We start from the raw sequence: 55,735 nt of genomic DNA on the forward strand, positions 1-55,735 counted from the left end.
AGGGACAGTGGGCGATCATGTAAGGTAGGTCGGATTAGCGCGCAAGCGCGTAATCCGACGCTGCAAAGCCAACAATGGGGTCGGATTACGCTGCGCTAATCCGACCTACCGGCGAACAATCGCGAGAGTCTGACCCCTGCACTTCAGCTTACTTGCTCTTGTCCGGAAACGCCGGACGTGCAGGCCGCACGGGCGGGTTCTTCGCCAGCGCTGGAAGCGCGTCAAGGGACAGTGGGCGATCATGTAAGGTAGGTCGGATTAGCGCGCAAGCGCGTAATCCGACGCTGCAAAGCCAACAATGGTGTCGGATTACGCTGCGCTAATCCGACCTACCGGCGAACAATCGCGAGGGTCTGCCCCCTGCACTTCAGCTTACTTGCTCTTGTCCGGAAACACCGGGCGCGCAGGCCGCACGGGCGGGTTCTTCGCCAGTTCGGCCTGGATCACCTCGATCGCCTTTTCCAGCTGCGGATCGCGGCCGGCGATGACGTCGGCCGGCGTTTGCTCGACTTCGATATCGGGCGGCACGCCTTCGTTTTCCACGCCCCAGCCATTTTCGCGCGTCCAGAACGCCAGGTTCGGCGCCGTGATCGTGCCGCCATCCATCAGCACGGGGAAGCCGAGGATGCCCACCAGGCCGCCCCACGTTGCCTTGCCGATCAGCGGGCCCATGTTATTTTTGCGGAACATCCACGGCAGCAGATCGCCGCCCGAGCCGGCCGTCTCGTCGATCAGCATGGCGCGCGGTCCCTGGATCGAGGCGGACGGCGTCTTCATGTCGGCGCCGTAGCGCATGGTCCACCAGGCGATTTCCTTCTTCTGCAGGATCTCGATGTAGTAATCGGCCACGCTGCCGCCACCGTTAAAGCGCTCGTCGACGATGATGGCCTGCTTGTCCGCCTGCGGGAAGAAATAGCGCTTGAAGTAGGTGTGGCCCAGCCCCGCCGTATTGGGCACGTACACGTACGCCACCTTGCCGTTGGTGGCCGCATTGACCTTGCGCATATTGCCCTCGATCCAGTCGCGGTTGCGCAAGGCATCCTCGGCCGGCACGGGCACCACGGTGATCGTGCGCGCGCCCTTGCCGTCGGCCGAGGGTCCCACAGTCAGGTCGATGGCCTTGCCGGCCGTGTTCTCGAAGGCGCTGTAGATATTCGTCGGCGGCGCCAGCGGGCGGCTGTCGACGGCCAGCAGGTATTCGCCCGCCTTGACGTTCAGGCCCGGCTCCGTCAGCGGCGCGCGCAGGGCCGGATTCCAGTTCAATCCGCCATACACCTTCTTGAAGCGGTAATGGCCGTCGCTCACTTCATAGTCGGCGCCCAGCAGCCCGCCCGGCACCTTCTTCGCCTCGATAAAGTCGTCGCCGCCGCCGCCGCGGTGGTGGCCCACGGCCAGTTCGCTGCACATCCACTGGATCAGGCGGTTCAGGTCCGCGCGGCTCGACAGCTCGGGCAGGAACACGGCGTACTTGTCGCGCATGGCCTTCCAGTCCACGCCATGCATGCCCGGATCATAGAAATAATCGCGGTTGATGCGCCACACTTCATTGAAAATCTGCGTCCACTCGGCGCGCGGATCGGCTTTGACTTCGATGGCGTCGACCTTGATCTTGCCTTCGCCCGGCGCCAGCAGCTTGCCCGTGGCGGAGCCCATGGCCCAGTTGTCCTTCTGGCGGTACAGCAGCTTCTTGCCGTCGGCCGAGACCTCGAAATCATCGGCTTCGGCAACCATGGTTTCCGCCTTGCGCTCCTTCAGGTCGAAGCGCTGCACGGCCTTCTTGCCGTCGCTTTCGCGCAGCAGGAATATCTGCCCGGCGGCGCCGGCGGCCAGGCTGGAGAACTGCGCGGCCGGCAGCGGCAGGTCGACGATGCGCGTGGCGATGCCGTCGAAATCGATGCTGATCGGCGCCACGGGGGCCACCGTCACTTTCGGGTCGTCGCGGCCCGTCTTCGGATCGATCTTCGCTTCGCTCTTCGGCTCCGCTTCCGTCTTCGCCGTGTCTTTCCTGCTCTCCGCGCTGGCGGCCTTTTCCTCGTCGCTTTCCTTGATCAGGGGCGACGGCAAGTCGCGCCGCAGCACGGCCATCCACACGGTGCGCGTCACCAGGTTGTCTTCGTTCTGCTGCGAGAACCAGTTGTTGCTGGGGCCTGCGTTGGTCGACGCGAAGAAGTACAGGTATTTGCCGCTCTTGTCGAACACGGGCTGGGCCACGTCGGACAAGCCATCGGTCACCGGCATGGACTTGTTCTGCTCGACGGAATAGATGTAGGCGCTGCGCGTGTAGGTGGGAGAGTTGAGCGTATAGGCCAGCCAGCGTGAATCGGGCGCCCACGAGGCGCGCATGCTCTTGTCGACGCCATACATCGGTTCCGTGGCTATCTTTTGCACCTTGCCGTTGCCGATGTCGATCACGTACATGCTCCAGCCATTGTCGGCAAACGCGATCTTCCTGCTGTCGGGCGACCAGACGGCATTGTCATAGAAGCCGCTGCCATTGAGCTTGAACTTGCGCACGGCGCCCTTGCCGTCCTGCGCGCGCACATGCAGTTCATACTCGCCCGATTCATCGGAAAAATACGCGACCGAGCGGCCATCGGGCGACCAGATGGGCGTGCGCTCGTGGGCGCCGGCCGTCTGCGTCAGGTTGCGCACGTCGCCCTTGTCGGCGGGGATGGTGACGATCTCGCCCCGGTACTCGAAGGCGATGCGCGCGCCCGACGGCGAAATCGACGCGTCGCGGATGTATTTCGCGTTCTTCACCCAGCGGGGCCGCGCCTGCCCCAGGTCGCTGGCCACGCCGATGGTGAGCTTGTGCGCCTGGCCGCGGGCGATGTCGAACACATGCAGATAGCCGGCCTGCTCGTAGACGATGGTGCCGTTCGCGGCCGACGCGTTGAGCACGGGGAAATCCGCGTGCCGCGTCAGCTGGCGCACGGCTTTCGTCTTGACGTCATACGCAAACAGGTTGAATTCGCCGTTGCGGTCCGAGCGGAAGTACACGGTGTCGCCTATCCATATCGGGTCGACGTCGTTCGAGCGTGTGGTCGGCTGGGGGATTTTTTCGATGGATTTGTCGCTGGACGAAAACAGCCACAGCCAGGAGTTGGTGCCGCCCCGGTAACGCTTCCACTGTTTGAAGGCCGGCGCCAGCGGGTTGTAGGCGATGCGCTTGCCATCGGGCGAATACGTGGCGCGCGACGCGTTCGGGATTTCCAGCTGCGTTTCCACGCCGCCCGCCACGGGCACCGTAAACAGCTTCTGGAAGCGGTTGTTGAAGGCGGCGCGGGGCGAGGTGAACATCACGGCCTGGCCATCGGGCGTGAACGATTGCGCCAGATCAACACCGGGGTGGAAAGTCAGGCGCCGCGGCACGCCGCCCGCCGCCGCGATCACATACACGTCGACATTGCCGTCGATGTTCGCGCTGTACGCGATCAGGCTGCCGTCGGGCGAGAACACGGGATTCGATTTGTCGCCCAGGTCCGACGTCAGGCGCCGCGCGCCGCCGCCGTCCAAGTTGGACAGCCACAGGTCGCCCGCGTAGATGAAGGCGATGTGGCGGCTGGAGACGGCCGGTTCGCTCAGCATGCGGGTGTCTTGCGTATTGGGCAGGGCCAGGGCCGGGTGGCTCAGCAGCAGTGCGCTGGCGGCCGCGATGGCGGTCAGGATGCGTGTCTTTTTCAATCGATGTCTCGCTTATGAAGTCAACAGAACAGAGAAAAAACAGGAAGGTCCGCGGCCGAATGCGAATTAACAAGGAATCAATGTTGCATTAGACCAAAGAGAACTATACACCCGGCAGCCGCGCGGAACACGGTAAAATACGGCACTTATTTCGCGCGCCGCCAGCCCTTCCCGGCAGCCCGCACACCTACTCAAAGCGCCCCATGTCTGAAAAATTCCTGTACTCCCTCGCCCGCCCGCTGCTGTTTTCGATGGATGCCGAAGCGGCCCACCATTTCACCCTGCCCGCCCTGAAACGCGCCAGCGCGCTGGGCCTGACGAAGCTGGCCGGCAAACCGGCCGCTGATCCGCGCACGGTGATGGGCATCACCTTCCCGAACCCCGTCGGTCTGGCCGCCGGCCTGGACAAGGATGGCGCCTACATCGACGCACTGGCCGACCTGGGTTTCGGCTCGATCGAAGTGGGCACCGTCACGCCGCGCGCGCAGGCGGGCAATCCGAAACCGCGCATGTTCCGCCTGCCGCAGGCGCAGGGCATCATCAACCGCATGGGTTTCAATAATGGCGGCGTGGACGCCTTTGTGGCCAATGTGCAGGCGTCGAAGTTTTACCAGAACCGCGCCGGCGTGCTGGGCCTGAACATCGGCAAGAACGCCGACACGCCCATCGAGCGGGCCGCCGACGACTATCTGCTGTGCCTGGAAAAAGTCTACCCCTACGCCAGCTATGTGACGGTGAACATCTCGTCGCCGAACACGAAAAACCTGCGCCAGCTGCAGGGCGCGTCGGAACTCGACGCCCTGCTGTCGCAACTGAAGGACGCGCAGGCGCGCCTGGCGGACAAGCACAAGCGCTACGTGCCGCTGGCCCTGAAGATCGCGCCGGACATGGATGGCGAACAGGTGAAAAGCATCGCCGAGTCGCTCACGCGCCACCGCATCGATGGCGTCATCGCCACCAATACGACCCTGTCGCGCAGTGCCGTCGAAGGCATGCCGCACGGCGCGGAAGCGGGCGGCCTGTCGGGTGCGCCCGTATTTGAACTGTCGAACAATGTGATCCGTTTGCTGAAGGCGGAACTGGGCGACGCGCTGCCCATCATCGGCGTGGGGGGCATCATGCAGGGCAAGGATGCTTTGGCCAAGTTCGAGGCGGGCGCGCAGCTGGTGCAGCTGTACAGCGGCCTGATTTATGCCGGTCCCGCCCTGATCAAGGATTGCGCGCGCGCGCTGCGCGGCAAACAGGCGGCATGATCAGCAAGATCAAGACGCCCGACAGGCGTTTTGCAGGGCTGCCAGCCGGTCTGATGGCAGTCCCGCCGCATATTCTTCGTCGGTCACTTTTTCCATCCAGATCACGTTGACGCCATCGAGCGCTTCCTGGATGGCGATGTGGGTCATCGCGGTGGTCGGGGTCGCACCGTGCCAGTGCTTGTGACCGGGCGGGCACCAGATCACATCGCCGGCCCGGATTTCAACGATGGCTTCGCCTTCGCATTGCGTCCAGCCGCAGCCGGCCGTGACGAGCAGGGTTTGGCCCAGTGGATGGGTGTGCCAGGCCGAACGCGCACCCGGTTCAAACGTGACGCTCGCGCACGATGCGCGCGCCGGTGCGGGTGGGAAGTTCAGTGGATCGATGCGAACCACGCCAGTAAAATATTCGGCTGGTCCTTTTTGGGATGGCTGTGTGCCGGCGCGCTTGAGTATCATGGTGTTTCCTTTCGAGGGTGAGTTTGGGTCGGCTGTCTGCGGCGATTCGAATCGGGCTATTCTGCGCCCTGCTCAGGAAGGGCCGTATCCGGGTTTCCTGTATAGCGAAGCCATATTCGCTTCGATCTCAGGCTTGTACATTTGTGCTATCCAGGTGGCAAGCGCCACCACCGGGTATTGACTGGTATTGGATAAACTCGACCTGGGTCCCATGCCGGCCCAGTGCCTGGGCCAGACCTTCAGGATCGGCTACGCGGCCAATGGCCGAGTAGGCATACGGTGACGTAAATGTCTTGTAGAAAACCACGACGGTCTTCGTACCGTACAGCATGAGGTCGCCATTGCGTATGGTGCCTGGCCGCGATGCATTGACAGGCAGCGCCTTCGCCAGATCCGCATGCTTTTCGTTTCCGTTGAGTTCGGCCATATCCAGCGTCAGCGGCAGCATTGCGGCAAAGGCGTGCCCCGTCGCGTTGTCGGACAAGGTGACGGCGAAGCGGCGTTCGCCCACGCGCATCGATATGCGCAACCGCTCGGGCTTGAGGGAGGCGCCGGCGGCGACCGGGACCGGGACCGGAGCGTATGGCACGGAAGCGGGCTGCTGCCGGGCTTCGCTAGCACCGAGGGAGAGCAGGCCCAGCAACAGGCCCAGTCCATGCCGGGCGCCGTTGGGAACTGCTGGCTTGCACGTGATCATAGTCTGCTCCTTCCTCGTAAAGGATTCAAGCTGCCCGCAACGCTTGCAGGCGCGAGGTCAGGAAGGCCGCCAGCAGCAGTGCGGCCGCGCTGGCGATGAATGTGCTCTGGTAGCCACTTTTATCGAACAGCAAGCCGCCGACCGTGGAACCGAGGGCGATGGCGAGTTGCACGACAGCGACCATCAGGCCGCCACCCGCCTCTGCATCCCTGGGCAGCGTTATTGCCAGCCATGACCACCAGCCTACCGGCGCGGCGGTCGCGACCAGGCCCCACATGCCCAGCAGTACCGTCACGGCAGCGACCTTGCTGCCAAAGACGGTCAGCGCCACGGCGATCAGGGCCATCACGATGGGAATGCCAACCAGCGTCCGGAAAAAATGCCACTTCAAGAACTTGCTGATGATGGTGGTGCCGATGAAGCCGCCTGCGCCGATTGCCAGCAGAATCAGCGACAGCGTGGAGATGTCTACCCGCGTAACGCTTTCAAGGTAGGGGCGCAAATAGGTGAACAGGGCGAACTGTCCCATGAAAAACGTGCTGACAGCCAGCATGCCCAGGGCAACCTTCGGGTCCTGCAGCAGTTTGAAGACGTTGCGCGAACCGGCCGACCCGGCCTGAGGCGGCATGGAAGGCAGGCTGATCCACTGCCAGAGAAAGGCAATCAAGGCCACGGGCACCAGGCAGAAGAATGCGCCACGCCATCCGATGACGGAACCGAGGTAACTGCCCAGTGGCGCGGCAACAACGGTCGCCAGCGCATTGCCGCCATTGAAGATGGCCAGGGCACGCGGCACCTGATCCGATGGCACCAGGCGTATCGCGGTGGCGGCCGACAATGACCAGAAACCTCCCACCACCACGCCGATCAGTGCGCGGCCGACCATGTACAGGAAGTAATTCGGCGCCATCGCGACAACAGCCCCGGAGACGGCCATCAGTGCTGTCAGCCCCAGCAACAGGGTCTTGCGGTTCATGCTGCCAGTCATTGCTGAAATCGACAGGCTGGTGAGTACCGCGAACGCGCCGGAGATGGCGATCCCCTGCCCTGTCAGGCCTTCGCTGACCAGCAGATCCCTGGCCATCGGCGTCAACAGGCTGACCGGCATGAACTCCGAGGCGATCAGCGCGAAAACGCAGAGCGTCATCGCAAAGACACCACCCCACATGGTCGCCTGCGCCCCGGTATTGCCGTGCCCGCGGACGCCATCTTGAGGCGCGCTGCTTATCGGTACTGTCATGGTATGCGCCTATGCCAGATGCTGGTGGAAGAAGGCCTGCAGCTTGTCCCACGGGATGAGTTTCACGCGGTCATACAGGTCGACGTGTCCGGCGCCTGGCACGATCACCAGTTCCTTGGGCTGGGCCGAAAGCCGGTAGGCCTCTTCGCTGAATTCTTTGGAGTGCGCCTGGTCGCCCGTGATGAACAGCATGGGACGCGGGGAAATCGTCTCGATGTCGTTGAACGGATAAAAGTTCATGAACTTGACGTTGCTGGCCAGCGTAGGGTGCGTCGTCAGCTCGCGCGACGATCCTGCCGGCGTGAACTCTCCGCGCGGGGTGCGATAGAAGTCATAGAACTCGCGCTGGATCGGATGCGTATTGCCATCGCGCTTGTGCACGGTGCCGCCCGTGTACGCGATTGCGCCACCGGTAAATTCCACGTAGCGCTGTTGCGCCGCCTCGGCAATGATCTGCTTGCGTTGCTCGAGCGTCTGCGAGTGGTTCAGCGCATTGCGGTTGGCCGCGCCCATGTCGTACATGCTGACAGTGGCAACGGCCTTCATGCGCGGATCGATCTTGGCGGCGCTGATGACGAAACTGCCGCTGCCGCAAATGCCGAGAACGCCGATGCGTTCCCTGTCGACGAATGACTGCGTGCCCAGGTAATCGACCGCCGCACTGAACGCTTCGGCATAGATGTCCGGCGCCACGGCATTGCGTGGCTGGCCTGCGCTTTCACCCCAGAACGACTGGTCGATGGCCAGCGTGACGAAGCCCTGTTCGGCCAGCTTTTGTGCATACAGGTTCGAGCTTTGCTCTTTCACCGCGCCCATCGGATGGCCGATGATGATCGCCGGATGCCTAGAATTCCGGTTGAGGTTCTTGGGCGTGAAGAGATTCCCGACCACCTTCATTTTGTACTGGTTGTCAAACGCGACCTTTTGCGCGACGACGGTTTCGCTCCGGTAAAAATTGTCAGCCTGGTTCGACATATCAGGCACGGGCTTGCTTTCGGCAGCGAACGCGGAAGCACCTGCAAGGGACAGGCTGCCCAGCACGGCCATGCCGGTGCCAGCAGTCTTGAGGAAATCGCGGCGCGCTACATCATTGATGGTCATCTCTGTTCTCCAGTTCGTACGGTGTGGGATGGGCTGAATACCTTGGCGACATCGTACGTGGCACTTGCCGCATCGGCGCACCGGAAATCCGAACAGGTATATGTGCCACAGCCATGAATGTTCTGTATATTTATATGAAAATTCGCACACTCCCCCCTGGTATCAGCGCTTGCAGGGCGCCACCACGGGATACCCTCCACCGCCGGTTCAGGAATGATGCACATGGCCAGAGATAATATTATTGATATTTTGATATTTTTTGAAGTGGCTCGCCAACGCAGTTTCACGCGTGCCGCCATCAAGCTCGGCATGTCCCAATCCACGCTCAGCCACATCATTCGTGACCTGGAAGCGCGGCTGGGCGTGCGGCTGCTCAATCGGACGACGCGCAGTGTTTCACCGACAGAAGCAGGCGAGCGCCTGCTGACCAACGTCGCGCCGCGGCTGGAAGAGGTCAATGCCGAAATCGCCGCTGTCAGCGATTTGAATGGCAAGCCGGCGGGTACCGTGCGCATCACCGCCATCGACCATATTATCGATACGCTGCTGTGGCCAAGGCTTGCGCCAGTGCTGCCCCACTATCCCGATCTGCATATCGAGATTCAGTCCGATTACAAGCTGGTCGATATCGCGGCGGACCGCTATGACATCGGCGTGCGCTACGGCGATCAAGTCGAGGAGGACATGATCGCCGTGCGGCTCACGCCCGACATTCCGACCATGATCGTCGGTTCGCCAGACTACTTCTCCTGGCATGCGCAACCGGCCAGCCTGCAAGAGCTGCTGAAACATAATTGCATCACGCTGCGCCTCGCCAGCAGTGGCGGCATTTACGCGTGGGAGCTCCAGCATGAGGGGCGCAATGTGGAAGCGCGGGTGCGTGGCCAGACCGTGTTTACCAGCGCCGTTCCCATGGTGCAAGCCGCCTTGAGCGGCAATGGTCTGGCCTTCGTGACGGCAGATATGGTGGCCGAGCATGTACGCGAAGGCCGCTTAATCAGCGTCATGCGTGACTGGTGTGGAAAGTTTCCTGGCCTCCATGCTTACTATCCCAGCCGCCGCCATGAATCGCGGGCGCTGCGGATCGTCGTCGAAGCGATCCGCCACCGGGAGTCCATTCCGGGTCAGCCGCATTGAGACTGCCAGTACCGCCCCGGCCGCCATCCAGCCCGATCCAGGGAATGCATAGTCGCATTTATACAACACTGAGCAATTTACTGCTGTGCAGCATTGCGGCCTTGCCGTGCCCGGTCGTATGCTGGAAACGAGGCCATATGCGCTACGCGCACCATGTTGACGTCTTTCAGATATTTATTGCATATCGATAGACAGAACGATTCGTAAGGACGCCGCGTGCCCACTGTTAATCTGATTGCATCACCGGACCGCCATGGTCCGCGCAACCACAACCGAAGAGATATCGTCGATGAGTTCAAGCACCGCCCGCTCCCAGCGTCCCGCCCTCCCCGTAAAAACCGTCATCGCCGCCAGCCTGGTGGCCTGCTTCAGCCTGCCGATGCAGGCGCAAGCGCAGCAAGAGCTGCCGGCCGAAGGCGAATTGCAATCGGTGGTCGTCACCGGCACCTTCGCCAAGAACCGCCGCACCATCGATTCCGAATCGCCGATCGACATCCTCACTTCGCGTGACCTGCAAAGCACGGGTTCGGGCGAACTGGCCACCGTGCTGGCGCGCCTGCTGCCATCGCTGAACTTTGCCCGCGCCACGGGCGCCGACGCCAGCGACGCCGTGCGGCCGGCCCAGTTGCGCGGCCTGTCGCCCGACCAGACCCTGGTACTGGTGAACGGCAAGCGCCGCTATACCTCGGCCGTCGTCAACGTCAACGGCTCGCTGGGCCGCGGCTCGGCGCCGGTCGACCTGAACGCCATTCCCCTGGCCGCCATCGACCACGTGGAAGTGCTGCGCGATGGCGCGGCGGCCCAGTACGGCTCCGACGCGATTGCCGGCGTGATCAACATCATCCTGAAAAAAGGCGCGGCCGGCGGCGATATCGAAGTGGGCTATGGCCAGACGCAGGAACGCGACGGCAAGCAAAAATCCATCAAGGGTTCGGCCGGCTTCGCCCTGGGCGAGGACGGCTGGGTGCGCGTCTCGGCCGAAGTGGCGGAACGCGACCCGACCAACCGCGCCGGTGCCGATTTCCGCAACCCGCTGGAACCGCGCTACGGCAAGGTCAACCAACGCTATGGCGACCCGGAAAGCAAGCCGGCAACGATTTTCCTCAACAGCGAATACCACATCAGCGACAACCTCGACTGGTATGCCTTCGGCAATTACGGCAAGCGCGACACGTCGGCCGCCGCCACCTGGCGCACGGCGCTGATCACGGACCCGAATAATTCGAAGCAGTTCGTCCAGCGCACGCCACTCTTCCCGGAAGGCTTTTTGCCATTGCAAAACAGCACCCTGACGGACCAATCCCTTGTCACGGGCTTGCGCGGCGAAGCGGCCGGCTGGCGCTGGGATGCCAGCCTCAATTACGGCAGCAACAAGTTCGAGCTGGACCTGGACAATACGGTCAACCAGTCGCTGGGCGCCAACAGCCCCACGCATTTCTATGCGGGCTCGCTGAAAAACGAACAAACGGTGTTCAACCTCGATGCGGCGCGCGAATTTCCCGTGTCTTACTTTACGGGCCCGCTGACGGTGGCCGTGGGCGCCGAAGCGCGCCATGAAAAGTACAGCATCGGCGCCGGCGATGAAGCATCGTACACGGGCGGCGGTTCGCAAGGCTTTGCCGGCTTCCGTCCTGTCAACGCGGGCAGCCACTCGCGCCACAACGAGTCGGTCTATGTGAACCTGGAAGCGGAAGCGACGAAGAAACTGTCGGGCGGCGTGGCCCTGCGCCATGAGCGCTACAGCGATTTCGGCAGCACCACCTCGGCCAAGGGTTCCGCGCGCTATGCCTTCACGGACGCCCTGTCCCTGCGCGGCACCGTGTCGAGCGGCTTCCGCGCGCCATCCTTGGCGCAGCAGTACTACACCATCACCACCACCAACTTCCAGGTCATCAACGGCAACAATACGGCCATCGAGACGGGTACCTTCGCCGTCAACACGCCGCAGGCGCGCGCCCTCGGTGCGCAAGACCTGAAGCCGGAAAAGGCACGCAACTACAGCCTGGGCCTGCAGTTCCAGCCCAGCCGCAACTTCACCACCAGCATCGATGCCTACCGCATCGACATCGACAACCGCATCCTGTTCTCGGCCAATCTGGCGCTGAACGACAAGCTCAAGGCCCAGCTGGCGACGCAAGGCTCGACCGTGGGCGCAGCGCGCTACTTCACCAACGCCGTCGACACGCGCACGGAAGGCGTGGACATCGTCAGCACCTACCGCATCGACCTGCAGGACAAGGACCGCCTCGACCTCACCGTGGCGTACAACCACAACAAGAGCACGGTACAGAAAATCGCCGGCAATCCGGCCATCCTGACGGCCAACAACCTGAAACTGATCGACCGCCAGAGCATCGACCGCATCACGGTGGCCTCGCCGAAGGACAAGTTCAGCCTGGCCGCCGACTACGGATTCGGCATCTGGAATGCGCACGGCGTCGTAACGCGCTACGGCAGCTTCACCGTGCCGCAGAACGACGTCAAGCTGGACCAGACGTATGACCCGCAATGGGTGCTGGACGTGTCCGGTTCCGTGAAACTGGGCAAGAACTGGCGCCTGGTGGCCGGCATCGACAACGTCACCAACCGCTATCCGGCGCAAGTGACGAGCGCGGGCAACCTGAACGTCAACGGTACCCAGCCTTACAGCATCTTCGCGCCGAACGGTTTCAACGGCCGCTATTACTACGCCAAGGCTGGCTATAGCTGGTAAATACCGCTCCGCCATGCAAAAAGCCCGCGCATCTTCCGATGCGCGGGCTTTTTTTCATGTCTTGCGCCCGCAGGCGCTGCAGGCTCAGGCGCGGCGGCGGCGCGCGGCAAAACCGACCAGACCCAGGCCCAGCATCAACATGCCGTAGGTCGCTGGCTCAGGCACGGCCGAGACGGAACTGTAGGCGCGGAAATTGCTCAGGCCGCGCGGCAGATTGCTGATGGTGATAAGCGTATTGGCGGCCAGCGGCGCGTCCCAGTGGAACAGCAGTTCGCCACGGCCATAGTGCACGGCCAGGTAGTCAAAGCTGGACTTGACGGTGAACGAACCGGACTTACCGCTTTCCAGGTCGCCCTGGGCGGCAAAGACCAGGGAACCGGTGCCGCTGGATGGCAGACCAAACTTGCTGCTGACCAAGCTCTGGATGGCGGCCGCGCTTTGCGGGCCAGACGGGTTGGCGCCGTCAAACACCCAGACCGAGTCCGCTGCCACGCTGCCGTAGGTGACGGTCTTGCCGCCCACCAGGAAGCCGCTCATGGCGGGATCGGTGATTTCCACCCAGTTCGCCGCCTGGGCCAATGGCGCCAGGCAAGCCGAGACAGCAAGGCAGAGACCCAGCACAGCATGTTTAGTCGTGTTCATAATTTCCCCTATTGATAAATTTCAAAAAACACAATGTTAATTATATTTTTGTTATATTTTTTTTGCGATTGGACAAAAGATATCATCCGGGCAATCAAAGTGCAATAAAAGAAACAAATTTTACCATTGGCATTTTTAATCGATCTCACCAGTTTCTTGCCGAGTCCGGCTATCAAGGGGCTTGCCACCCTCCTTGCCATGACCAGGCGCTGGTCTGGGAAGCAGGATTGTTGTAGATCGGCACATGCCAAGCGGCGGCGTAGCCCTGCGGCAATGGCAAGCCTGCAGGTATGCGTGGTCATCCTGACACGCAATCGGCTACCATGGGGTTTACTCTTCTTGATGATGGATAACCATGCCCAGCTGGCACCTGGCCGACGCCGCCGAACTGGCGGCGCGCCATCCCTACACCTTCTATAAATCGCCGCCCGAAGCCATCGCCCAGGTGCGCCCCGGCGAGGTGGTCAAGCTGATCTTCGCCTTCCACAGCGACGATCCGCAGGCGCCGGGCGCCGAGCGCATGTGGGTGCTGGTCGACACGGTCGAGCCGCATGGGCACTTTACGGGCAAGCTCGACAACATGCCCGGCTACATCGCCGATTTGCGCGCCAAAGACCCCATCGCCTTCACGGCGCGCCACATCATCAATACCCAGCACGACGATGATGATAACCTCGTCAACCGCTACGCGGGCCTGTGCTTCGTCACGAAACGCGTGCTGGAAGACGGCGCGCCCGTCGGCTACCTGTACCGCGAAGCGCCGGATAACGACGACGACAGCGGCTGGCGCTTCACGGCCAACGACGAGAGCGACGACTACATCAACGACAGCGCCAACGTAGCCCTCGTGTCGCTGGGTGCCGTGCTCAGCGTGGACGACCGTTTCATTGCGCTGCTGGACGCCCCTGCCGGCGCGGCGTACGCCTTCGACCGCAACACGCAACAATTCATGGCGGTGGACGAATGACAACAGATGAACTGAAGCAATTTTGCGCGGCCCTGCCCGGCGCGCAAGCCGTGCTGTACGGTGCGCCGTCGAACATCCTCGTGTATGAAGTGAGCGGCAAGAAGTTTGCCTATTTCAAGACCAGCGCACCGGAACAGTGGCGTTTCAGCCTGCGCGCCAGCGCCGGGCGTTTCATTGAACTGACGGACATGCCGGGCGTCAAACCGGCCCGCTACATGGGCCGCTTTCACTGGGTCACCATCGTCGATGTGGCGCGCTTCCCCACCGATTACCTGGCGGAACTGGTGCAGGATAGCTACGCGCGCGCCGTGGCCAGCCTGACGCGCGTGCAAAAGGCGGCCATCGCCTAGAGGGCTTCCTCGCCCGCCATGGCGCGGTCGATGTCTTCGCGCGTCAGGTCCGGCGCCAGCTGCAGGATGAACTCGTAGGCGTAGGCACGCAGGTAGGCGCCTCGGCGCACGGCCAGGCGCGTCGTGTTGGTGGCGAACAGATGCGACGCTTCCACCGCCCGCAGCCCTTTGTCGCGGCCATGGTCGAAGGCCATCGAGGCGACGATGCCCACGCCCAGGCCCAGCGCCACGTATTGCTTGATGACATCCGAATCCATGGCCGTCAAAATGATGTCGGTCGTCACGCCCGCCTTGGCGAACGCATCGTCGATATGGCCGCGTCCCGTGAACCCCTTGTCGTAGGTAATCAACGGATATTTCGCCAGGTCTTCCAGGCGGATCGGCGAGTGCTCGAGCAGCGGGTGGCCGTCCGGCACGACGATCAGATGGCTCCAGCGGTAGCACGGGAACGACACGAGGTCGGGGAACTGGCTCAAGCCCTCCGTGGCGATGCCGATATCGGTCTTGCCCGACAGCACCCATTCCGCGATATGCTCGGGCGCGCTTTGCTGCAGCGCGATGCGCACATCGGGGAAGGCGGCGCGAAAGCCCTGCACCACTTTCGGCAACGCATAGCGCGCCTGCGTGTGCGTGGCCGCCACGGATAACGTTCCGCTGGTCTGGCCGCTGTATTCGAGGCTGGCCTGCTGCAGGTTTTCCGCCTCGATCAGGAGGCGGTCGACGATCTTCAAAATGCCCTTGCCCGGCTCCGTCAAGCCCGTCAAGCGCTTGCCGTTGCGTTCGAAAATCACCACGCCCAGCTCATCTTCCAGTTCGCGGATCTGCCGGCTCACGCCCGGCTGCGACGTGAACAGGGCATTCGCCACTTCCGTCAAGTTATAGCCGCGGCGGGCCGCTTCGCGGATCGAACGCAGTTGTTGAAAGTTCATATATTTTCAGCCTTTAGGTTCTTGTTGGTTCAACGAACACGTGGAGGCGTTTCGGGCGGACTACCAAGGTTTCGCCTTCCTTCAGCTGCAAATGAGTAAAACGCTCGTTCGACATCACCGCTTCAATCAGCTCGCTGTTATCGACGCGCTGCAAGTCCAGCTGGGCCAGCGGGCCGATCGCATGGGCGCGGCTCAGTTTCACCACGATGCCTTCGGCGCCCTGCGTGTAACGGTCGATTTCCAGGTCGTGCGGACGCACATAGGCCGTGCCCTTGCTGTCACTCACGCCCGCATAATCGGGCACTTCGAAGCTGGCGTCGCCCGTCGCCATCACGCCGTCATGCACGCGGCCGTGGAACAGGTTGACGTTGCCGAGGAAACCGTACACGAACGGCGAGGCCGGGTGGTTATAGACTTGCTCTGGGGAACCGAGTTGCTCGACGGTACCCTTGTTCATCAGCACGACCTGGTCGGCCACTTCCAGCGCCTCTTCCTGGTCATGCGTGACAAAAATACTGGTCACGTGCAAGTCGTCATGCAGGCGGCGCAGCCAGCGGCGCAATTCCTTGCGCACCTTGGCGTCGAGCGCGCCGAACGGTTCGTCGAGCAGCAGCACGCGCGGCTCGACAGCGAGGGCGCGCGCCAGGGCGATGCGCTGGCGTTGTCCGCCCGACAGTTGCGGCGGATAGCGGTCGGCCAGCCAGTCCAGCTGCACCAGCTCCAGCAAATCTTTCACTTTACGGCGGATCTGGTCTTCCGACGGCCGTTCGCTGCGCGACTTCACGCGCAGGCCAAACGCCACGTTTTCGAACACCGTCATGTGCTTGAACAGCGCATAGTGTTGAAACACGAAACCGACTTGCCGCTCGCGCACGTGGCGGTTCGACGCGTCTTCCGCATCGAGCAGCACCTGGCCGCTGTCCGGATGTTCCAGGCCAGCAATAATGCGCAGCAAGGTGGTCTTGCCGCAACCGGACGGACCCAGCAGGGCCGTCAATTCGCCGGCGGGAAAGTCCAGCGAGATATTGTCGAGGGCGACGAAATCGCCGAAGCGCTTGTGGATGTTTTTAACTGCGATGGTCATATCAGTGCTCCGTGGAACGTAAGGCGGAATCGTCGGCGTCGCTCTCGTTCAAACGCCACTCAATAAAGGCTTTCAGGGCCAGAGTCACCAGGGCCAGCAGGGCCAGCAACGAGGCGACGGCAAACGCGGCGGCGAAGTTGTACTCGTTGTACAGAATCTCCACCTGCAGCGGCATGGTGTTCGTTTCGCCGCGGATATGGCCGGAGACCACGGACACGGCGCCGAACTCGCCCATGGCGCGGGCGTTGCACAGGATCACGCCATACAGCAGACCCCACTTGATATTCGGTAAGGTGACTCTGCGGAAAGTGTTCCAGCCCGAGGCGCCCAGCACGATGGCGGCCTCTTCCTCTTCGCTGCCCTGCGACTGCATCAGCGGGATCAGTTCGCGCGCCACGAACGGGAAGGTGATGAAGATGGTGGCCAGCACGATGCCGGGCACGGCAAACAAAATCTTGATGTCGTGCGCCTGCAGCCACGGGCCGAACCAGCCTTGGGCGCCGAACATCAGCACGTAGATCAGGCCGGAAATCACGGGCGAGACGGAAAACGGCAAGTCGATCAGGGTCAGCAAAATGCTCTTGCCGCGGAAGTCGAACTTGGCGATGCACCAGGAAGCGGCCACGCCGAATACCAGGTTCAGCGGCACGGCGATGGCGGCCGTGATCAGGGTCAACTTGATGGCGGAAATGGCGTCCGGATCGATGATGGCGGCGATATACGCTTCCCAGCCCTTCTTGAACGCTTCCGCAAACACGGCCACCAGGGGCACGATCAGGAAAGCCGTCAGAAACAGCAAGGCGATGGTGATCAATACCGTGCGCACCCACAATGGTTCCAGCACGACGGGGCCGACATTCGGCTCGAAGCGGCGCGCTGTCGGCCGCGCAGTGTCCACGCCAGCGGCGGCAGTCGTATTCGTACTCATGATTTCTTCGCCTTTCCGCGCGTCCATGCTTGCAGCAGGTTAATCGTCAACAACAACAGGAAAGACACCACCAGCATCACCACGGCGATGGCCGTGGCGCCTGCGTAATCGTATTGCTCCAGCTTGGTAATAATGAACAGCGGCGTGATTTCCGACACCATCGGCATGTTGCCGGCGATAAAGATCACGGAACCGTACTCGCCCGTGGCTCGGGCAAAGGCCAAGGCAAAGCCCGTCAGCAACGATGGCAGAATCGTGGGGAAGATAACGCGGATGAATGTTTGCAGGGAATTGGCGCCCAGGCTGGCGGCCGCTTCTTCGAGTTCCTTTTCCGCGTCTTCCAGCACCGGTTGCACGGTACGCACGACGAAGGGCAAGCCGATGAAGGTCAGCGCCACCACCACGCCCAACGGCGTGAACGCCACCTTGATGCCCAGCACGCCTTCGATGAACTGGCCGAACCAGCCGTTAGACGAATACAGGGCCGTCAGGGTGATGCCGGCCACGGCCGTCGGCAAGGCGAACGGCAAGTCGACGAGCGCGTCGATGATGCGCTTGCCGGGGAATTTATAGCGCACCAGCACCCAGGCCAGGATGCCGCCAAACACCACGTTCAGCAGGGCGGCGATCAGCGAGGCGCCAAACGTCAATCGGTACGAGGCCATCACGCGCTCGGACGTGACGGCGCTGAAGAAGGCGTCCCATGTCATGGTGAAGGTTTTCAGGAACACCGAGGACAAGGGAATGAGGACGATCAAGGCCAGGTAAAAGAGCGTGAAGCCCAGTGACAGCTTAAACCCCGGCATGACCCGAAACGGCGCTCCGCGCGCCTTGGGCGGCGCTAGTGTTGCTTCAGACATGGAAACCCCTTCTTATTACATTTTTGAGTTATAGGGCGCAATAATCACATGCAATCGTTATAAAAAGAACTAACCATTTCTCATTTGCTTAGATGGATTTTGCATACTTGCCGGCAGAATCCATGGGCGAAAAAAAACGCACCGGACAGGTGCGTTTTTTGGGTGTCACTTGAGAAACCCCTGTGAAATACCGGGGTCGGACCCTCAGGGTCCGCCCCCAGAACTTGCTTCTGGGGTACATCAGCAACTGACCCCGGAATTACTTGTTGGGCTGCGGCGTCAACCGGAGATATGGCTTGGCGGCCGTAAAGCCCTTCGGATATTTCTGCTTGATCACGTCCGGGTCTTGCACGGTCAATGGAATGATGACGTCGTCGCCATCGTTCCAGTTGCCGGGCGTGGCCACCGTGTAGCCGTCCGTCAGCTGCAGGGCGTCGATGACGCGCAGAATTTCATTGAAATTGCGGCCCGTGCTGAGCGGATACGTGAGGATCAGCCGCACTTTCTTGTTCGGGTCGATGATGAAGACGGAGCGCACGGTGGCTGTGACGGACTGTTCCGGGTGGATCATGTCGTACAGCACCGACACTTTCTTGTCGACGTCGGCGATGATGGGGAAGCCCACCACCGTGTTTTGCGTCTCTTCGATATCCTTGATCCAGCTCTTGTGCGACTCGGCCGCGTCCACGGACAGGGCGATGGCCTTCACGTTGCGCTTGTCGAATTCCGGCTTGAGCTTGGCCGTCAGGCCCAGTTCCGTCGTGCACACGGGGGTAAAGTCGGCCGGGTGGGAAAACAGCACCACCCAGGAATTGCCCGCCCACTCGTGGAACTTGAGCGGACCGATCGAGCTGTCTTGTTCAAAATCAGGGGCGACATCGCCCAGGCGTAAAGTCATCGTGATCTCCTTCAGAAGTTGTGTGGCGAAGATGTTCGTCGTATCAGGCTGCCTGACGGTGGCGCTTGTCGCTTTGTGCCAGATCAAACAGTGTTTGCAGCTGCGCCTGGCCGTAGACCCAGTCGCCAAGGCGCGATTCGGCGTTGATATGGCCCAACGCACCGCCATCAATATACTTGCAATTCCAGCGCCGCGCCCACTGCGCCGCGTGTTCGGCCGTCATCCACGGGTCCGTCTGGCTGGCGATCAGGATGCCGAGGCAAGGCAGCCGCTTTTGCGGCAATGCCTTCGCCACGCCAAACTTGTCGGGGTCGGCCGGCCCCACCAGCAGCACGCCGGCCACGCCCTGCGGGTCGCGCGCCAGGCTGTGCGCCGTCGTCAGGCAGCCGAAGCTGTGGGCGACGATGAGGGTGGGGCGCGCATCCTGCCGCCGCACCTGGTCCAGGCGCGCCGACCAGGTCGCCAGGTCGGGTTCATTCCAGTCGTCCTGCTCGACCCGCTCGAATTGCGGATACAGGCGCTGCCAGCGGCTCTGCCAGTGCTCGGGACCGCTGTTATGCAAGCCCGGCACGATCAGTACCCGGTAATCGGAAAAGCTGCGCAGCGCCATGATGGTTCCTTTTAGTAACGGTCTGGCAATCGTGCCATCCGGTATTACTTAGGCTGGTAGATCTGGTCGAAGATGCCGCCGTCGGCAAAGTGCGCCTTCTGTGCCGCCGTCCAGCCGCCGGCCACCTGCTCGATGGTGAACAGGTTGACCTTGGCGAACTGCGACGCGTATTTCTTTGCCGCCTTGTCCGTTGCCGGACGGTAGTAATTCTTGGCGATGATGTCTTGCGCCTCGTCCGTGTACAGGTAGTTCAGGTAAGCCTCGGCCACCTTGCGCGTGCCATGCTTGTCGGAAAACTTGTCGACGACGGCCACGGGCGGCTCGGCCAGGATGCTGACGGACGGCGTGATGATGTCGAACTTGGTCGGGCCCAGTTCCTTGACGGCGAGATACGCCTCGTTTTCCCAGGCGATCAGCACGTCGCCGATACCGCGCTCGACGAAGGTGGTGGTGGCGCCGCGCGCGCCGGAATCGAGCACGGGCACGTTTTTATACAGTTTGCCGAGGAAATCCTTGGCCTTCGCTTCGCTGCCGCCCGGCTGGCGCAGCGCATAACCCCAGGCTGCCAAGTGGTTCCAGCGGGCGCCGCCCGAGGTTTTCGGATTCGGCGTGATGACGGACACGCCAGGCTTGATCAGGTCATTCCAATCCTTGATGCCTTTCGGGTTGCCCTTGCGCACCAGGAAGACGATGGTCGAGGTGTAAGGCGAGCTGTTGTGCGCCAGGCGCTTTTGCCAGTCGGCGGCCAGCAGCTTGTGCTCGGCCAGGGCGTCGATGTCATAGGCCAGGGCCAACGTCACCACGTCCGCTTCCAAGCCGTCGATGACGGCGCGCGCCTGCTTGCCGGAGCCGCCGTGCGATTGCTTGATCTTGACGTTGTCGCCCGTCTTGCCTTTCCATTCCTTGGCAAATGCCGTATTCACATCCTGGTACAGCTCGCGCGTCGGGTCGTACGACACGTTGAGCAGGGTGATATCGGCAGCCTGCGCCGTTTGCAGAATGGCAAACGCGCTGATGGCGGCGGCAATGATGATTTTTTTCGACAGCATCTAAGATCCCCGTATGGTTGAACTTTCAGAGCCACCAGATTACGGCGCCGCGGCCGCAAAGAGAACGAAGCGTTTCGCCGTTTGATATGCGATTTTCGCATATGGACGGCGCGCAACGGGGATTTAGTGCTTAATAGAAGCGGTTGAACAGCACCACGGACCACGTGGCAAAGGCCAGGATGCAGGTCAGCAGCACGGCGGCGCTGCCGAAGTCCTTGGCGTTTTTCGACAGCGGATGGCGCTCGAGCGAGATGCGGTCGACCACGGCTTCGATTGCCGAATTGATCAGTTCGACGATCAGCACCAGCAGCAGCACGCCGATCAGCACCAGCTTTTCAAAGGCGGAGATGCGCAGCAGCAAGGCGATCACGGTGCCGACGACGAACAGGCCCAGTTCCTGGCGGAACGCGTGTTCATGCCGCCAGGCCGCCTTCAAGCCGTCGAGCGAGTAGAAAAAGGCGGAAAAAATCCGTTTCAAGCCGCTTTTGCTCTTGAATTCATTGACAGGTTGCATAGTTTTCCATGGTTCAAAGTCCATCCAGCCGCCAATTATGACGGCCAACATGAGAATTGTGACAATTTATTCGCTGAATATCTCGGAACATTTCACTATTTTTTCACATCATGGTATAAAGATGCATGAATACTGCATTGCACCAAATCCATCATGAAAATTGAACCGGTCGCAGCCCCAAAGACGACGATCCAGGTGATCGAACGCATGGTCGCCCTGCTTGATGCCCTGGCCAAATATTCGGACCCGGTCAGCCTGAAGGAATTGTCGAAAGTGTCCGGCCTGCACCCCTCAACGGCGCACCGCATCCTCAACGACATGGTACTGACGCGCTTTGTCGACCGCATCGAACCGGGCACGTATCGGCTGGGCATGCGCCTGCTGGAACTGGGCAATGTGGTGAAAAGCCGCCTCAGCGTGCGCGAAGCGGCGCTTGATTTCATGCGCCAGCTGCACAAGAAAACCCAGCAAACGATCAACCTGTCCGTGCGCCAGGGCGACGAGATCGTCTACATCGACCGCGCCTTTTCCGAGCGCTCGGGCATGCAGGTGGTGCGCGCCATCGGCGGCCGCGGCCCGCTGCACCTGACATCGACGGGCAAGCTGTTCCTGTCCGTCGATGAACCGAAAGCCATCCGCGCGTATGCCACGCGCACGGGGCTGGCCGGGCACAACAAGAATTCCATCACGGATCTGCAAAAGCTCGAGCGTGAGCTGAGCCTGGTGCGTGAACGCGGCTATGCGCGCGACAATGAAGAGCTGGAACTGGGCGTGCGCTGCATGGCCGCCGGCATCCGCGACGATTCGGGCAAACTGATCGCCGGCCTGTCGATCTCCGCCCCCGCCGACCGCCTGCAGGATGAGTGGCTGGTGGACCTGGTGGAAACGGCGAATCAGATTTCCGTCACCCTGGGATTCATTCCCCAAGACTAAAGCACTGCCGTATAAAAATGTTCAGGGCAAGGCGCACTAACGAAGACAGTACGACTAGTACGGCGAGTTAGTGCAACGCAGCCCTGGACATTCGCATTGAAACTTAATCAACCGCCGGGCAGGCTCATGTTGGCAGGTTTGAGTGCCTCCAGCCACTTGCGCATGCGTCCCGCATCGGCCGTACGCGACTGTTTCCCCTTGGAATCGAGGAAGACCATGATCACGGCCCGTCCTTCGATGACGGCCTGCATCATCAGACAACGTCCCGCCTCATTGATGAAGCCCGTCTTTTGCAAGCCGATTTCCCAGCCCGGGTTGGCCACCAGATGATTCGTATTGCCAAACTGCATAGGCTGGCCGCTGGCTTCGACGATGGCTTTCGGGTCCGTCGAGTACTCGCGCAGCAGCGGATGGCGGAAGGCGGCCATGGCCAGCTTGCCCAGGTCGCGCGCGCTGGCCACGTTCATTTTCGACAAGCCGCTGGAATCGACGTAATGCGTATCCATCATGCCCAGCTGGCGCGCCTTGCTGTTCATGGCGTCGACAAACGCCGGCAAGCCGCCCGGATAATTGCGGCCCAGCGCCGAAGCGGCGCGGTTTTCCGAGCTCATCAGCGCGATGTGCAGCATATTCGCGCGCGTCAATTGCGAGCCCACTTTCAGGCGCGAGCTGCTGAACTTGGCGCGGTCGACGTCCTCGTCCGTAATCGTCAGCAATTCATCCATGTCCTGGTGCGCTTCGACCACCACCAGGCCCGTCATCATCTTGGTGATGGAGGCGATGGGCAGGGCGACATTCGAATTCTTTTCAAACAGCACTTCCGAATTGTTCTGGTCCAGCACCAGCGCCACACTCGACTTGAGGTCGAGCGGATCGCGCGTGAGGTTCAGGCCCGCCAGGTCGCCCATGGTCGGCATCGGTGCGGCCATGGGCACGGCCACGCTGCTGACTTTTTGATAGATGACCTTGCGTTTGCCGCGCACCATGACGACCCGGCGCACGCTCTTTTCGCGTGGCGCGGCCGTCGCGCCCTTGCGCAGCACGATCTTGATTTTCTTGGTGTTGTGTTTCTTGGAGGCTGAGGATTTGCCGTTCGCTTCCCTGGCGTGCACGGCCGCAGCCGGCGCCAATGCAAACAGCAGGGAAGCCAGGATACCCAGCGCAAGTTTAAACTTAGCCATTCGATAATTCCCCGTGAAGCTGTTGCCTTATTGCAGTGTAGCGAAATGCAGAGTATTCGCAAGCCTATTTAACAGTTAGGACAGTATTTATTGCAGCACTGAAATACAAATCGTTGGCGATCAGCAAACAAGCTCATCTTTGAGCGGCTGTTTGCCGGCGTCCATCGCCAGCAATGTCTATTTGTCCATGAATTTAACAAAACCGGCCAGCGGCTCGCGTTCCGTGCTCAGGCGGTTCTCGATCTTGTCCGGGTCGGCATAGCCGAGGGCCATGCCGCATACCACCATTTCGCTGGCCGGTATGCCCAGCTCGTCGCGGATGATGTCATGGTAATGGATGAAGGCCGCTTGCGGGCACGTGTCGAGTCCCCGCGCACGCGCCGCCAGCATGATATTTTGCAAGAACATGCCGTAATCGAGCCAGGAACCCTGTTCCAGCACCCGCTCGATGGTAAAGATCAGGCCCACGGGCGCATCGAAAAACTGGAAATTGCGTCCATGCTGGGCCGCCATGCCGGCCGTGTCGCCCCGCTCCAGCCCCAGCAGCTGATACAGGTCCAGGCCGATCTTGCGGCGGCGCTCGATGAACGGCGCCGTCCACTGGCGCGGGTAATAGGTATACGACGCCGTGCGCGCGGGCGCATCGGGTGCCTTGGGCTCGGCATACGCGGCCAGGATGCGGCGCGACAGGCGCAGGCGCGCCTCGCCCGACAGCACGTAGACTTTCCACGGCTGCATATTGGCCCCCGAGGGCGCGCGCGCCGCCACTTCCAGGATGCGCGCGATATCGTCCTGCGCCACCGGCGTGGGTAAGAAGGCGCGGATCGAACGGCGCGACAGGATGACGCTATCGACGGCTTGCTGCGCCGCCTGTGTTTCAGATACTGGCTTGCTCACTGCGCTGCTCCCTGCTATTTCTTGACTACAAACACCACACCGACCACGGCCACCAGCATGCCGGCGATGCCCAGCATATTAAAGGCTTCGCCAAACATCAGCCAGGCCATCACGGCGGTCGTGGGCGGCGTCAGGTACAGCAAACCCGTCACTTTCGTCGCGTCGCTGCGGCGGATCAGGGCGAACAGCAGGAAGATGGCGCCGATCGACAGCACGAGTACCGACCACAGCAAGGCGCCAATAAAATTCGCCGTCCATTGGACGTTGCTGAAATGCAAGTCCAAGCCTTCGTAATACAAGGCGAATGGCAAGACCACGACGATGGAAGCGGCAAACTGCACCACCGTGCCGGTGCGCAAGTCGAACTGCGGACAGTGGCGTTTTTGATACATGGTGCCGGCCGTCATCGACAGCAGGGCGAACACGCACAGCAGCACGCTTTCCACCGTCAGGCCCACGAGGTTGATCTTCGCGTAGACGACCAGGGCCACGCCCAGCAAGCCAAAGAACAGGCCCAGCCACTGACGCGGGCGCACGGATTCGCCGATCAGCGGCGCGGCGCAGGCCGTCAGCACGGGTTGCATGCCGACGATCAGGGCCGACAGGCCAGCCGGCATGCCTAGCTTGATGGCGCACCAGACGCCAGCCAGGTAGCCGGCCTGCATCAGGATGCCGGCCACGGCGATCTGGCGGAACTGCCCCACGGGCCACGGCGCGCGCAACAGCAGCACCAGCGGCAGCAGGATCACCAGCACGCCCAGGAAGCGCAGCAGCAAAAAGGTCAGCGGCGGTGCGTACGGCAAGCCGAACTTGGCCACGATAAAACCTGTGCTCCATAACAACACGAAGAAACCAGGCAAGGCCATCGGTGCCAGGGTCGTCAGGAAAGGGGTTTTGGAGGCTTTGCCGCTGGCGCCAGCCGCGGCGGGAAGATTGGACATGGTATCAACTCGGGAAACAGGATCGGCACCGGAGAGCTGCGCCAGTGCGGGAGGCAAAGTCTAGCATGCTGCGCCGCGATCGTCCCCGCAGCCACTGGAAATGATAGTTTAGACATAAACCATTGACACGTAGAAATCAAATATTTCTCTTTAGAAACAATGACTTTTGATGCAAATCTATTCAATTGTTGCATCGCACAAGAAACGCTTGACTTCGTTTTTTTTCGCCGTAGAATAGGGTTTGTTGCGTTGCACAATTCTTGTTCAGCTTGAAAAATTTAGATTCACCTGCTTTCCCAAACGGTACACGCAGCATCAAATTAACCAGATTTCGATTTTTTGGAGATTTATATGTTTTCAATTCCTGAGCAATTTTCGTCCGCTACCAAAGCCAACCTGGAAGCCCAATTCGCCCTGTTCTCGTCGCTGACGGGCAAAGCCTTCGAAGGCATCGAAAAGATCGTCGAACTGAACCTGACCGCTGCCAAAGCGACTCTGGAAGAATCGACCGCCGCCGCCAAGCAATTGCTGTCGGCAAAAGATCCACAAGAATTCTTCTCGCTGAGCGCTGCTCAAGCCCAGCCTAGCGCCGAAAAAGCCATCGCTTACGGCCGTCACCTGGCTGCCATCACGTCGGGCACGCAAGCCGAGTTCAGCAAAGCTGCTGAAACGCAAATCGCTGAAACCAACCGTAAAGTCCTGTCCCTGGTGGAAGAAGTCACCAAGAACGCGCCAGCCGGTTCGGAAAACGCCGTTGCCATCCTGAAAAGCGCCATCGGCAACGCCAATGCAGGCTACGAGCAGTTCTCGAAAACCAGCAAGCAAGCCGTCGAAGCCATCGAAGCGAACCTGACCTCGGCCGTGAACCAGTTCACGCAAGCGGCTGAAAAAGTCGTTCCGCGCGCTGCCGCCAAGTAATTCCTGCGCGACCGCCACGGCGGTCCGCTAAGTAATCCTCGGGGGTTACTTTAGTACCAGCTCCTCCAGGCATCCATCCCGCACTTCCCTGACGGATGCCATTATGCCCCAGCCCTGCTGGGGCATTTTTTATGCGCTTTTACTTTCCCGCCCTTACTCTCCCAGATACGCCGCCTTCACGCGCGGATCGTCGAGCATGGCCGCCGCATTGCCGCCCATGGTGACCAGGCCGGAATCCATCACATAGCCGCGGTGCGCCGCCTGCAGGGCCAAACGGGCATTCTGTTCGACCAGCAAGATCGTGATGCCTTCGGACGACACCTTGCGGATCACCTCGAAGATTTTCTCGACCATGATGGGCGACAAGCCCATCGACGGCTCGTCGAGCAGCAGCAGCTTCGGATGGCTCATCAGGGCGCGCGCCATGGCCAGCATCTGCTGCTCGCCGCCCGACAGGGTGCCCGCCATCTGCGCCGCCCGCTCCTTGAGGCGTGGAAACACGTCGAACCACTTGGCAATGTCATCCTCGACACCAGCCTTGTCCGTGCGCGTGTAGGCGCCCATCATGAGGTTTTCGCGGATCGACATGCGCGTAAACACGCCCCGCCCTTCCGGCACCATGGCCAGCTTCCGCTCCACCAGGTGAAACGATTTCGTGCCCTTGAGCGATTCGCCCAGGTAACTGATCGTGCCTTCGACTTTGCATGCAGGCAAGGTGCCCGTGATGGCTTTCAAGGTCGTCGTCTTGCCGGCGCCGTTCGCACCGATCAGGGCGATCAGCTCGCCCTGGTTGACTTCCAGGTCGATGCCTTTCACGGCCTTGATGCCGCCGTAAGCCACGTGCAGGCCCGCCACCTTCAATATATTGCTCATGCGTGCGATCCCCCCAGATAAGCCTCAATGACGGCCGGGTTTTGTTGTATTTCGGCCGGCAAGCCTTCCGCGATGCGCTTGCCATACTCGAGCACCGTGATGCGGTCGCACAGTCCCATCATCAGTTTCACGTCGTGCTCGATCAACAGCACGGTCTTTCCTTCAGCCTTGATTTTCACCAGCAACTCGCGCAGGGCCAGCTTCTCCGTGGCATTCATGCCGGCCGCCGGCTCGTCGAGTGCCAGCAGTTGCGGGTCGGTGGCCAGCGCGCGGGCGATTTCCAGGCGCCGTTGGTCGCCGTACGACAAGAAGCGCGCCGTGCGGCTGGCGAACTGGGCGATGCCGACGAAATCGAGCAGCTCCATCGCCCGCTTGCGGATCGATGCTTCTTCCTCGCGCGCCGCCTTGTGGCGGAAGATGGCGCCGAACACGCCCTGGTGCGAGCGCACGTGGCGCCCCACCATGACGTTTTCCAGCGCCGTCATGTCGCCAAACAGGCGGATGTTCTGAAACGTGCGCGCGATGCCCGCCTTGGCCACCTTGTGCGGCGCGGACGGCGAATACGGCTTGCCGGCCAGCTCGAAAGTGCCCGTGTCGGGCTGGTACAGGCCCGTGATCACGTTGAAGAAGGTCGTCTTGCCGGCACCGTTCGGGCCGATCAAGCCATAGATCTGCCCTTGTCGGATGGTAATGCCCACATCGGTGAGCGCCTGCAAGCCGCCGAAACGTTTATTTACGCCAGCGATATTGAGAATGATCTGTTCGCTCATGCTATCCCTCCCTTACGCGGACACGACGCCGGTGGATTTGTTGGGCTGGTCGACATCGTGGTCGGGCCGGTCTTCGTGCTTCGGCGATGGCCACAAGCCGGCGGGACGTATAAGCATAATAAGTACCATGGCCAGACCGTACAGCAACTGGCGCAAGACTTCAGCGTCGATGATGATCTCGCCAAACAGCGCCTTCTGCGCCGGCTCGACGACATGGCGCAACACTTCGGGTATCGAAGCAAGGATCACGCCGCCGAGGATCACGCCAGGGATATGGCCGATGCCGCCCAGCACGACCATGGCCAGCACGGCGATCGATTCCGTCAAGGAGAACGATTCCGGCGCGACAAAGCCCTGGAACGAGGCGAACATGGCGCCCGCCACGCCGCCGAACGAGGCGCCCATGGAAAAGGCCAGCAATTTGACGTTGCGCGTATTGATGCCCATGGCCTTGGCGGCGATCTCGTCTTCGCGGATGGCCACCCAGGCGCGGCCCAGGCGCGAATGCTGGAGGCGCTTGGTGACGAACACGACAGCGATGCACAGGAAGAGAAACAAAAAGTAATAGGCGTTCACGGACGGCATGGAAAAACCGGCCACCGTCACGGTGCTGTTGGTGCCCGCCTCGCCCGCCAGGTTGACGCCGAAGATGCGGATGGGGTCAACCATGTTGATGCCTTGCACGCCATTCGTGAAATTGATGGGCTCATTCAAGTTGCCCATGAAAATACGGATGATCTCGCCAAAGCCCAGGGTCACGATAGCCAGATAGTCGCCGCGCAACTTGAGCGTTGGCGCGCCCAGCAGGGCGCCGAACAGACCGGCCACGGCAGCGGCCAGGGGCACGATGATCCAGATCGACAGGTGGACGCCGTTTTCGCGGATTTCCGGCCCCATCAGTTGCACCAGGGTTTCACCCAGCACGGGATACTGATTTACCACCGATTCGAGCAGGATGGCGAACTGGGGCGACGCCAGCAAGGCCGTCAGGTAGGCGCCCACGGCGTAGAAGGCGATGTAGCCGAGGTCGAGCAGGCCGGCAAAGCCGACGACGATGTTCAAGCCCAGGGCCAGCATGATGTACAGCAAGGCCATGTCGACGATGCGCACCCACGAATTGCCGAACTGGGCGGCAAAAAACGGGAACACCATCAGCAGCGCGGCCAGGCCCAGCATGCCGGCGTAGGCTTTGGTCGGATTTTTCTTAGCGTCAAAATCGAGTAGTGCCATGATGGTCAACTCCTTGTTTTTATGGATGACGTCAGGCGCGGTCGGCCACGCGTTCGCCCATGATGCCGGACGGGCGCAGGGTCAGCACGATGATCAGCACGATGAAGGCAAAGATATCCTGGTAATTGCTACCGAGGAAACCAGCGGTGAGATAGGCGATATACCCGGCACCAAGGCTCTCGATGAGGCCCAGCAGGATGCCGCCCAGCATGGCGCCATAGATATTGCCGATGCCGCCCAGCACGGCCGCGCAAAATGCCTTCAGCCCGGGAAGCGCTCCCATCGAAAACTTTACCGAGGCATAGTTGGCGCCCCACATCACGCCCGCCACGGCGGCCAGCGCGGCGCCAATGGCGAACGTGGCGACGATGACCTTGTCGGAATCGACACCCATGAGGCCCGCCACGCGAGGATTCTCCGCCGTGGCCCGCATGGCGCGGCCCATCTTGGTTTTCTCAATAAGTAAGACCAGGGATCCCATGGAAATGGCGGCCAGGGCCAGCAGCAATACTTGCGTTTGGGAAATAACAGCGCCACCGATGTGCAGCGGGTCGGTCGACAGCAACTGGGGAAATGGCAGCGGATTGCGCGTCCAGATCATCATGGCGAAGGTTTGCAGCAGGATGGAGACGCCGATGGCGGTAATCAGGGGAGCGAGGCGGGGGGCGTTGCGCAGGCGGCGGTAGGCGACCCGCTCGATGAAGATGTTGACCAGAATACAAATGGGGATGGCGCCGAGGATGGCGGTGGCCAGTTTCAAATAGCCGGGCCAGTCCGGCACATAAATGCCCAGCAGCTTGAGAATGGTCAAGCCCACCATGGCGCCGATCATGAGCACGTCGCCGTGGGCGAAGTTGATCAGGTTCAACACGCCATACACCATGGTGTAACCGAGGGCGATCAAGGCATACATGCTGCCCAACACCAAGCCGTTGATGATTTGCTGGATGAATGTATCCATGGTCAGATTGCCCTATCAAATATGCATTTTTCGGGAACAACTTCCGCCGGAACATGTCGCTGATAAAAAAACGGCACCGGAGGAAGAAATCCTGCAGTGCCATCCCTGGACCGTTCTCACCAGCATGGTGCACGCACTCAAAACGCGCGTGACCTTGCTTAGTCATAACGACAACATATTCAAGCTTGAGGCAATCATAACGATCTTTTGCAAAAACTAAACTTGGAATAAAACGATCATTTCCGAATTAAATTTTGTTTTGAGGTGACTCCTCATCGATACTCAATCGTCCCGCAGGCTCAGGCGACGTCGCGCTTGATGCCATCGAGGCCTTTCGGCATCGGGAACGTGACGGCTTCCTGCACGCCATCGAGGGGGCGCACGCTCTTCACGCCGCACTCTTTCAAGCGGTCGATGACGGCTTGCACCAGCACCTCGGGCGCCGAGGCGCCAGCCGTGACACCCACGCGCAGCTTGCCTTCCAGCCAGGCGGGGTCGATCTGCGAGGCATTGTCGACCATGTAGGCAGGCGTGCCCATCTTCTCGGCCACTTCGCGCAAGCGGTTCGAATTCGAGCTGTTCGGGCTGCCCACAACGATCACCACTTCCACTTGCGGCGCCATGAATTTCACGGCTTCCTGGCGGTTCGTGGTGGCGTAGCAAATGTCGCCTTTTTTCGGCTCGGCGATATTCGGATATTTCGCTTTCAAGGCCGCAATAATGTCGCTGGTGTCGTCAACTGACAACGTTGTTTGCGAAACATAGGCCAGGCTCTCCGGATTGGCGACCTGCAATTTCGCCACATCTTCGAGCGTTTCCACCAGATGCATGCCCATATCGGCCTGGCCCATCGTGCCTTCCACCTCGGGATGGCCGTCGTGGCCGATCATGATGATCTCGCGGCCTTCGCGGCGCATCTTGCCCACTTCCATGTGCACCTTGGTGACGAGCGGGCAAGTGGCATCAAAAATGCTCAGGCCGCGCGATTCCGCCTCGGCGCGTACGGCTTTCGACACGCCATGCGCGGAAAACACGAGCGTATTGCCAGCAGGCACGTCGTCGAGGTCATCGATGAAGATGGCGCCCTTGTTGCGCAAGTCGGCCACCACATAGGCGTTGTGGACAATTTCATGACGCACGTAGATCGGTGCGCCAAATTGCTGCAAGGCGCGCTCGACGATTTCGATCGCCCGGTCGACGCCAGCGCAGAAACCGCGGGGCTGGGCCAGTAACAGTTCTTTATCCATCGCTATTCCTTACAGGACCGAAATGAGCTTGACTTCAAAACGCAACGGCTGGCCCGCCAGCGGATGGTTGAAATCGAACAGGGCGGAGTCCTCACGCATTTCGCGCAGCACGCCGGCAAAGCGGCCGCCGCCCGGCGCGGCGAAGTCGACCAGGTCGCCGATCTTGTAGTCGGCGCCCGGCACGGAGTTTTCGTCCAGGGTCGCGCGCGAAACGGACTGCACCAGCTCGGGATTGCGCTCGCCAAAGCCTTCGCCGGCCGCCAGCTCGAACGTCTGGTGCGTGCCTTCAGGCAAGCCCAGCAGACGCTGCTCAAGGAATGGCGCCAGCTGGCCCTGTCCCAGCATCAAGGTAGCAGGATTTCCGCTGAAGGTAGTGACAATATCAGTACCGTCAACAGTAGCAAGACGATAATGCAGGGTGAGGTAAGCCGCTTCGGTGACGACTGCTGGTTGCTCGTTGGACATAGTAGTTTTCAGGTAACTGGTGCAAAACGATATTGTAAGCCACACTGGCCGCGCCTGCCCCATGGCTTCGTCAAAGAAGGCCACACTGGGGCGCGCGCCGGTGCCAAACAGGAGAACAGCATGGGCATCAAGGATTGGCCGGCCGGCGAACGGCCGCGCGAACGCCTGATCGAGGATGGCGCGCAATCGCTGTCGGACGCGGAATTGCTGGCCGTCTTCCTTCGCACGGGCGTGCGCGGCAAGAGCGCCGTCGAGCTGGCGCGCGACACGGTCGAGCACTTCGGCTCCCTGCGGGGCCTGTTTGGCGCCAGCCTCGTGAGTTTTTCCGCCGTGCACGGCATGGGCAGCGCCAAGTTCGCGCAGCTGCAAGCGGTGCTGGAACTGGCGCGGCGCGCCATCATCGAGGACTTGCAGGCGGGACAAGCCCTCAATTCGCCGCACGCCGTCAAAGACTATTTGCGCCTGACCCTGGGCAACCTGGCGCATGAAGCGTTTCACGTGTTGTTTTTGGACGTCAAGAACCGCCTGATCACGACACAGGAAATGTTTCGCGGCACCCTCACCCACACCAGCGTGTATCCACGCGAAGTGGTGAAACAGGCGCTGCTGCACAACGCGGCCAGCGTCATGCTGGCCCATAACCACCCGTCCGGCACGCCGGAACCGAGCGAGTCGGATCTATTACTGACGCGCGCGCTGGTGCAAGCCCTGTCGCTGGTGGACGTGCGCATCCTCGACCATTTCGTCGTGGCCGGGCGGCAAGTGCATTCGTTTGCGGAACACGGCCAGATCTAAGCCGGCGCCAGCCGATTCACAGTTAACCATGTGTAAACAAGGACATACGTGACAGCAGAGGGACTGTTATCTAGCAGTAAACGACGCGGTTTACCAGCGGCTTCCCTATGAAGAATAGGCAGACGTCAAATTGTTAAATTTTTTCAATACAACATGACACAATTGTTTTTCGCAAGTCATTGATAAATCTGCTTATTTTGGATATACTCTCGTTTTTCCAATTTGGAATATCTTTAAGGAGTGCGCCATGGCACGTGTTTGCCAAGTCACTGGGAAGAAGCCGATGGTCGGCAACAATGTTTCCCATGCAAACAACAAAACCAAACGTCGTTTTTTGCCTAACTTGCAGAATCGTCGTATTTTTGTTGAATCTGAAAACCGCTGGGTCTCCCTGCGTTTGTCCAACGCCGGTCTGCGCGTCATCGATAAAGTCGGCATCGACGCCGTATTGGTCGATATGCGCGCTCGTGGCGAAAAAGTCTAATTAGCAGAATAAGGGAGCTATCATGGCAAAATCAGGCCGCGACAAAATCAAGTTAGAATCGACCGCCGGTACGGGTCACTTCTACACGACTACCAAAAACAAGCGTACGACGCCTGCGAAAATGGAGATCATGAAATTCGATCCTAAAGCACGCAAGCACGTCACGTACAAAGAAACCAAAATCAAGTAATTGATCTTGTGTTCTGTAAAAAGAGCCGCTCCGATGAGCGGTTTTTTTTCGCCCTGATTTTTAGCCCCTTCCCTTGTGCCGGGACGAAAAAAAGGCCCTGGAAACCAGGGCCTCGATATGCGGCAGCTTACCTATGCATAACTGCGCAGGCGCAAGGAGAAATCCTGCAGCGACTGGATACCCGACGCTTCGGCGCGCGCGCACCAGTCTTGCAGCTTCTGCAGCAATTGCTCGCGCGTAAAGTGCGAGCGCTCCCAGATGGCGCCCAGCTCGACGCGCATGTGGTGCATGGTTTCCAGCGCCTTGCTGTGCTGGAACAGTTCCGACAGTTGCTCGTGGTGTGCATCGGCCAGCTTGCCCGGCTCGCGCTGCATCAGCTTGCGCGACGATTTCAGGAAGCGCTTTTCCAGCTCGGCCTTGTGCTTCAGGTGTTCCAGCTCTTCCTTCCAGGCATGCTTGATCGATTTCGCATACTTGGCCATCACGTCGTAGCGGTTGGCGATGACCGATTGCAAGGTCTCGAAGTCCGCTTCCAGCTTGCCGTGCGAGAACTTCGGCTCCGGCGCCAGCTTTTTCACCTTGGCCAGGCCCAGCATTTCCAGCGCGCGGATGTACGCCCAGCCGATATCGATTTCATACCATTTCGACGACAGCTTGGCCGACGTGGCATAGGTATGGTGATTGTTGTGCAACTCTTCGCCGCCGATCAGGATGCCGAACGGAATGATGTTGGTGGCCGCATCGGCGCAGTCGTAGTTGCGGTAGCCCCAGTAGTGGCCGATGCCGTTGATGATGCCGGCCGCCGTGATGGGGATCCACATCATTTGCACGGCCCACACGGAAATGCCAATCACGCCGAACAACACGAAATTGATGACGAACAGCGACACCACGCCCAGCCAGCTGTACTTGGTGTACAGGTTGCGCTCGATCCAGTCCGTCGGCGTGCCGTGGCCATATTTCGCCATGGTTTCCATGTTCTTCGATTCAGCGCGGTACAGCTCGGCGCCTTCCCAGAACACTTTCTTGATGCCGCGCGTCACGGGGCTGTGCGGATCTTCTTCCGTATCGCACTTGGCATGGTGCTTGCGGTGAATGGCGGCCCACTCCTTGGTGACCTGGCCCGTCGTCAGCCACAGCCAGAAACGGAAGAAATGGCTGGGAATCGCATGCAATTCCAGCGCGCGGTGGGCCTGGTGGCGGTGCAGGTAAATCGTGACGCTGGCGATCGTGATGTGCGTGACCACCATGGTGTACAGGAAAACTTGCCATGCGGACAGATCGGTAATGCCAGTGGCCATGAACTGCAAAACGTCGTGTAAAACGGAACTCAATGTCATTACTACTACTCCAAGTGGACAGGGCGTGCGCACGGTCGCTCCAGTGACTCTGGAGGTCCGGCAGAGTTAATTTTAGGCGTGATTGTACGCCCTAATGGGTGCTATCAGGCAAAAACGGAGGCAGGCAGCGAGGTTAAGGCTGGGTGCCGGATGGCGGGGACTCACCGTCTGCCGCGCTGGCGAGCGGGGCAGGAGGCGTACCAACAATACGCAATTCGCGTTGCGGAAACGGTACAGTGACCTTATGTTCCTGCAAGGTGCGCCAGATGGCGCGGTTCACATTCGACTTCACGCCGCCCGTGCCGTTTTCCGGATCCGCGATCCAGAAACCGATCTGCACGTCGAGACCGTCGGCGCCGAAACGCACGAGCGTCGCCGAGGGCGGATTGCTTTGCGACACACGCGGCACCTTGGCCGTCGCCGCTTCCAGCAAGGGGAAGATCACATCGAGATCCGTTTCATAGCCCACCGACACGGCCGTCGACAGCCAGACCATGCGGTTGCTCAGCGACATGTTCTGCACGCCGCCGGAAATCAGCATCTCATTCGGCACAATGGATTCAACGCCATCGCCACCCAATAACACAGTATAGCGCGTATTGATCTGCGTGACCTTGCCCGTGAATTGACCGACCGTGATCATGTCGCCGATGGTCAGGCTGCGGTCGAGCAGGATGATGAAACCGGACACAAAGTTCGCGGCGATCTTTTGCAAGCCGAAGCCCAGCGCCACGCCGAAGGCGCCGCCAAATACGGACAACACCGTCAAGTCGATGCCCACCAGCGACAGGCTGACCAGCACGGAAACGAGAATCAGCACGGCGCGCCCCATGCGCGACAGCACCACGCGCAGGGAAGTGTGCAAGCCCTGCATTTTCATCAGGCGCTCGTCGAGCGAGGTGCCGGCCCACATGGCCAGCACCAGCAGCACGGCGACCGAAATAGCGGCTTGCAAGATGGCAGCCACCGACACCTTGTTGCGTCCCAGCGGCACGACGATGCTTTCCAGGAAGGTATGCAGTTCCGGCCACAGGCCCGTGATGTACAGGGCCATGCCGGCCCACACCACCACCGTGAAAATCTTTTCCAGCAACAACATGGTGGGACTGATGTCGCCATGACGGGCAAAAATGCGGCGCAGCACATAAAAGCCGAAGCGCACCAGCGCCATCGACGTGCACAGGGGGATGGCAATGCTGAGCAGGTTCACCGACTGGAACTTGGCCAGGAAATGTTGCGCAATGCCCAGCAGCATGGCCGCCAGCACGGGCGTCAAAATGCGGATGAAACTATCCGTGCGCTGCAGGGTTTCCGGCGTGGCTGGCGTCGTCGCCGCTTCCGCCCGCTTGTGCAGGAACACGCGCAACTGCCGCACCAGCAGCCAGCTCAGCGCCAGGCAGGCAAGGATGACCAGCGCCTGCCACAGGATGGCCGGTTGGCGGAAATCGTCGACAAAATCAGTGATCAGGTTGAGCAGCGGGGTTTCATTCATGGCGGATGCGGTCCGGAAGGTGGGGCGAAGGTGGTACGGATGGGGAGTGATCCCATGCCGCCAGGCGGGCTGGCGGCATTGAAGGGCGCCGCTGCAGGGTGCAGCGGCGGCCCGTGACAGGCTTACTCGGCTGGTTCAGCGTCAACGTCGTCGGCCGGCTTTTCATCGGCGTAGACTTTTTTCGGCATGACCTTGCGCTCGAACACGGCGGCGAAGAAGCCGTCCGTCTGGTGCAGGTGCGGCAGCAATTTCAGGTAGTCGCCCATTTCCAGTTCGATCTTCTGTTCGGCCAGCACCTTGCTCATCGGCACCAGGGTGAAGTCGGGGTTGGCCGCCAGGAATTGCTCGGCGATCTGATCGTTTTCTTCGTTCAGGAAGCTGCAGGTGGCGTACACCAGGCGGCCGCCGCCCTTGACCAGGCGCGCCGCGCCGGCCAGGATCGCTGCCTGCTTGGCTTGCAGCTCGACGATGGAGTTCGGCTGCTGGCGCCATTTGACGTCCGGATTGCGGCGCAGGGTGCCCAGGCCGCTGCACGGGGCATCGACCAGCACGCGGTCGATCTTGCCGGCCAGGCGCTTGATCTTGGCATCGCGCTCATGCGCGATCTGCACCGGATGCACGTTCGACAGGCCGCTGCGGGCCATGCGCGGCTTGAGCTTGGCCAGACGCTTTTCCGACACGTCGAACGCGTACAGACGGCCCGTGTTGCGCATCAGCGCGCCCAGCGCCAGGGTCTTGCCGCCCGCGCCGGCACAGAAATCGACCACCATCTCGCCGCGCTTGGCGCCGACGATCTGCGACAGGATCTGGCTGCCCTCATCCTGCACTTCGATGGCCCCGCTCTGGAACAATGGCAGGTTTTGCAGCGATGGCTTCTTGATCACGCGCAAACCCAGCGGCGCAAACGGCGTCGGCGTGCTGAGAATCGGCGCTTCGGCCAGGGCCAGCATCACGTCTTCGCGCGTGGCCTTGAGCGAATTGACGCGCAAGTCCAGCGGCGCCGGCGCGTTCAGCGCATCGGCCAGCTTCATGGTTTCCGCTTCGCCGAACTGGGCGATCAGCTTGTCGAACAGCCAGGTCGGCATATTGGCGCGCATGTTCGCCGGCATCAGGCTGCGGTCGATCTGCGTGATGCGTTCCAGCCATTCCACTTCTTCTTCCGTCAGGCCGCCCAAGGAGTCGGCGCCCACGGCTTCGGCCAGGCCGAGGATGGTCAGGCGGCGCATGGTCGGGCCGCTGCCCGCTTCGGCGAAATCGGTAAAGAACGATTTATTGCGCAGCACGGCATAAATGCCTTCGGCGATGGCGCCGCGTTCGCGCGAACCGAGGCGCGGATGGTCGCGGAAATAGCGCGACAAGGTCGTGTCGGCCGGGGCCGTGAAACGTAAAATTTCGCGCAACACTTCTTCAGCATTGGCAAGTATCGCTGGTGGCAATCTCATTGTTATTCTTCCTGTAATATTTTATTGAGGGTCCACGCGGACCTGGCCATGCTCGACCGACAGTTTATCGTCAATGAACAGGCGGATGGCGCGCGGGTAAAGCAGATGTTCCTGTACCAGCACGCGCGCCGATAAGCTGTCTTCTGTGTCGCCCGGCAAGACGGGGACTGTTACGCTCGCCACGGCCGGGCCATGATCGAGCTCGGCAGTCACGAAATGCACGGTCGCGCCGTGTTCCGTTACGCCCGCCTCGAGCGCCTGGCGGTGCGTCGCCATGCCCGGGAACAGCGGCAGCAGCGACGGGTGGATATTGAGCATGCGCCCCGCGTAATGTTCGACGAAGGGCGGCGTCAGGATGCGCATGAAACCGGCCAGCACGACCAGGTCGGGGGTGTAGCCGTCGATCACGGCCTGCAGCGCCGCATCGAACTGTTCGCGGCTGGCATAATCCTTGTTGGCAACAACTGCCGTCGCTATCCCATGTTCCGCGGCAAAAACCAGTCCCTGGGCGTCGGCCCGGTTACTGATGACGGCGGCAATACGGGCTGGCCATTGCTCGGCTTGCGCCGCGCGCACGACCGCTTCCATGTTGCTGCCGCGTCCGGAAATGAGGATAACGATATTTTTCATAGCGCGCATTGTACCCGCTATGGCGATGCGAACCAAGAAAGGCCGCTATTATTGTTGCGGCGCAACATAGCGACCGGGCCGCCGCCGCTGCCCGATTACGCCGCCCGATCAGGGCATGAAAGGCTGGTTTGACGCCTCCGCGGCGTGAGTAGGTGCTTACTCGAACGAATAGAAGACGCGGAACGGGACTTTCTTTTCGGCCCAGTAGTCGGCCGCGTCGCGGAACACGTCGAGCAGGATCTCGCGCGCTTCCTTGTCGAATTTTTGCGTATTTGGCAATTGCTCGAGCACCACCAGGAAGCCCGTCTGCGTGCCCGCCTTGAACATGGTGTCCGTCAGGCACAGGCGCAGGGCATCGAAATTCTTCGCCAGGTTTTTCGGAAACAGGAAGGCTTCCGCAATAATGCCGATGACTTGTTGTTTGGTCTGTCCAGCGTTGCAATGCGCATATAAAAAGTGCTGCCCGAGACGGATCGCCTCGTCTTGTAATTCGGTCACGCGAAAGGCACGGATGGACTGGACAAGGTTGGGCGGCACGGTTAGTAACAAACTCATTTTTCCCTCAAATCGACCTGTTATGTATGGATTTTTTCTAGCTGCTCGTCTTATTGCATCCCCGCACGCGGGTCAATGCGCACGCGGTGATTCGATCTGTATCAACTTTTATGCGATTCAGTGCGATTTTATATAAGCCATACGCGTATTAGGGTAACGTGTTGTCCTGCATGAATCAACCCGAATATGATGTCAAACGCAAGATTTGTTACAAACCGCTGGTTTCAAGTCACTTCAACATCTTGTATCGATTGAAAGTGCATGTTACAGACTGTGGGGCAAGGGGCTTGGGCTGTTACATTTTGTTGCCATGCGAAACACTTGCCCCGGTCTGGCGGGATTACTATAGTCCCAAGTTGTAAAAAATACCCTGAAAGATTCTCTAGATAACGAGGTTACAAATGAACTTGCAAGCCAAATTGATGTTGTCAGCCGTTTGTCTCGGCACATTGCCACTCGCCCTGGCCGCCGACTTTGAAGATTTCGGCAAGGTCGTACGCGTCGTGCCGCAAGTGGAACAGATCAACCGTCCACGCCAGGAATGCCGTACGGAATACGTGCAAGTCCAGGCACCGCCGCAACAGCGCAGCGCTGGCGGCTCCATCGTCGGCGGTATCGCCGGCGCCCTGCTCGGTAGCCAGGTCGGTGGCGGCAATGGCCGCACGGCAGCAGCAGCGGCGGGCGCGATCGCCGGCGCCGTCGTGGGCGACCGCGTCGACAACCAGAACAATTACCAGGGCGGCATGCAGGAACAAGCCGTCAAGCAATGCCGCCAAGTCGACCACTGGGAATCGCGCAACAATGGCTACCAGGTCACCTACGACTACCGCGGCCGCAACTACACGAGCATCATGTCCTACGATCCGGGCGAGCGCATCCGTCTGCGCGTCTCGATCGAGCCAGCTCAGCAGTAAGCGTAACAACCGGCCCCTACCATGCCAGCCCCAGCGGCTGGCATTTTTTATGGCGCCCCGGCACGGGCTATAATGCGGCACACTTTCAGGCCGCCCTATGCTTATCAAACGAAAATCCATCGAACAAGTCGAATCCTCGCGCCCTGCGCGCAAGCCCCGCTACGCCCCTGTCACGCTGTCGGAAATGGATGGCGTGCGTTATCTGCATTTCGGCACGGAATGGGTGCAGGGCGCCATGCGCATCCGCAAGCCGGACTGGCCGGAGCTCGAATATGCGCAGCAGATGATGGCGTGGATGCTGTGGATCGAGCAGCCGCAGCGCATCGCCCAGCTGGGCCTGGGCACGGCCGCGCTGACCAAGTTCTGCTACCGCCAGTTCCCGCAGGCGCAAGTCGAGGCCATCGAACTCAATCCTTCCGTCATCGCCATCTGCGCCTCGATGTTCAAGCTGCCGCCCAACGACGAGCGCCTGCACGTGCGCGAGATGGATGCGCTCGACTACGTCAACGATGAAGCCAACCACGGCACCCTGGACGCCCTGCAAGTGGACCTGTACGACGCCACGGCACGCGGTCCCGTGCTCGACAGCGCCGATTTCTATGCCGCCTGCTGCGCTTGCCTGGCGCCGCACGGCATCATGACGGTCAACCTGTTCGGCGACCATCCCAGCTACGCAAAGAACATCAAGGCGATGAAGTTTGCGTTTGCGCAGGTGATCTGCCTGCCGGAAGTCCATGATGGGAACGTAGTGGCGATCGCGTTCAAGACGAAAGTGGCACTCGATGCCGAAGCGCAAGCCGCCTTGCTGGAACGCGCCAAGCAGATCGTCGCCGAGACGAAGCTGCCCGCCAAGACCTGGGTCAAGGGCATCGTCAGCACCCTGTAAGCGCCGGCATTACCAGGCTAGGCCGGCAGTCCTGAAAGACGCCGGCCATGCCCGCTTCCCCGCCTCCCTCTCCCATCTCGCCCGACACGCCGCTGGAACTGCCGCAACTGCTGGCCTGGCTTCAGGAAGACGGCTTGCTCGACGCAGTGCAAGCAGCCGCCATCGCCACCCAGGCCGCCCTGCTGCCGGCGCCCGCCTTGCATCCGCTGTGCAGCATCGCCCACGGCGCACTGACGCTCGATACCCTGTGCGCGTGGCTGGCGCAACGCGCGAGCTTGCCGTATCTGCGCATCGATCCCCTGCACATCGATTTCAGCCAGGTGGCCGACGTCATGACGGCCGGCTACGCGGCCCGCTTCAACATCCTGCCAGTGGAAAGCACGCTTGACCGCATCGTCATCGCCACGGCCCAGCCCTACGCGCTCGCTTGGCAGGCGCAGCTGGGCAACCTGGCGCCGCGCAAGCTGAGCCTGGTCATCGCCAACCCGCTGCACATCGCCGACGCCATCGCGCAATTTTTCAGCCTGGCCACCTCCGTCAAGGTGGCCAGGCAAGCATCCACGCAAGACCTGGCGCTGCGCCACAATTTCGAGCAGCTGGTGGAACTGGGGCGCAACAAGACCAGCCTCGACGCCAACGACCAGCACGTGGTGCGCATCGTCGACTGGCTGTGGCAGTATGCGTTCGCCCAGCGCGCGTCCGACATCCACCTGGAACCGAAGCGCGACGCGGGCCTCGTGCGCCTGCGCATCGACGGCCGCCTGCACCAGGCCTATCAATTGCCGCCCGTCGTCATGCTGGCCATGACGGCGCGCATCAAGTTGCTCGGGCGCATGGATGTGGTGGAAAAGCGCCGCCCCCAGGATGGCCGCATCAAGACGCGCAATGCGCAAGGGCAGGAAATCGAGCTGCGCCTGTCGACCTTGCCCACGGCCTTCGGCGAAAAGCTCGTCATGCGCATCTTCGATCCGGAAGTGGCCGTCAAGAGTCTCGCCGAACTGGGCTTTCCGCCCGCGGACGCCGAACGCTGGCGCCAGCTGACGGCGCGCACGCACGGCATCGTGCTGGTCACGGGTCCCACGGGCTCGGGCAAGACCAGCACCCTGTACAGCACCCTGAAGGCGCTGGCCGGCAGCGAAGTCAATGTGTGCACGGTGGAAGACCCCATCGAAATGGTCGAGCCGGCCTTCAACCAGATGCAGGTGCAAACCCAGGCCGGCATCGAACTGTCGTTTGCCGACGGCGTGCGGGCGCTGATGCGGCAAGATCCCGACATCATCATGGTCGGCGAGATCCGCGACCTGGCCACGGCCGAGATGGCCATCCAGGCGGCGCTGACGGGCCATCTGGTGCTGTCGACCCTGCATACCAACGACGCGCCCTCGGCCGTCATGCGCCTGCTGGAACTGGGCTTGCCCGCCTATCTGCTGGAAGCGTGCCTGATCGGCGTGCTGGCGCAGCGCCTGCTGCGCTGTCTGTGCCCGGACTGCAAACAGCCGGGCGGCGCCCCGGACGATGCTGCCTGGCAGCGCCTGACGGGCGGCCAGCTGGAACGGCCCCACGCCATGTACCGCCCCGTCGGCTGCGCCCGGTGCAGGCACAGCGGCTACCTGGGGCGGGCCGGCATTTATGAACTGCTGAGCGTGACGGAAACGTTCGGCCAGCAGGTCAAGGCGGGCGCCGACCTGCACGCCTTGCGCCGCCAGAGCATCCTCGACGGCATGACGCCGCTGCGCCTCGCTGGCGCGCGCAAGATCATCGATGGCACGACCAGCATCGACGAAGTACTGAAGCTCACGGCCGCCCTGCATTGAGCCATCTTCATTTTCGTGCAGGAATGCTTTGCATTCTTTTTCAACTGATATATAATGCGGCCTCTTTCGGGTCGTTAGCTCAGCTGGTAGAGCAGCGGACTTTTAATCCGTTGGTCGCAGGTTCGAATCCCGCACGGCCTACCACGAATGCGCAGTACTGAAAAGCCTATCCTCACGGATGGGCTTTTTTCGTTTCCGGCCCGGCGGTTATACTGGCGCTTCGTCTCGCCAGCCCTGAAAGAACCGCATGAAACTTGCCGCCGCCCTCCTCCTGGCCACCGCCTGCCTGTCCGCCCAGGCACAGCCGCCCATCGTGCTCGACGGCCAGTACAGCGCGCGTACGGACGAGATGAGCCTGGAAATCATCGGCAACCGCGTCTGCTTCGCGCCCGACAAGGCGCAATGGGGGCGCTTGCCCCGCCCTGCCGCCACGCACGATGCGTGGTTTTGTTTCAGCAACGACGCCCAGGCGCGCCGCCTGCTGCGCGTGCCCGCGCGCCAGGCCGACAATTGCGGCTGGCAAGCGCGTGCGCGCATCGTCATCGATACCTATCAACCGTACGTCGAGCAAGGCGACGGCAACGACATGGCGCGCCTGGCGTCCGTGGTCAAAGTGGCGCAGCCGAACGCCATCGCCTGCGAGTAATCAGTTCAGTTCGATCAGTCCAGTTCATACTCCTGCAGATAACGGGCGAACAAGTCCCCATCGGCCAGCGGACACGCAAACCCCGCGCCCCAATCGGCCAGCAGCAACTGCTCTTTCAAGGGCAGCAGCAACAGTTGCGGCATGCCATCGCTGCACCACAGGTTGCACACGATACCTTGCTCGTCCAGGCCCGCAAACAGGGTTTCCGTCTTGTCGCCGCCAAAGGCCAGCACGTTCTTGCATTCCACGCGGTAACTGCTGTAGCCCGTGTAGACGGCGTCATACGGCGGCAAGGCATGGTCCAGCGCCAGGCGCAGCTGCTCGGCCGTCAGGCCCAGCGCGCGCAGTGGCGACGGTGGCGCCTTGATCACGTACATGTCCGTCCAGCCGGCGCCGCTGCGGTGCGCATCGGCGAACGCCTGCTGCTCGCCCATCTGCGTCAAGCAGTGCTGCAAATTATCCAGCGGCAGCAGTTCGATCATGCAATAGTCATCTTCGTGGTAGTACGCTTCGCGCATGCCTCAATTCTCCAGCAAGTCTTGCAATTGCGCATTGCGCCGCGACGTCAGCCGGACGGCCCAGGTCTCGCTGGTGACGGATGGATAGCGCACGGCGCCAAAATTCATCCAGGCATCGCGGTACGCCAGCCACAGGCGCTGGGTGGCGCGGATGCCGTCCTTGTCCACGGCGCCCGCATAGGTGGACGCGGGCTTTTTCATCAGCTTGCCGTAGATGGCGTTGAGCTCCTTGTCGAGTGCCGCCGCCTGCTCCTTCGTCATGCTGGCCGGCAACTTGCCCCCTTCGTACTCACGCAAGTCCTGCGCCAGCAAGTCGAGCTCGGCCGTGCGGGCCGCGATGCTCTGGGCGGCGCGCGCCGTGCCGCTCAAGTCCGTTTCATTGGCCGCGCGCGCGTCGGCAAACTTGCTTGCTGCCGCCTGCAGCTTTTGCAGCGACGCTTGCGCCACGGCAGGCATGCTTGCGCTGACCTTGCCTGTCGCCTGCGCGCGCACTCTTTGTTTCTGGCGCGCATCGATGGCGCTGCACACGCCCATCATGTAGCCGCTGGTGATGTCGTCGCACAAGTCGATCATGCCGCGCCCGCTGGCATTGATCTTCTGCAAGTGTTCGATGCGGCCCTGCATCTCGGCCGGCGCCGCATCGATGCTGCACGCATACTTGAGCGCCAGCAGCGGGTCTTTCTGCACGCCCTGTCCATTCTGGTACAGCATCATCAACACGGCGCTGTTCTGCGTTGCCATCGCGCAATGACGCGCGGGACGCCAGTCGGCCGGCTTGGGCGAGGACATACTCTTGGTATCGTAATACAGGTCTGTTGCCTGGCATTGCTGCAGGGACGCCACGGCGGACGGCGCCGGCAGGTCGGCCGGTGGCGGCGCCGCATCCTTGACCTTCAGGCAGCCCGCATACCAGGCCGTGCTTTCCGCCTGGCCCACGCCCATGGCGCTGGTGTTCGGGTAGGGTGCAGACGCAGCAGCAAAAACCGGGGCCGCCAGCAGGCAGCTCGCACCCAGCAAGGCCGTTTTCAATAAGGGTAGACAAATTTTCATGTTCTATCAGCGCCAGCGTGAGTAAAGCGGCAAGTTTAACTGATCGGATACGCGCTGCCCGCCCGATACGCGCCCCTCCCGCCTGGTAAGTAACGGTTCATGGCCTTGGCAGTGGCCGAATCGATGGGCAATAATGTTGCCCGCTGTACTTTTTTCACTACCCGGACCACGCCCATGACCTCACCCCGTCTTCGCCGTTCCCTCGGCTCCCTGCTGATCGCAGCGGCCTGCACCTCGCTGGCCCACGCCGCCGATACCAAGGCCACCACCGCAGTTGCCGCCACGCAAACGCAAGCCAGACACGCCATCACGCATGAAGACGTGTGGCTGATGAAACGGGTGGGCGCGCCCGTCGCCAGCCCCGACGGACGCTGGGCCGTGTTTTCCGTGGTCGACAGCGCCTACGATAGCAAGGACCAATGGTCGGACCTGTGGATCAAGTCCCTTAGCGACGATACTCCCGCGCGCCGCCTGACGTATTCCAAGGGCGGCGAAAGCGCCGTGGCCTGGTCGCCGGACAGCCGCCAGCTGGTGTTTGTCGCCAAGCGCGACGGCGATGAGGCGGGCCAGATTTACCGCCTCGACGTGGCCAACGGCGGCGAAGCGCAGCGCCTGACCTCGCTCACCCTGGGCGCGCGCATGCCGAAATGGAGCCCGGACGGCAAGCAATTGCTGTTCATCAGCGACATCTATCCAGGCAACAAGACGGAGGCCGACGTCAAGCAAAGCGCGAAAGAGCGCAAGGACCGCAAAGTCAGTGCCCGTTCGTATGAAACGACGGCACCGCGCTATTTCGACAAATGGCTGACGGACAAGCAGGTACGCCTGTTCATCGTCGATGCGCAACCTGAGTCGAAAGGTGAAAACACGCCGCGCGACATCCTGTCGGGCACGCAACTGGTGGCGCTGCCCGGCTTTGGCGGCGGCCAGGGCGACGAGGGACAATCCTTGGATGCCGTCTGGACGCCGGACGGCAAGGCCGTCGTCTTCAACGCAGCCACCAACCGCGACGCGGCCCAGCGCGAAGCCGTCTATTCGCAGCTGTACTTGCTGCCCGTGGCCGGCGGCGAAGCGCAACGTTTGACGCAGGACAAGCACAGCTACGGTTCCCTGAAATTCGCGGCCGACGGCAAGACCCTGTTCGCCTTGAGCGACGCGCAAACGCCCGGTAAAGTGTATGACGTGAAACGCCTGGCCAGCTTCGCCTGGCCGATGAGCAATCCTGCGCCAACCATCCTGACAGCCAAGCTGGACCGCTCGATTTCGCGCTACGTGCTGCCCGAAGGCGGCAAGCGCGTCATTTTCAGCTATGAACATGCGGGCCTGGAAAAGCTGTACTCGATCGATGTCAAAGGCGGCGACGTGCGCGAAGAGCCATCCTTGCCGACGGGCACCATCAACTCGCTGAGCAGCGGCGGCAAGGCCCTCGTCGGCGTGTGGGAGTCGTCGATCAATCCGCCGGAAATCTATGCCTTCAACGGCAAGCAGCCGAAACGGCTGACGGCCTTCAACACGGAGAAAGCGAGCAAGATCGACTGGCAGGCGCCCGAGCACTTCTGGTTCACCACGGCCGACGGCCGCCGGATCCACAATATGCTCGTCAAGCCCGCGAATTTCGACCCGAACAAGAAATATCCGCTGTTTACCGTCATCCACGGCGGCGCGGCCAGCATGTGGCGCGACCAGTTCGTGCTGCGCTGGAACTATCACTTGCTGGCCAAGCCAGGTTATGTCGTGCTGCTGACCGACTACAAGGGTTCCACCGGCTATGGCGAGGAATTCTCGCGCTCGATCCAGTTCGACCCATTGAAAGGTCCGGGCGATGAAGTCAACCAGGGCGTCGATGAAGCCATCAAGAAATACCCGTTCATCGACAGCACGAAACTGGCCGCCGGCGGCGCCAGCTATGGCGGCCACCTGGCCAACTGGCTGCAGGCAACCACCACGCGCTACAAGGCCATCGTCTCGCACGCGGGCGAAATGGATTTGATCATGCAGTGGGGCACCAGCGATGGCGGTTTCGGCCGTGAAACGAATGCAGGCGGCCCCGTCTGGTCGAACCTGCCCGTGTGGCGCGACCAAAGCCCGGTCATGCAAGCGGGCAACCACGAAAAAGGCACGGGCTTTACCACCCCCATCCTGATCACCGTGGGCGAGCTCGACTACCGCGTGCCGGCCAACAATGCCCTGATGAACTTTGCAGTACAACAGCGCCTGAACGTGCCGGCGAAATTGCTGGTGTTCCCGGATGAAAACCACTGGATTTTAAAAGGCGAGAACAGCCGTTTCTTCTACAGCGAAGTCGAGGGCTGGCTCGCCAAATACCTCAAGTAAATCCTGAAACGTTCTTGAAATGAAAAGCCAGGCTCCGCACATGCGGGCCTGGCTTTTTTCATGCGGGCTGGACGGCGGCCACGGCCGCCTTCTGCCGCTGGATCGCCAGCACCAGCAGCGCGGCCAGCAGGCAGGCGGCGCTGGCCGCGAACAGGGCCGGATTGTAGGTCAGCATCAGGGTGCGGATGCGGCCCGCGCCGTACGCGGCCACGGCGGCGCCCAGCTGGTGGCCCGCGAAGATCCAGCCGAACACCATGCCCGCCCGCTCCCGGCCAAACGTGGCGCCCACCAGTTTCACGGTCGGCGGCACAGTGGCGATCCAGTCCAGGCCGTAAAATATGGCAAACAGGGACAGGCCGTACAGGGTGAATTCCGAATACGGCAGCCAGAACAGGGACAGCCCCCGCAAGCCGTAGTACCAGAACAGCAGTTTGCGGTTGTCATAGCGGTCCGACAGCCAGCCGGACAAGATCGTGCCGAACAGGTCGAACGCCCCCATCATCGCCAGCACGGAGGCGGCCGGCACGGCGGACAGGCCCGAGTCGCCGCACAGGGAAATGAAGTGCGTCTGGATCAGGCCGTTGGTGCTGAGGCCGCAGATGAAGAAGGTGCCGAACAGTATCCAGAAGGTGCGGTTCGCCGCCACGCTGCGCAGAATCACGAACGGCGTGGCAAACGTCATTTTTGCGGCCACTGGCGCCGTCAGCGGCGTGGCCGGATCGGCGCCGTAGGGCCGCAAGGCCACGTCCTGCGGCCGGTTGCGCATGCACAGGAAGGCCAGCACGGCAACGATGGCGCAGCTGGCAAACACGGGCATGACGGCCGTGCGCCAGCCGAAGTGCTCGATCAGCCAGGCACCCACGGGCAGGAACAGCAGCTGACCCGTGGCCGAGCTGGCCGTCAGCACGCCCACCACCAGACCCCGGTGCGTCTCGAACCAGCGGTTCGCCATCACGGCGCTCAAGACCAGCGCCGTCATGCCCGAGCCCAGCCCCAGCAGGATGCCCCACAGGGCCACCAGGTGCCAGAACTGCGTCATGCGCGTGGCCAGCAGCATGCCGGCAGCGATCAGGCCCAGGGCCACGCAGATGACATTGCGCAAGCCGAAGCGTTCCATCAGGATGGCGGCAAACGGCCCCATCAAGCCAAACAGCACGAAACGCACGGCCAGGGCCGAGGAAATCTGCTCGGCATCCCAGCCGAACTCGCGGCTCAGCGGCTGCATCAGCGCGCCTGGCAAGCCGAGCGCGGCAGACGATGTCAGGGCCGTGAGGAAGGTGATGGCGACGATGACCCAGGCGAAATGGATGCCGCGCCGCTCCAGCCATTGCGAAAAGGGAAGAGAAAGCATGCTGTCCTCATGAGAAAAAATGGATGCCGGTCACTACCAGCCGGTGGGATTTTTCTCATGTTATATTATGATCGTAATTTATACAATCAAAAAACTGGAGCGACACTGCTGCGTGCCGCTCCAGTCCTGGCTTTAACGCTGCGCAGAATGGGGCTTACTTGACCTTCAAGCCATTCTTCACATCCGTCACGCCTTCCACGCTGCGGGCCAGGTCGGCGGCTTTTTTCACTTGCGCCTGGGAAGGCACGAAGCCGCTGAGCATGACAACGCCATTCACCGTTTCCACGTGCACGTCGAGCGCCTTCAAGTCGTTGTCCTTGACGAGGTCAGCCTTGATCTTGGTGGTGATGACGGAGTCGGCCACGGCCGTCTTGGTGCTGCCGGCCGCATTGCGCGTCACGCAGGCGGCCTTGGCCGTCGCATCCATGGCGTCGCAATTCTCCTTCGTCGTGGCGGGCGGATTCTGCGCCACGTTGGTGCCGGCCTTGGCGCCCGTATTGGCGTCGGCCAGCGCGGCCGTCTTCGCCGCCTTGGCATCGTTCATGCATGTGGTTTTATCTGCGCCCGTGCGGTCGCCGCACTTGGCCTTGGCCAGGTCATACTCGGCATTGGCGACATCCTTGCGGGCCTTGGTCAGCTCGCGCGGCGTGTTGCGGTATTGGGCCACGGCATCCGATTCGGCCTTGGCGCGCGCCACCCTGGCTTCTTCCACGCAGACTTTTTTCGCGTTGCCGCTGTGGCTGCCGCAGGCGGCCTTGGCCTGCTTGTAGTCACTTGACGCCTTGTCCGTCAAACTCTTGTACGAGGCATCCTGCGCATACGCGGGCGCGGCGGCAAGCAGGGCGCTGGCACTGGCGGCCAGCATGAGTGCGATCATTTTGTTCATGATGGTTCCTCTCTGGTTAGTTGATGCCCAGATTAGACCCCTGCCGCGCGCAAAGCTCCGTGCGACAGCACACGCTGACAGTCCATTCGCCTAAAAATCACCGTTTATTTGTCGCCGCTCAAACCCATCTGCCACAATACTTGCGCCTGTTCAAATGGTGAAACGGCCCCATCAAATGCGCCTGCGCCATCGGCCAGCGCCAGCCAGCCTTGCGTGGCGTGGGAACTGCCTACACCGCCGCCCGCAGCCTCGCCTGCCGCGCGCACACCGCGCATCCAGGCCAGCACATCCTGATACTGGCCGGGGTGGCGTCCATGCATCCAGGCCAGGGCCACCAGGTCCGCATACCCCTCTTCGCGGCGCGTCTCGCTCAGCTCCTGCGCCAGCGCAGTCAACTTGCCGCGCTGCCTGCTGCGCGGCTCGACAAAGCCGCGCGGCAAGGCGTGCCAGTCGCCCTGCGCATAGCGCCGGCAATGGCCGATCTCATGCGCCGTCATCGCTTCCATCATCAGGCCCTGGCGCGCGGGCGGCACGCCCTGCAAGACACTGTCCGCCTGCGCATTGCCGCGCAAGGACAGCACCAGCTTGCAGCGCCCCCCTTCGTAGCCCAGCGCCAGCGGCACGGCACCGGGCGCATCCTGCGGCTGCACGATGATATCGATGGGCAAACCTTGCGCACGCGCAAACGCGATGACGGGCTGGCCCGCCTGCAGCCAGCGGGTTTCCAAATCGCTCAGCTGGGCGGCAGCCACGGCAGGCAAAGGAGAGAAAGCGATGAGCAAGCTCATCAACAAGAGCGGATTCAGCATGGGATCGGTGCGGAGAAGAGAGGATTTACCACTGCAGAGTAAGCGGTGAATACATTTCCACAAGGAAAAACTGGCAACTTTTCACAAATAAAGACGAAAAAAAACCGGCGCAGCAGCGCCGGCTGTTCACTCTGCCAATACGGCATCGGGTTTATTTCTTCGCCGCCTTGTCCAGCGCGCGGGCCGTGACGAATTCCGGACGGATATCGTTGGGCACGGCCTTCATCTTGTCGAGCGCCACCTGCACCTCAGGGCGGATGACCACGTATTTCGTCATCATCGCTTGCGCGCGCGCATAGTCGCCCGTCGCCTCGATGGTCAGGAATTCACGGTCCAGGTCGATCACGGCCTGCTTGATCTTGCCGAAATCGACGCCGAACCTGCCATCGCCCAGCGAGACAAAACCGCCCTTGTCGAGGATGTAATTCATCTGGATGGCCATGCCGCGCGCGTGCGAATCCGTCAGGCCGAAATGCAGGGTGCGGAAACCGGAGGCGAGGAAGGTGTTGTACAGCTTGCGCTCGGCCGCCTCGCCCTGGCCCAGGGTGTCGTTCAGCTGGCCCTTGTCCATCATGTAGCGCAGCGCGAACAGGCCCGTGATGTCGGCCTTGGCTTCCTCGATGGTGGAATACGCTTCCTTCAGGTCCTGACGCGGCGTCGATGGCTTGCCGTCGACCACGGTGGCGTGCGGGCCCAGGCCGTGCATGATTTCATGCGCGAGGATGTGCGTGAAGAAGGAATTGAAATCGACGTCCTGCTGCGCTTCCGGGGTGAGCACCAACTTGGAGATAGGCGTCAGGGTGGCCTTGAACTTGGCCTCCTGCACGTTCTTCAGCATCACGCGCTTGGAGCCGCGCGCACTGATGATGCGCTCGTCATTGGGCAAGTTGTAGGCGGCCGTCTGCACGGCCATGTTGCCGTCGCCGGCGCCATACACCTGGTTGACCACCACCATCGGCGCCAGCGCGCCCACTTTCGGGTTGCGGTACCGGGCGTCGAGCGGCAGGTTGTCTTCCAGCTCCTGCATGTGCTTGGCGAAGAAATTGAGCTTTTGCGTCTCGGCCTGGTCGCGGATGTTCACGTAGGCCTCGAACGCGGCCTTGTAGCCGAACAGTTCATCGTTGTACGTTTCATACGGGCCGATGGTGATGTCGACGGGCGAATCGAGGTCCATCCAGGCGAAGTCGGACGGCAGATAATCGTTGTCGAGGAAAGCCTTGGCGCGCAGGGTGAGGAATTTCTTCAGCGATGCGTTGTCCGTGGCGGCCGCCGCTTCGTCGAGCAATTTGGCCAGCTGTTTCAGCTCCACCTTGTATTCGTCCGAATACTTGACGGTCTGGTACTTGCCGTCCTTGCCCGCGCGGATGGTGGTAAAAAACCATTGCGCCTGCTGCTTGTCGTCCGCCGGCAAGCCGTTCATCCATGTTTCCAGGCTGGCCTTGGTGGCGCCCTGCGGATAGAAGTTGCCCGCTTCCGGCTTGTGCGCGGGAATGGCGATGCCCGCATAGCTGGCCGGCATGAACGAGGCGTGCGCGTCGAGCACCGACCATGGCCCCTTGTTGATCCAGAAATAATTCAGGCGGGCCTGACCCAGGGCCGACTTGTCCTTCTTCAGGGCCGCCCACAGCGCTTCGTTGCCGGACCAGCGCTGGCGCAGCTGCAGCACGTCGACCAGCTTGGCCGCTTCGACCAGCTTGGCGATGGCCTGGCGGTCGCCCGCGGACAGGTGGGTGACGTCGGCCGTCAGCGCGACGGGTGCGTAGCGGGCGCTCATGGCCGTCAGTTGTTGCGCGGTGGCCGGGGTGGCTGGCGCGGCCGCTGGCGTTGCGGCGCAGGCGCTGCCGACGGCGACAGCCATCAGCAGGGGAATCAGGAGTTTTTTCATGGGGCCTCGGTTAAATGTGGGGTCAGACCCGGCGGGGGAAAGTGCCGCAATGTGGCACTTTCCGATCGACAGGACTGACCCAAGTGAGGCAAATTGTAATCCACCAATGCCCCCGCCTGCAGCGCTGGCTTACCAGACCTTGTACACCTGCCCCGTCTGCGCCCCTTCCACGCTGCGGCTGTAGGCCAGGGCCACGCGGCTGGCGGCGGCCGGCTCGAAGCCGTAGAAGAAGGGGCCGTACGATTCCAGCGACTCGGCCAGCACCGTCGGGCTGACGACATTGATGCGCACGCCGCGCGCCAATTCGATGGCGGCGCCCCTGACAAAACCTTCCACGGCCGCGTTGGTCATGCTGGCGGCCGTGCCGAAGCGGATCGGCTGCTCGGCCACGATGCCGCTGGTCAAGGTAATCGAACCGCCGTCGTTCAGGTATTCCTGCGCCACCAGCGCCACGTTGACCTGGCCCATCAGCTTGCTGTCCAGGCCCAGGCGGAATTGCTCGGGCGTAAATTCGCTCAGCGGGCCGAAATGCAGCTTGCCGGCCGTGACGACGACGGCGTCGACCTTGCCGATGCGCTTGAACAGGGCGCGCACTTGCGCGATGTCGCCCATGTCGGCCTGGTGCGTGCCGCTGCGGCTGCCCACTTCGATGATTTCATGGCGTTGCGCCAGTTGGGCGGCGACGGCCGTGCCGATGGTGCCGCTGGCGCCGATGATGACGATTTTCATGCTGCTTCCTTGTGTGGGTTGAACGATGGAGCCAGTATGCGCCGCTTACAAAAAGGAATAAATACGCTAGAATTTACAAGATTACTAATCTGTAGTTTGCAATCGGGATGTCATGGATAAATTGCGCAGCATGGAGATTTTTGTCGCCGTCGTCGATGCGGGCAGTTTCACGGCCGCCGCCGAGGCATTCCAGATTTCGCCCGTGATGGTGGGCAAGCACATCAAATACCTGGAAGAGCGGCTGGGTGCGCGGCTGCTGGCGCGCACCACGCGGCGGCAAAGCCTGACGGAAATCGGCCAGCAGTATGCGGAACAGTGCCGCCAGATCCTGGCCAGCATCCATGCGGCCGAACGGGGCGCGGAAGCCATGCGCGCGGCGCCGCGCGGCAAGCTGAAGATCACGGCGCCCGTGTCCTTCGGCAGCGAGTGCATCGCGCCGCTGATGGCCGACTACCTCGATGCGTATCCGGAAGTGAGCCTGGAACTGAACCTGAACGACAGGACGGTGGACCTGGTGGAAGAAGGGTTCGATGCGGCCATCCGCATCGGCAAGCTGGAAGATTCCGCCATGGTGGCGCGCGTGCTGCGGCCGTATGCGATGGTGATCTGCGCCGCGCCCGCCTATCTGGCCAGGCACGGCACGCCGCGCACGCCGGCCGACCTGGCGCGCCACGAATGCCTGGACTTCATGCAATGGACGCGCCATGTGCGCTGGCGCCTGGCCAGGAGCGGCGACGACGATGGCAGCCCCGTGCGCGAGAGCCGCTTCCGCTCGAACAATGGTCAGGCGCTGCGCGTGGCGGCCCTGCACGGCTTCGGCATCGTCATGCAGGCGGAGATCCTGATGGCCGGCGATATTGCCGCCGGCAGGCTGGTGCCGCTGCTGGCCGGCTACGTGCCGGCGCCACGCCCCATGCACCTCGTGTATGCGCGCGACCGCCAGCCCACGCCGAAGCTGACGACCTTCATCGATTTTCTGCTGGAACGCTACGGGCCGGCGGCGACACCGCCACCGGCCACGCTCACGTAACCGTCGTACTTAGTTGGCCTTCGCGGCGGGCGCGGACGCCAGCCTGGCCAGCTCGCCGTCCGGCTGCCAGCCGGCACCCAGCGAGCGGGCCACGGCGACCGTCGCCAGCAGGCGCTGAGTCTTGATCTGCGCGGCGGCGCGGTCCGCTGCCAGCGAACTGCGCTGCGCATCGGTGACGTCCAGGTAGGTCGAGATGCCGCGCTCGTAGCGCGTGCGCGCCACCAGGTAGGCGCGCGCCGCCGCTGCCTGCGACAGGGCCTGGGCGTCGCCCTGCAACTGGCGCTGTTCCACGTCGGACAAGGCGTCTTCCACTTCGCGCAAGGCCGTCAGCAGCTTCGTTTCATGGTTCGCCACGGCTTCCGCATAGCGCGCCTTGGACAGGTCCAGATTGGCCTGGTTGCGGCCGCCGTCGAAGATCGGCAGGGACAGGGCCAGCGGGCCAAAGCTGAACTGGCGCGAACCGCCCTGCGCCAGGTCGCGCAGTTTTTCCGAGGCGTAGCCGAAATTGCCCGTCAATTGCAGCGACGGGTAAAACGCGCCTTCTGCCACGCCCACTTGCGCGTTCGCCGCGCGCAGGCCCGCCACGCTGGACACGAGGTCCGGACGGTGCGCCAGCAGGCTGGCGGGCAAGCCGACAGGGATGGCGGGCGGCAGCGGCAAGCTGGAAGGCTCGGCGGCCACCGGCAATTGCAGCGCCGACGGCGGCTTGCCCGTCAGGGCGGCCAGGCTGTTTTCCAGCTGGTTGCGCTGGCGTTTGACTTCATGCAGGTCGGCCTGCGCGTTCGACAGTTCGACTTTCGCGCGCGCCAGGTCCAGCTCATTCGTCAGCCCTGCATTGAAGCGCGCCTCGACCAGCTGCGCCGACTCGCGCCGCGTGTCCAGGGCGCCATTCAGGATGGCCATTTCCGCGTCCAGCCCGCGCAGCTGCCAGTAATTGCTGGCCACTTGCGACGACAGCATCAGCAGCACGCCGTCGCGGTCGGCCTGCGCCGCCAGCGCCTGCGAATCGGCCGCTTCGACCATGCGTTTCACGCGGCCCAGCAAATCGACTTCATACGACAGCGAGCCGCCCACGGAGAAGTTATTGCCGCTGATGGAGCGGTTGCCCAGCGCCAGGCCCTGCGAGGTGTTGGCCGAGGTGCGCGAGTTCGAGATGCCCGTGCTGACGTTCACGCTCGGCCCCTGGTTGGCGCGCGCCGTGCCGCTTTGCGCCAGCGCCTGCAGCAGGCGCTCGCCCGCCGCTTTTACGCTGGGATTGTCCTGCAGCGCGCTCTGTTCCAGGCGGTTCAGGGTGGCGTCGCCGTAGATGCTCCACCACTCTTTGGGCAGCTGCGCGGCATCCGCGGCGGCCGCACCATGGCGGAAGGTGTCGGCGCCGGCCACATTCGCCGGTGCAGTGAAATCCTGGCCCACGGTGCCGCAGGCGGACAGCGCCACGGCAAGGGAAGCGGCCAGCGCTATTTTCGTCATTACTGTTTGCATGATGGTTTGCATGATGATTACCTTCTTGTTCTTGAGGTGCTGCACGTGCGCGCTGTGCGCGGTCAATGACCACCGCCACCGCCACCGGGAGCTTTGAGTTTGTCGGCCAGCCACAGGGGCACAATGCAGGCCAGCAGGATGGCGCCGATCAGGAAGAAGCCATCGTTGTAAGCCATCACATACGCTTCGCGGCGCACGATGCCGTCGATCGCCTGCAAGGCCTGGTTGCCGGCCGTGACGGCGTCATAGCCCTTGGCCATGAACGACGACGTCAACTGGTCGATGCGCAGCTGCGTGGCGCTGGAATACGCATTGATCGCTTCGCCCAGGCGCTGCGAGTGGAAGTGTTCGCGGGTGCTCAGGGCCGTGGCCAGCAGGGCAATGCCGATCGAGCCGCCCAGGTTGCGCGTCATGTTGAACAGGCTCGATGCGGACGGCATGTCCTTCGGCGCGATGCCCTTCATGGCGAAGTTCGACAGGGTCAGCATGACGAAGGGCTGGCCCAGCGCGCGCACGACCTGCGACCACAGCAGCTGGTCGTAGCCGGTGGACGCATCCATGTAGGCATTCATCATGCATGAGCCGCCGAACAGCAAGAGACCGAACGAGCACAGGATGCGGTTGTCCACCACGGACGAGAGTTTGGCCACAAACGGCATGATGAACAGCTGCGGCAAGCCCACCCACATGATGACTTCACCGATCTGCATCGGCGAATAGCCGGCGATCTGGCCCAGGAACAGGGGCAGCAAAAAGGCCGAGCCGTACAGGCCCATGCCCGTCACGGCCGACAGCACGGTGGCGACCAAAAAGTTACGCTGGCCGTACAGGCCCAGGTTGACGAACGGTTCGGCGCGCGTGGCGCTGGTGACGACCCAGCCCAGGATGCCCACCAGGGCCAGCGCGGCGAAGGTGATGATGAAACCCGAGTCGAACCAGTCCTTC

Annotated in this window: 54 protein-coding genes and 1 tRNA gene (1 of these 55 running past the window's edge); 17 read left to right on the forward strand and 38 right to left on the reverse strand. The window is 61.7% G+C overall.

What is annotated here, in order from left to right; all coding sequences use genetic code 11:
- Window positions 1-372 precede the first annotated feature (372 nt).
- Window positions 373-3,684 (reverse strand): S41 family peptidase, encoded by a 3,312-nt coding sequence (locus AC1RBA_RS10380; RefSeq protein WP_492417997.1) that lies wholly within the window; start codon window positions 3,682-3,684, stop codon window positions 373-375.
- A 203-nt stretch (window positions 3,685-3,887) separates the two neighbouring features.
- On the opposite strand from AC1RBA_RS10380, the gene AC1RBA_RS10385 reads away from it, so the two are divergent.
- Window positions 3,888-4,937, forward strand: a complete 1,050-nt coding sequence (locus AC1RBA_RS10385) for a quinone-dependent dihydroorotate dehydrogenase (RefSeq protein WP_492417998.1) — start codon at window positions 3,888-3,890, stop codon at window positions 4,935-4,937.
- A 9-nt stretch (window positions 4,938-4,946) separates the two neighbouring features.
- Here AC1RBA_RS10385 and AC1RBA_RS10390 read toward each other — a convergent pair whose 3' ends face one another.
- From AC1RBA_RS10390 to AC1RBA_RS10405, 4 genes are all read right to left on the reverse strand, one after another.
- Complete coding sequence (locus AC1RBA_RS10390) at window positions 4,947-5,393, reverse strand: (R)-mandelonitrile lyase (RefSeq protein ID WP_492418000.1); 447 nt, start codon at window positions 5,391-5,393, stop codon at window positions 4,947-4,949.
- A 127-nt stretch (window positions 5,394-5,520) separates the two neighbouring features.
- Complete coding sequence (locus tag AC1RBA_RS10395) at window positions 5,521-6,090, reverse strand: cyclophilin-like fold protein (RefSeq protein ID WP_492418001.1); 570 nt, start codon at window positions 6,088-6,090, stop codon at window positions 5,521-5,523.
- A 25-nt stretch (window positions 6,091-6,115) separates the two neighbouring features.
- Complete coding sequence (locus tag AC1RBA_RS10400; protein WP_492418003.1) at window positions 6,116-7,330, reverse strand: MFS transporter; 1,215 nt, start codon at window positions 7,328-7,330, stop codon at window positions 6,116-6,118.
- A gap of 9 nt (window positions 7,331-7,339) precedes the next feature.
- Window positions 7,340-8,431: an alpha/beta hydrolase gene (locus tag AC1RBA_RS10405; RefSeq protein ID WP_492418005.1), complete on the reverse strand. Its 1,092-nt coding sequence runs from the start codon at window positions 8,429-8,431 to the stop codon at window positions 7,340-7,342.
- A gap of 222 nt (window positions 8,432-8,653) precedes the next feature.
- On the opposite strand from AC1RBA_RS10405, the gene AC1RBA_RS10410 reads away from it, so the two are divergent.
- Window positions 8,654-9,568 carry a LysR family transcriptional regulator gene (locus tag AC1RBA_RS10410; protein WP_492418006.1) on the forward strand — a complete coding sequence of 305 codons (915 nt, stop codon included), beginning with the start codon at window positions 8,654-8,656 and terminating at the stop codon, window positions 9,566-9,568.
- A gap of 289 nt (window positions 9,569-9,857) precedes the next feature.
- Window positions 9,858-12,281: a TonB-dependent receptor plug domain-containing protein gene (locus tag AC1RBA_RS10415; protein ID WP_492418008.1), complete on the forward strand. Its 2,424-nt coding sequence runs from the start codon at window positions 9,858-9,860 to the stop codon at window positions 12,279-12,281.
- An 84-nt stretch (window positions 12,282-12,365) separates the two neighbouring features.
- Here AC1RBA_RS10415 and AC1RBA_RS10420 read toward each other — a convergent pair whose 3' ends face one another.
- Window positions 12,366-12,923: a PEP-CTERM sorting domain-containing protein gene (locus tag AC1RBA_RS10420; RefSeq protein WP_227742023.1), complete on the reverse strand. Its 558-nt coding sequence runs from the start codon at window positions 12,921-12,923 to the stop codon at window positions 12,366-12,368.
- 8 nt (window positions 12,924-12,931) lie between these two features.
- Window positions 12,932-13,225 (reverse strand): hypothetical protein, encoded by a 294-nt coding sequence (locus AC1RBA_RS10425; protein ID WP_492418009.1) that lies wholly within the window; start codon window positions 13,223-13,225, stop codon window positions 12,932-12,934.
- Between the two features lie 53 nt (window positions 13,226-13,278).
- Between AC1RBA_RS10425 and AC1RBA_RS10430 the strand changes: the two genes are divergently transcribed.
- Window positions 13,279-13,890: an immunity protein Imm33 domain-containing protein gene (locus AC1RBA_RS10430; protein WP_492418011.1), complete on the forward strand. Its 612-nt coding sequence runs from the start codon at window positions 13,279-13,281 to the stop codon at window positions 13,888-13,890.
- On the forward strand, window positions 13,887-14,240 hold the full coding sequence (locus AC1RBA_RS10435; protein ID WP_492418012.1) for an MmcQ/YjbR family DNA-binding protein: 354 nt from the start codon (window positions 13,887-13,889) through the stop codon (window positions 14,238-14,240). The genes AC1RBA_RS10430 and AC1RBA_RS10435 overlap by 4 nt, the downstream gene beginning before the upstream one ends.
- Here the strand turns inward: AC1RBA_RS10435 and AC1RBA_RS10440 are convergent.
- The 8 genes from AC1RBA_RS10440 to AC1RBA_RS10475 form a co-directional block, all read right to left on the reverse strand.
- Entirely contained in the window at window positions 14,237-15,169 is a 933-nt protein-coding gene (locus AC1RBA_RS10440) for a CysB family HTH-type transcriptional regulator (RefSeq protein WP_070224514.1), read from the reverse strand. The genes AC1RBA_RS10435 and AC1RBA_RS10440 overlap by 4 nt on opposite strands.
- 13 nt (window positions 15,170-15,182) lie before the next feature.
- Complete coding sequence (locus tag AC1RBA_RS10445; RefSeq protein ID WP_034747519.1) at window positions 15,183-16,253, reverse strand: sulfate/molybdate ABC transporter ATP-binding protein; 1,071 nt, start codon at window positions 16,251-16,253, stop codon at window positions 15,183-15,185.
- 1 nt (window position 16,254) lies between these two features.
- Window positions 16,255-17,181: a sulfate ABC transporter permease subunit CysW gene (gene cysW, locus AC1RBA_RS10450; protein ID WP_492401901.1), complete on the reverse strand. Its 927-nt coding sequence runs from the start codon at window positions 17,179-17,181 to the stop codon at window positions 16,255-16,257.
- Window positions 17,178-17,987 carry a sulfate ABC transporter permease subunit CysT gene (gene cysT / locus AC1RBA_RS10455; protein ID WP_070224513.1) on the reverse strand — a complete coding sequence of 270 codons (810 nt, stop codon included), beginning with the start codon at window positions 17,985-17,987 and terminating at the stop codon, window positions 17,178-17,180. The genes cysW and cysT overlap by 4 nt, the downstream gene beginning before the upstream one ends.
- Window positions 17,988-18,300: 313 nt before the next feature.
- Complete coding sequence (locus AC1RBA_RS10460) at window positions 18,301-18,939, reverse strand: peroxiredoxin (RefSeq protein ID WP_070224512.1); 639 nt, start codon at window positions 18,937-18,939, stop codon at window positions 18,301-18,303.
- A gap of 43 nt (window positions 18,940-18,982) precedes the next feature.
- Window positions 18,983-19,549 (reverse strand): RBBP9/YdeN family alpha/beta hydrolase, encoded by a 567-nt coding sequence (locus tag AC1RBA_RS10465; RefSeq protein WP_492418014.1) that lies wholly within the window; start codon window positions 19,547-19,549, stop codon window positions 18,983-18,985.
- Between the two features lie 44 nt (window positions 19,550-19,593).
- The gene (locus tag AC1RBA_RS10470; protein WP_230502522.1) at window positions 19,594-20,598 is read right to left on the reverse strand and encodes a sulfate ABC transporter substrate-binding protein; all 1,005 of its coding nucleotides are present in this window, start codon (window positions 20,596-20,598) and stop codon (window positions 19,594-19,596) included.
- A 130-nt stretch (window positions 20,599-20,728) separates the two neighbouring features.
- On the reverse strand, window positions 20,729-21,112 hold the full coding sequence (locus tag AC1RBA_RS10475; RefSeq protein ID WP_070224509.1) for a diacylglycerol kinase: 384 nt from the start codon (window positions 21,110-21,112) through the stop codon (window positions 20,729-20,731).
- Between the two features lie 153 nt (window positions 21,113-21,265).
- Between AC1RBA_RS10475 and AC1RBA_RS10480 the strand changes: the two genes are divergently transcribed.
- Entirely contained in the window at window positions 21,266-22,045 is a 780-nt protein-coding gene (locus AC1RBA_RS10480) for an IclR family transcriptional regulator (protein ID WP_046685991.1), read from the forward strand.
- Between the two features lie 107 nt (window positions 22,046-22,152).
- Here the strand turns inward: AC1RBA_RS10480 and pbpG are convergent, their stop codons facing one another.
- The 3 genes from pbpG to AC1RBA_RS10495 form a co-directional block, all read right to left on the reverse strand.
- Complete coding sequence (gene pbpG, locus AC1RBA_RS10485) at window positions 22,153-23,226, reverse strand: D-alanyl-D-alanine endopeptidase (RefSeq protein ID WP_492418017.1); 1,074 nt, start codon at window positions 23,224-23,226, stop codon at window positions 22,153-22,155.
- Between the two features lie 177 nt (window positions 23,227-23,403).
- Window positions 23,404-24,123, reverse strand: coding sequence for a nitroreductase (locus AC1RBA_RS10490; RefSeq protein ID WP_492418019.1), 720 nt, complete (start codon window positions 24,121-24,123; stop codon window positions 23,404-23,406).
- A gap of 14 nt (window positions 24,124-24,137) precedes the next feature.
- The gene (locus AC1RBA_RS10495; RefSeq protein WP_409027992.1) at window positions 24,138-25,064 is read right to left on the reverse strand and encodes a DMT family transporter; all 927 of its coding nucleotides are present in this window, start codon (window positions 25,062-25,064) and stop codon (window positions 24,138-24,140) included.
- A 351-nt stretch (window positions 25,065-25,415) separates the two neighbouring features.
- On the opposite strand from AC1RBA_RS10495, the gene AC1RBA_RS10500 reads away from it, so the two are divergent.
- On the forward strand, window positions 25,416-25,982 hold the full coding sequence (locus AC1RBA_RS10500) for a phasin family protein (protein ID WP_070224506.1): 567 nt from the start codon (window positions 25,416-25,418) through the stop codon (window positions 25,980-25,982).
- A 153-nt stretch (window positions 25,983-26,135) separates the two neighbouring features.
- Here the strand turns inward: AC1RBA_RS10500 and AC1RBA_RS10505 are convergent, their stop codons facing one another.
- The 6 genes from AC1RBA_RS10505 to AC1RBA_RS10530 all read right to left on the reverse strand — a co-directional run bounded on the left by AC1RBA_RS10505 (window position 26,136) and on the right by AC1RBA_RS10530 (window position 31,528).
- A complete protein-coding gene (locus tag AC1RBA_RS10505; RefSeq protein ID WP_070312809.1) occupies window positions 26,136-26,855 on the reverse strand; it encodes an ABC transporter ATP-binding protein in 720 nt (239 codons plus the stop codon).
- Window positions 26,852-27,625 (reverse strand): ABC transporter ATP-binding protein, encoded by a 774-nt coding sequence (locus tag AC1RBA_RS10510; RefSeq protein WP_034747484.1) that lies wholly within the window; start codon window positions 27,623-27,625, stop codon window positions 26,852-26,854. Before AC1RBA_RS10510 ends, AC1RBA_RS10505 begins: the two co-directional genes overlap by 4 nt.
- A 12-nt stretch (window positions 27,626-27,637) precedes the next feature.
- Window positions 27,638-28,855, reverse strand: coding sequence for an ABC transporter permease subunit (locus AC1RBA_RS10515; protein ID WP_230502517.1), 1,218 nt, complete (start codon window positions 28,853-28,855; stop codon window positions 27,638-27,640).
- 31 nt (window positions 28,856-28,886) lie between these two features.
- Complete coding sequence (locus tag AC1RBA_RS10520; protein ID WP_070224504.1) at window positions 28,887-29,816, reverse strand: branched-chain amino acid ABC transporter permease; 930 nt, start codon at window positions 29,814-29,816, stop codon at window positions 28,887-28,889.
- Between the two features lie 299 nt (window positions 29,817-30,115).
- A complete protein-coding gene (gene ispH, locus AC1RBA_RS10525) occupies window positions 30,116-31,063 on the reverse strand; it encodes a 4-hydroxy-3-methylbut-2-enyl diphosphate reductase (RefSeq protein ID WP_070224502.1) in 948 nt (315 codons plus the stop codon).
- A gap of 9 nt (window positions 31,064-31,072) precedes the next feature.
- Window positions 31,073-31,528, reverse strand: coding sequence for an FKBP-type peptidyl-prolyl cis-trans isomerase (locus tag AC1RBA_RS10530; RefSeq protein WP_070224501.1), 456 nt, complete (start codon window positions 31,526-31,528; stop codon window positions 31,073-31,075).
- A 120-nt stretch (window positions 31,529-31,648) separates the two neighbouring features.
- Here AC1RBA_RS10530 and radC point away from each other — a divergent pair, with 120 nt between their 5' ends.
- The 3 genes from radC to rpmG all read left to right on the forward strand — a co-directional run bounded on the left by radC (window position 31,649) and on the right by rpmG (window position 32,997).
- Window positions 31,649-32,323, forward strand: a complete 675-nt coding sequence (gene radC, locus AC1RBA_RS10535; protein ID WP_070301434.1) for a RadC family protein — start codon at window positions 31,649-31,651, stop codon at window positions 32,321-32,323.
- A gap of 247 nt (window positions 32,324-32,570) precedes the next feature.
- On the forward strand, window positions 32,571-32,807 hold the full coding sequence (rpmB, locus tag AC1RBA_RS10540; RefSeq protein ID WP_010400928.1) for a 50S ribosomal protein L28: 237 nt from the start codon (window positions 32,571-32,573) through the stop codon (window positions 32,805-32,807).
- Between the two features lie 22 nt (window positions 32,808-32,829).
- Window positions 32,830-32,997: a 50S ribosomal protein L33 gene (gene rpmG / locus AC1RBA_RS10545; protein ID WP_010400929.1), complete on the forward strand. Its 168-nt coding sequence runs from the start codon at window positions 32,830-32,832 to the stop codon at window positions 32,995-32,997.
- Between the two features lie 131 nt (window positions 32,998-33,128).
- Here rpmG and AC1RBA_RS10550 read toward each other — a convergent pair whose 3' ends face one another.
- From AC1RBA_RS10550 to AC1RBA_RS10570, 5 genes are all read right to left on the reverse strand, one after another.
- Complete coding sequence (locus AC1RBA_RS10550; protein ID WP_070224499.1) at window positions 33,129-34,337, reverse strand: DesA family fatty acid desaturase; 1,209 nt, start codon at window positions 34,335-34,337, stop codon at window positions 33,129-33,131.
- Between the two features lie 133 nt (window positions 34,338-34,470).
- Window positions 34,471-35,829 carry a mechanosensitive ion channel family protein gene (locus tag AC1RBA_RS10555; RefSeq protein WP_492418021.1) on the reverse strand — a complete coding sequence of 453 codons (1,359 nt, stop codon included), beginning with the start codon at window positions 35,827-35,829 and terminating at the stop codon, window positions 34,471-34,473.
- A 122-nt stretch (window positions 35,830-35,951) separates the two neighbouring features.
- The gene (locus AC1RBA_RS10560) at window positions 35,952-37,271 is read right to left on the reverse strand and encodes an RsmB/NOP family class I SAM-dependent RNA methyltransferase (RefSeq protein WP_070224497.1); all 1,320 of its coding nucleotides are present in this window, start codon (window positions 37,269-37,271) and stop codon (window positions 35,952-35,954) included.
- A gap of 21 nt (window positions 37,272-37,292) precedes the next feature.
- Window positions 37,293-37,901: a phosphoribosylglycinamide formyltransferase gene (purN, locus tag AC1RBA_RS10565; protein WP_121670293.1), complete on the reverse strand. Its 609-nt coding sequence runs from the start codon at window positions 37,899-37,901 to the stop codon at window positions 37,293-37,295.
- A 156-nt stretch (window positions 37,902-38,057) separates the two neighbouring features.
- Window positions 38,058-38,456, reverse strand: coding sequence for a barstar family protein (locus AC1RBA_RS10570; RefSeq protein ID WP_034747450.1), 399 nt, complete (start codon window positions 38,454-38,456; stop codon window positions 38,058-38,060).
- 401 nt (window positions 38,457-38,857) lie between these two features.
- Between AC1RBA_RS10570 and AC1RBA_RS10575 the strand changes: the two genes are divergently transcribed.
- The 5 genes from AC1RBA_RS10575 to AC1RBA_RS10595 all read left to right on the forward strand — a co-directional run bounded on the left by AC1RBA_RS10575 (window position 38,858) and on the right by AC1RBA_RS10595 (window position 42,716).
- Complete coding sequence (locus tag AC1RBA_RS10575; RefSeq protein ID WP_492418024.1) at window positions 38,858-39,370, forward strand: glycine zipper 2TM domain-containing protein; 513 nt, start codon at window positions 38,858-38,860, stop codon at window positions 39,368-39,370.
- A 97-nt stretch (window positions 39,371-39,467) separates the two neighbouring features.
- Window positions 39,468-40,256 (forward strand): class I SAM-dependent methyltransferase, encoded by a 789-nt coding sequence (locus tag AC1RBA_RS10580; protein WP_121670294.1) that lies wholly within the window; start codon window positions 39,468-39,470, stop codon window positions 40,254-40,256.
- Between the two features lie 47 nt (window positions 40,257-40,303).
- Complete coding sequence (locus AC1RBA_RS10585; protein WP_492418026.1) at window positions 40,304-42,070, forward strand: GspE/PulE family protein; 1,767 nt, start codon at window positions 40,304-40,306, stop codon at window positions 42,068-42,070.
- A gap of 68 nt (window positions 42,071-42,138) precedes the next feature.
- Window positions 42,139-42,214: transfer RNA gene (locus AC1RBA_RS10590), tRNA-Lys, on the forward strand.
- Window positions 42,215-42,317: 103 nt separating this feature from the next.
- On the forward strand, window positions 42,318-42,716 hold the full coding sequence (locus AC1RBA_RS10595) for a hypothetical protein (RefSeq protein WP_492418028.1): 399 nt from the start codon (window positions 42,318-42,320) through the stop codon (window positions 42,714-42,716).
- 14 nt (window positions 42,717-42,730) lie between these two features.
- Here AC1RBA_RS10595 and AC1RBA_RS10600 read toward each other — a convergent pair whose 3' ends face one another.
- Entirely contained in the window at window positions 42,731-43,234 is a 504-nt protein-coding gene (locus AC1RBA_RS10600; RefSeq protein ID WP_492418030.1) for a hypothetical protein, read from the reverse strand.
- A gap of 3 nt (window positions 43,235-43,237) precedes the next feature.
- The gene (locus AC1RBA_RS10605) at window positions 43,238-44,284 is read right to left on the reverse strand and encodes a lysozyme inhibitor LprI family protein (protein ID WP_492418031.1); all 1,047 of its coding nucleotides are present in this window, start codon (window positions 44,282-44,284) and stop codon (window positions 43,238-43,240) included.
- 174 nt (window positions 44,285-44,458) lie between these two features.
- Here AC1RBA_RS10605 and AC1RBA_RS10610 point away from each other — a divergent pair, with 174 nt between their 5' ends.
- Window positions 44,459-46,618 carry a prolyl oligopeptidase family serine peptidase gene (locus AC1RBA_RS10610; RefSeq protein WP_492418033.1) on the forward strand — a complete coding sequence of 720 codons (2,160 nt, stop codon included), beginning with the start codon at window positions 44,459-44,461 and terminating at the stop codon, window positions 46,616-46,618.
- 58 nt (window positions 46,619-46,676) lie between these two features.
- Here the strand turns inward: AC1RBA_RS10610 and AC1RBA_RS10615 are convergent, their stop codons facing one another.
- From AC1RBA_RS10615 to AC1RBA_RS10635, 5 genes are all read right to left on the reverse strand, one after another.
- A complete protein-coding gene (locus AC1RBA_RS10615; RefSeq protein ID WP_492418035.1) occupies window positions 46,677-47,969 on the reverse strand; it encodes an MFS transporter in 1,293 nt (430 codons plus the stop codon).
- 154 nt (window positions 47,970-48,123) lie between these two features.
- A complete protein-coding gene (locus AC1RBA_RS10620; RefSeq protein ID WP_492418037.1) occupies window positions 48,124-48,855 on the reverse strand; it encodes a BON domain-containing protein in 732 nt (243 codons plus the stop codon).
- A gap of 104 nt (window positions 48,856-48,959) precedes the next feature.
- Window positions 48,960-49,664 carry a hypothetical protein gene (locus AC1RBA_RS10625; protein ID WP_492418039.1) on the reverse strand — a complete coding sequence of 235 codons (705 nt, stop codon included), beginning with the start codon at window positions 49,662-49,664 and terminating at the stop codon, window positions 48,960-48,962.
- A 151-nt stretch (window positions 49,665-49,815) separates the two neighbouring features.
- Window positions 49,816-51,549 carry a dipeptidyl-peptidase 3 family protein gene (locus AC1RBA_RS10630; protein WP_492418041.1) on the reverse strand — a complete coding sequence of 578 codons (1,734 nt, stop codon included), beginning with the start codon at window positions 51,547-51,549 and terminating at the stop codon, window positions 49,816-49,818.
- Window positions 51,550-51,678: 129 nt separating this feature from the next.
- Window positions 51,679-52,278, reverse strand: a complete 600-nt coding sequence (locus AC1RBA_RS10635) for a short chain dehydrogenase (RefSeq protein ID WP_492401886.1) — start codon at window positions 52,276-52,278, stop codon at window positions 51,679-51,681.
- 112 nt (window positions 52,279-52,390) lie between these two features.
- Between AC1RBA_RS10635 and AC1RBA_RS10640 the strand changes: the two genes are divergently transcribed.
- Window positions 52,391-53,308 carry a LysR family transcriptional regulator gene (locus tag AC1RBA_RS10640; protein WP_077408024.1) on the forward strand — a complete coding sequence of 306 codons (918 nt, stop codon included), beginning with the start codon at window positions 52,391-52,393 and terminating at the stop codon, window positions 53,306-53,308.
- Window positions 53,309-53,317: 9 nt separating this feature from the next.
- Here the strand turns inward: AC1RBA_RS10640 and AC1RBA_RS10645 are convergent, their stop codons facing one another.
- Window positions 53,318-54,790, reverse strand: coding sequence for an efflux transporter outer membrane subunit (locus AC1RBA_RS10645; protein ID WP_492418043.1), 1,473 nt, complete (start codon window positions 54,788-54,790; stop codon window positions 53,318-53,320).
- Between the two features lie 62 nt (window positions 54,791-54,852).
- A protein-coding gene (locus AC1RBA_RS10650; protein ID WP_070312823.1) for a DHA2 family efflux MFS transporter permease subunit crosses the window boundary here: on the reverse strand, window positions 54,853-55,735 show its 3' portion. The gene runs 716 nt beyond the window's last position; the window shows 883 of its 1,599 coding nt (coding positions 717-1,599); the start codon falls outside the window, past its right edge — the gene reads right to left on this strand; it ends in the stop codon at window positions 54,853-54,855.

Source organism: Janthinobacterium sp. GW823-FHT03B06 (assembly GCF_058796955.1).

Bases quoted from the DNA above. Each gene is read 5' to 3' on its own strand.
- AC1RBA_RS10385 (WP_492417998.1), top strand. From the start codon at position 3,888: ATGTCTGAAAAATTCCTGTACTCCCTCGCCCGCCCGCTGCTGTTTTCG.
- AC1RBA_RS10390 (WP_492418000.1), bottom strand. From the start codon at position 5,393: ATGATACTCAAGCGCGCCGGCACACAGCCATCCCAAAAAGGACCAGCC.
- AC1RBA_RS10395 (WP_492418001.1), bottom strand. From the start codon at position 6,090: ATGATCACGTGCAAGCCAGCAGTTCCCAACGGCGCCCGGCATGGACTG.
- AC1RBA_RS10400 (WP_492418003.1), bottom strand. From the start codon at position 7,330: ATGACAGTACCGATAAGCAGCGCGCCTCAAGATGGCGTCCGCGGGCAC.
- AC1RBA_RS10405 (WP_492418005.1), bottom strand. From the start codon at position 8,431: ATGACCATCAATGATGTAGCGCGCCGCGATTTCCTCAAGACTGCTGGC.
- AC1RBA_RS10410 (WP_492418006.1), top strand. From the start codon at position 8,654: ATGGCCAGAGATAATATTATTGATATTTTGATATTTTTTGAAGTGGCT.
- AC1RBA_RS10415 (WP_492418008.1), top strand. From the start codon at position 9,858: ATGAGTTCAAGCACCGCCCGCTCCCAGCGTCCCGCCCTCCCCGTAAAA.
- AC1RBA_RS10420 (WP_227742023.1), bottom strand. From the start codon at position 12,923: ATGAACACGACTAAACATGCTGTGCTGGGTCTCTGCCTTGCTGTCTCG.
- AC1RBA_RS10425 (WP_492418009.1), bottom strand. From the start codon at position 13,225: ATGACCACGCATACCTGCAGGCTTGCCATTGCCGCAGGGCTACGCCGC.
- AC1RBA_RS10430 (WP_492418011.1), top strand. From the start codon at position 13,279: ATGCCCAGCTGGCACCTGGCCGACGCCGCCGAACTGGCGGCGCGCCAT.
- AC1RBA_RS10435 (WP_492418012.1), top strand. From the start codon at position 13,887: ATGACAACAGATGAACTGAAGCAATTTTGCGCGGCCCTGCCCGGCGCG.
- AC1RBA_RS10440 (WP_070224514.1), bottom strand. From the start codon at position 15,169: ATGAACTTTCAACAACTGCGTTCGATCCGCGAAGCGGCCCGCCGCGGC.
- AC1RBA_RS10445 (WP_034747519.1), bottom strand. From the start codon at position 16,253: ATGACCATCGCAGTTAAAAACATCCACAAGCGCTTCGGCGATTTCGTC.
- cysW (WP_492401901.1), bottom strand. From the start codon at position 17,181: ATGAGTACGAATACGACTGCCGCCGCTGGCGTGGACACTGCGCGGCCG.
- cysT (WP_070224513.1), bottom strand. From the start codon at position 17,987: ATGCCGGGGTTTAAGCTGTCACTGGGCTTCACGCTCTTTTACCTGGCC.
- AC1RBA_RS10460 (WP_070224512.1), bottom strand. From the start codon at position 18,939: ATGACTTTACGCCTGGGCGATGTCGCCCCTGATTTTGAACAAGACAGC.
- AC1RBA_RS10465 (WP_492418014.1), bottom strand. From the start codon at position 19,549: ATGGCGCTGCGCAGCTTTTCCGATTACCGGGTACTGATCGTGCCGGGC.
- AC1RBA_RS10470 (WP_230502522.1), bottom strand. From the start codon at position 20,598: ATGCTGTCGAAAAAAATCATCATTGCCGCCGCCATCAGCGCGTTTGCC.
- AC1RBA_RS10475 (WP_070224509.1), bottom strand. From the start codon at position 21,112: ATGCAACCTGTCAATGAATTCAAGAGCAAAAGCGGCTTGAAACGGATT.
- AC1RBA_RS10480 (WP_046685991.1), top strand. From the start codon at position 21,266: ATGAAAATTGAACCGGTCGCAGCCCCAAAGACGACGATCCAGGTGATC.
- pbpG (WP_492418017.1), bottom strand. From the start codon at position 23,226: ATGGCTAAGTTTAAACTTGCGCTGGGTATCCTGGCTTCCCTGCTGTTT.
- AC1RBA_RS10495 (WP_409027992.1), bottom strand. From the start codon at position 25,064: ATGTCCAATCTTCCCGCCGCGGCTGGCGCCAGCGGCAAAGCCTCCAAA.
- AC1RBA_RS10500 (WP_070224506.1), top strand. From the start codon at position 25,416: ATGTTTTCAATTCCTGAGCAATTTTCGTCCGCTACCAAAGCCAACCTG.
- AC1RBA_RS10505 (WP_070312809.1), bottom strand. From the start codon at position 26,855: ATGAGCAATATATTGAAGGTGGCGGGCCTGCACGTGGCTTACGGCGGC.
- AC1RBA_RS10510 (WP_034747484.1), bottom strand. From the start codon at position 27,625: ATGAGCGAACAGATCATTCTCAATATCGCTGGCGTAAATAAACGTTTC.
- AC1RBA_RS10515 (WP_230502517.1), bottom strand. From the start codon at position 28,855: ATGGCACTACTCGATTTTGACGCTAAGAAAAATCCGACCAAAGCCTAC.
- AC1RBA_RS10520 (WP_070224504.1), bottom strand. From the start codon at position 29,816: ATGGATACATTCATCCAGCAAATCATCAACGGCTTGGTGTTGGGCAGC.
- ispH (WP_070224502.1), bottom strand. From the start codon at position 31,063: ATGGATAAAGAACTGTTACTGGCCCAGCCCCGCGGTTTCTGCGCTGGC.
- AC1RBA_RS10530 (WP_070224501.1), bottom strand. From the start codon at position 31,528: ATGTCCAACGAGCAACCAGCAGTCGTCACCGAAGCGGCTTACCTCACC.
- radC (WP_070301434.1), top strand. From the start codon at position 31,649: ATGGGCATCAAGGATTGGCCGGCCGGCGAACGGCCGCGCGAACGCCTG.
- rpmB (WP_010400928.1), top strand. From the start codon at position 32,571: ATGGCACGTGTTTGCCAAGTCACTGGGAAGAAGCCGATGGTCGGCAAC.
- rpmG (WP_010400929.1), top strand. From the start codon at position 32,830: ATGGCAAAATCAGGCCGCGACAAAATCAAGTTAGAATCGACCGCCGGT.
- AC1RBA_RS10550 (WP_070224499.1), bottom strand. From the start codon at position 34,337: ATGACATTGAGTTCCGTTTTACACGACGTTTTGCAGTTCATGGCCACT.
- AC1RBA_RS10555 (WP_492418021.1), bottom strand. From the start codon at position 35,829: ATGAATGAAACCCCGCTGCTCAACCTGATCACTGATTTTGTCGACGAT.
- AC1RBA_RS10560 (WP_070224497.1), bottom strand. From the start codon at position 37,271: ATGAGATTGCCACCAGCGATACTTGCCAATGCTGAAGAAGTGTTGCGC.
- purN (WP_121670293.1), bottom strand. From the start codon at position 37,901: ATGAAAAATATCGTTATCCTCATTTCCGGACGCGGCAGCAACATGGAA.
- AC1RBA_RS10570 (WP_034747450.1), bottom strand. From the start codon at position 38,456: ATGAGTTTGTTACTAACCGTGCCGCCCAACCTTGTCCAGTCCATCCGT.
- AC1RBA_RS10575 (WP_492418024.1), top strand. From the start codon at position 38,858: ATGAACTTGCAAGCCAAATTGATGTTGTCAGCCGTTTGTCTCGGCACA.
- AC1RBA_RS10580 (WP_121670294.1), top strand. From the start codon at position 39,468: ATGCTTATCAAACGAAAATCCATCGAACAAGTCGAATCCTCGCGCCCT.
- AC1RBA_RS10585 (WP_492418026.1), top strand. From the start codon at position 40,304: ATGCCCGCTTCCCCGCCTCCCTCTCCCATCTCGCCCGACACGCCGCTG.
- AC1RBA_RS10595 (WP_492418028.1), top strand. From the start codon at position 42,318: ATGAAACTTGCCGCCGCCCTCCTCCTGGCCACCGCCTGCCTGTCCGCC.
- AC1RBA_RS10600 (WP_492418030.1), bottom strand. From the start codon at position 43,234: ATGCGCGAAGCGTACTACCACGAAGATGACTATTGCATGATCGAACTG.
- AC1RBA_RS10605 (WP_492418031.1), bottom strand. From the start codon at position 44,284: ATGAAAATTTGTCTACCCTTATTGAAAACGGCCTTGCTGGGTGCGAGC.
- AC1RBA_RS10610 (WP_492418033.1), top strand. From the start codon at position 44,459: ATGACCTCACCCCGTCTTCGCCGTTCCCTCGGCTCCCTGCTGATCGCA.
- AC1RBA_RS10615 (WP_492418035.1), bottom strand. From the start codon at position 47,969: ATGCTTTCTCTTCCCTTTTCGCAATGGCTGGAGCGGCGCGGCATCCAT.
- AC1RBA_RS10620 (WP_492418037.1), bottom strand. From the start codon at position 48,855: ATGAACAAAATGATCGCACTCATGCTGGCCGCCAGTGCCAGCGCCCTG.
- AC1RBA_RS10625 (WP_492418039.1), bottom strand. From the start codon at position 49,664: ATGCTGAATCCGCTCTTGTTGATGAGCTTGCTCATCGCTTTCTCTCCT.
- AC1RBA_RS10630 (WP_492418041.1), bottom strand. From the start codon at position 51,549: ATGAAAAAACTCCTGATTCCCCTGCTGATGGCTGTCGCCGTCGGCAGC.
- AC1RBA_RS10635 (WP_492401886.1), bottom strand. From the start codon at position 52,278: ATGAAAATCGTCATCATCGGCGCCAGCGGCACCATCGGCACGGCCGTC.
- AC1RBA_RS10640 (WP_077408024.1), top strand. From the start codon at position 52,391: ATGGATAAATTGCGCAGCATGGAGATTTTTGTCGCCGTCGTCGATGCG.
- AC1RBA_RS10645 (WP_492418043.1), bottom strand. From the start codon at position 54,790: ATGCAAACAGTAATGACGAAAATAGCGCTGGCCGCTTCCCTTGCCGTG.